The sequence below is a fragment of the Catellatospora sp. NPDC049609 genome, from assembly GCF_040675365.1.
Classification (GTDB): Bacteria; Actinomycetota; Actinomycetes; order Mycobacteriales; family Micromonosporaceae; genus Catellatospora.
This window is the reverse complement of sequence record NZ_JBFAOU010000004.1, coordinates 56,962-114,098: the sequence shown is the minus strand read 5'-3', so window position 1 is coordinate 114,098 and position 57,137 is coordinate 56,962. Positions and strand designations below refer to the sequence as shown.

Annotated in this window: 46 protein-coding genes (2 of these 46 only partly in view); 18 read left to right on the top strand and 28 right to left on the bottom strand. The window is 72.6% G+C overall.

From position 1 onward, the window contains the following. Positions 1 to 870: the final stretch of an elongation factor G-like protein EF-G2 gene (locus AB0J67_RS02265; RefSeq protein ID WP_363475340.1), read on the top strand. It extends 1,293 nt beyond the left edge of the window; 870 of the gene's 2,163 nt are visible here — the last part of the coding sequence; the start codon falls outside the window, past its left edge; its stop codon occupies positions 868 to 870. A gap of 106 nt (positions 871 to 976) precedes the next feature. Here the strand turns inward: AB0J67_RS02265 and AB0J67_RS02260 are convergent, their stop codons facing one another. From AB0J67_RS02260 to thrS, 3 genes are all read right to left on the bottom strand, one after another. Further along, positions 977 to 1,684, bottom strand: coding sequence for a VOC family protein (locus AB0J67_RS02260; protein ID WP_363475338.1), 708 nt, complete (start codon positions 1,682 to 1,684; stop codon positions 977 to 979). A gap of 56 nt (positions 1,685 to 1,740) precedes the next feature. Beyond that, positions 1,741 to 2,190, bottom strand: coding sequence for an HIT domain-containing protein (locus tag AB0J67_RS02255; RefSeq protein WP_363475348.1), 450 nt, complete (start codon positions 2,188 to 2,190; stop codon positions 1,741 to 1,743). Between the two features lie 141 nt (positions 2,191 to 2,331). Continuing rightward, positions 2,332 to 4,377 carry a threonine--tRNA ligase gene (gene thrS, locus AB0J67_RS02250; protein WP_363475337.1) on the bottom strand — a complete coding sequence of 682 codons (2,046 nt, stop codon included), beginning with the start codon at positions 4,375 to 4,377 and terminating at the stop codon, positions 2,332 to 2,334. A 160-nt stretch (positions 4,378 to 4,537) separates the two neighbouring features. Between thrS and AB0J67_RS02245 the strand changes: the two genes are divergently transcribed. Continuing rightward, on the top strand, positions 4,538 to 7,504 hold the full coding sequence (locus AB0J67_RS02245) for an EAL domain-containing protein (protein WP_363475336.1): 2,967 nt from the start codon (positions 4,538 to 4,540) through the stop codon (positions 7,502 to 7,504). 10 nt (positions 7,505 to 7,514) lie between these two features. Then, complete coding sequence (locus tag AB0J67_RS02240) at positions 7,515 to 7,991, top strand: type II toxin-antitoxin system PemK/MazF family toxin (RefSeq protein WP_363475334.1); 477 nt, start codon at positions 7,515 to 7,517, stop codon at positions 7,989 to 7,991. Between the two features lie 148 nt (positions 7,992 to 8,139). Here the strand turns inward: AB0J67_RS02240 and AB0J67_RS02235 are convergent, their stop codons facing one another. From AB0J67_RS02235 to AB0J67_RS02225, 3 genes are all read right to left on the bottom strand, one after another. Continuing rightward, the gene (locus AB0J67_RS02235) at positions 8,140 to 9,165 is read right to left on the bottom strand and encodes an adenosine deaminase (protein WP_363475333.1); all 1,026 of its coding nucleotides are present in this window, start codon (positions 9,163 to 9,165) and stop codon (positions 8,140 to 8,142) included. Between the two features lie 190 nt (positions 9,166 to 9,355). Continuing rightward, positions 9,356 to 10,150 carry a trans-aconitate 2-methyltransferase gene (locus AB0J67_RS02230; protein WP_363475331.1) on the bottom strand — a complete coding sequence of 265 codons (795 nt, stop codon included), beginning with the start codon at positions 10,148 to 10,150 and terminating at the stop codon, positions 9,356 to 9,358. 194 nt (positions 10,151 to 10,344) lie between these two features. Continuing rightward, positions 10,345 to 10,548: a cold-shock protein gene (locus tag AB0J67_RS02225; protein ID WP_120320032.1), complete on the bottom strand. Its 204-nt coding sequence runs from the start codon at positions 10,546 to 10,548 to the stop codon at positions 10,345 to 10,347. 330 nt (positions 10,549 to 10,878) lie between these two features. Here AB0J67_RS02225 and AB0J67_RS02220 point away from each other — a divergent pair, with 330 nt between their 5' ends. The 3 genes from AB0J67_RS02220 to AB0J67_RS02210 all read left to right on the top strand — a co-directional run bounded on the left by AB0J67_RS02220 (position 10,879) and on the right by AB0J67_RS02210 (position 14,358). Beyond that, positions 10,879 to 12,225, top strand: a complete 1,347-nt coding sequence (locus AB0J67_RS02220) for an ABC transporter substrate-binding protein (RefSeq protein WP_363475329.1) — start codon at positions 10,879 to 10,881, stop codon at positions 12,223 to 12,225. 92 nt (positions 12,226 to 12,317) lie between these two features. After that, positions 12,318 to 13,334: a sugar ABC transporter permease gene (locus AB0J67_RS02215; RefSeq protein WP_363475328.1), complete on the top strand. Its 1,017-nt coding sequence runs from the start codon at positions 12,318 to 12,320 to the stop codon at positions 13,332 to 13,334. 64 nt (positions 13,335 to 13,398) lie between these two features. Then, a complete protein-coding gene (locus AB0J67_RS02210) occupies positions 13,399 to 14,358 on the top strand; it encodes a carbohydrate ABC transporter permease (RefSeq protein WP_363475326.1) in 960 nt (319 codons plus the stop codon). A gap of 163 nt (positions 14,359 to 14,521) precedes the next feature. Here AB0J67_RS02210 and AB0J67_RS02205 read toward each other — a convergent pair whose 3' ends face one another. Then, positions 14,522 to 15,277 carry an SDR family oxidoreductase gene (locus tag AB0J67_RS02205; RefSeq protein WP_363475324.1) on the bottom strand — a complete coding sequence of 252 codons (756 nt, stop codon included), beginning with the start codon at positions 15,275 to 15,277 and terminating at the stop codon, positions 14,522 to 14,524. A gap of 173 nt (positions 15,278 to 15,450) precedes the next feature. Between AB0J67_RS02205 and AB0J67_RS02200 the strand changes: the two genes are divergently transcribed. Both AB0J67_RS02200 and AB0J67_RS02195 read left to right on the top strand, forming a co-directional pair. Then, on the top strand, positions 15,451 to 16,029 hold the full coding sequence (locus AB0J67_RS02200; protein WP_363475322.1) for a GNAT family N-acetyltransferase: 579 nt from the start codon (positions 15,451 to 15,453) through the stop codon (positions 16,027 to 16,029). Positions 16,030 to 16,681: 652 nt separating this feature from the next. Continuing rightward, positions 16,682 to 18,040 carry a GH1 family beta-glucosidase gene (locus AB0J67_RS02195; protein WP_363475321.1) on the top strand — a complete coding sequence of 453 codons (1,359 nt, stop codon included), beginning with the start codon at positions 16,682 to 16,684 and terminating at the stop codon, positions 18,038 to 18,040. A 91-nt stretch (positions 18,041 to 18,131) separates the two neighbouring features. On the opposite strand, the gene AB0J67_RS02190 is transcribed toward AB0J67_RS02195, so the two are convergent. From AB0J67_RS02190 to AB0J67_RS02180, 3 genes are all read right to left on the bottom strand, one after another. Then, on the bottom strand, positions 18,132 to 19,484 hold the full coding sequence (locus tag AB0J67_RS02190) for a serine/threonine-protein kinase (protein ID WP_363475319.1): 1,353 nt from the start codon (positions 19,482 to 19,484) through the stop codon (positions 18,132 to 18,134). A 97-nt stretch (positions 19,485 to 19,581) separates the two neighbouring features. Next, positions 19,582 to 20,481 (bottom strand): Gfo/Idh/MocA family oxidoreductase, encoded by a 900-nt coding sequence (locus tag AB0J67_RS02185; RefSeq protein WP_363475317.1) that lies wholly within the window; start codon positions 20,479 to 20,481, stop codon positions 19,582 to 19,584. Between the two features lie 31 nt (positions 20,482 to 20,512). Next, entirely contained in the window at positions 20,513 to 21,040 is a 528-nt protein-coding gene (locus tag AB0J67_RS02180; protein WP_363475315.1) for a hypothetical protein, read from the bottom strand. 273 nt (positions 21,041 to 21,313) lie between these two features. Here AB0J67_RS02180 and AB0J67_RS02175 point away from each other — a divergent pair, with 273 nt between their 5' ends. After that, on the top strand, positions 21,314 to 22,450 hold the full coding sequence (locus AB0J67_RS02175; protein WP_363475313.1) for a lytic polysaccharide monooxygenase: 1,137 nt from the start codon (positions 21,314 to 21,316) through the stop codon (positions 22,448 to 22,450). A 52-nt stretch (positions 22,451 to 22,502) separates the two neighbouring features. Here AB0J67_RS02175 and AB0J67_RS02170 read toward each other — a convergent pair whose 3' ends face one another. Next, positions 22,503 to 24,029, bottom strand: coding sequence for a sodium:proton antiporter (locus AB0J67_RS02170; protein WP_363475311.1), 1,527 nt, complete (start codon positions 24,027 to 24,029; stop codon positions 22,503 to 22,505). Between the two features lie 603 nt (positions 24,030 to 24,632). Here AB0J67_RS02170 and AB0J67_RS02165 point away from each other — a divergent pair. Continuing rightward, entirely contained in the window at positions 24,633 to 26,915 is a 2,283-nt protein-coding gene (locus tag AB0J67_RS02165) for an ATP-binding cassette domain-containing protein (RefSeq protein WP_363475309.1), read from the top strand. 57 nt (positions 26,916 to 26,972) lie between these two features. On the opposite strand, the gene AB0J67_RS02160 is transcribed toward AB0J67_RS02165, so the two are convergent. From AB0J67_RS02160 to AB0J67_RS02130, 7 genes are all read right to left on the bottom strand, one after another. Beyond that, positions 26,973 to 27,422, bottom strand: coding sequence for a VOC family protein (locus tag AB0J67_RS02160; RefSeq protein WP_363475307.1), 450 nt, complete (start codon positions 27,420 to 27,422; stop codon positions 26,973 to 26,975). Between the two features lie 78 nt (positions 27,423 to 27,500). Continuing rightward, complete coding sequence (locus tag AB0J67_RS02155; protein ID WP_363475305.1) at positions 27,501 to 27,932, bottom strand: DUF4395 domain-containing protein; 432 nt, start codon at positions 27,930 to 27,932, stop codon at positions 27,501 to 27,503. Continuing rightward, on the bottom strand, positions 27,929 to 28,366 hold the full coding sequence (locus tag AB0J67_RS02150; RefSeq protein WP_363475303.1) for a thioredoxin family protein: 438 nt from the start codon (positions 28,364 to 28,366) through the stop codon (positions 27,929 to 27,931). The genes AB0J67_RS02155 and AB0J67_RS02150 overlap by 4 nt, the downstream gene beginning before the upstream one ends. Positions 28,367 to 28,451: 85 nt before the next feature. Next, a complete protein-coding gene (locus AB0J67_RS02145; protein WP_363475301.1) occupies positions 28,452 to 30,461 on the bottom strand; it encodes an MDR family MFS transporter in 2,010 nt (669 codons plus the stop codon). Positions 30,462 to 30,632: 171 nt separating this feature from the next. Beyond that, the gene (locus AB0J67_RS02140) at positions 30,633 to 32,210 is read right to left on the bottom strand and encodes a cellulose binding domain-containing protein (RefSeq protein WP_363475299.1); all 1,578 of its coding nucleotides are present in this window, start codon (positions 32,208 to 32,210) and stop codon (positions 30,633 to 30,635) included. Positions 32,211 to 32,478: 268 nt separating this feature from the next. Next, positions 32,479 to 33,303, bottom strand: a complete 825-nt coding sequence (locus tag AB0J67_RS02135; protein ID WP_363475297.1) for a GDSL-type esterase/lipase family protein — start codon at positions 33,301 to 33,303, stop codon at positions 32,479 to 32,481. Between the two features lie 106 nt (positions 33,304 to 33,409). Next, on the bottom strand, positions 33,410 to 34,246 hold the full coding sequence (locus AB0J67_RS02130) for an SDR family NAD(P)-dependent oxidoreductase (RefSeq protein WP_363475295.1): 837 nt from the start codon (positions 34,244 to 34,246) through the stop codon (positions 33,410 to 33,412). Positions 34,247 to 34,482: 236 nt separating this feature from the next. Between AB0J67_RS02130 and AB0J67_RS02125 the strand changes: the two genes are divergently transcribed. Continuing rightward, positions 34,483 to 36,087, top strand: a complete 1,605-nt coding sequence (locus AB0J67_RS02125) for a tetratricopeptide repeat protein (protein WP_363475293.1) — start codon at positions 34,483 to 34,485, stop codon at positions 36,085 to 36,087. An 18-nt stretch (positions 36,088 to 36,105) separates the two neighbouring features. Here the strand turns inward: AB0J67_RS02125 and AB0J67_RS02120 are convergent, their stop codons facing one another. The 4 genes from AB0J67_RS02120 to trmB form a co-directional block, all read right to left on the bottom strand. Further along, positions 36,106 to 36,579, bottom strand: a complete 474-nt coding sequence (locus AB0J67_RS02120) for a hypothetical protein (RefSeq protein WP_363475291.1) — start codon at positions 36,577 to 36,579, stop codon at positions 36,106 to 36,108. 193 nt (positions 36,580 to 36,772) lie between these two features. Then, on the bottom strand, positions 36,773 to 36,976 hold the full coding sequence (locus AB0J67_RS02115) for a hypothetical protein (RefSeq protein ID WP_363475289.1): 204 nt from the start codon (positions 36,974 to 36,976) through the stop codon (positions 36,773 to 36,775). A 283-nt stretch (positions 36,977 to 37,259) separates the two neighbouring features. Next, positions 37,260 to 38,258 (bottom strand): N-acetylmuramoyl-L-alanine amidase, encoded by a 999-nt coding sequence (locus AB0J67_RS02110; protein ID WP_363475287.1) that lies wholly within the window; start codon positions 38,256 to 38,258, stop codon positions 37,260 to 37,262. Between the two features lie 180 nt (positions 38,259 to 38,438). After that, positions 38,439 to 39,110 (bottom strand): tRNA (guanosine(46)-N7)-methyltransferase TrmB, encoded by a 672-nt coding sequence (trmB, locus tag AB0J67_RS02105; RefSeq protein ID WP_363475346.1) that lies wholly within the window; start codon positions 39,108 to 39,110, stop codon positions 38,439 to 38,441. Between the two features lie 348 nt (positions 39,111 to 39,458). On the opposite strand from trmB, the gene valS reads away from it, so the two are divergent. Further along, complete coding sequence (gene valS / locus AB0J67_RS02100; RefSeq protein WP_363475285.1) at positions 39,459 to 41,960, top strand: valine--tRNA ligase; 2,502 nt, start codon at positions 39,459 to 39,461, stop codon at positions 41,958 to 41,960. Between the two features lie 129 nt (positions 41,961 to 42,089). Here valS and AB0J67_RS02095 read toward each other — a convergent pair whose 3' ends face one another. The 3 genes from AB0J67_RS02095 to AB0J67_RS02085 all read right to left on the bottom strand — a co-directional run bounded on the left by AB0J67_RS02095 (position 42,090) and on the right by AB0J67_RS02085 (position 44,369). Then, entirely contained in the window at positions 42,090 to 43,184 is a 1,095-nt protein-coding gene (locus AB0J67_RS02095) for an ABC transporter ATP-binding protein (protein WP_363475284.1), read from the bottom strand. Further along, positions 43,177 to 43,566, bottom strand: a complete 390-nt coding sequence (locus tag AB0J67_RS02090) for a TOBE domain-containing protein (RefSeq protein WP_363475282.1) — start codon at positions 43,564 to 43,566, stop codon at positions 43,177 to 43,179. The genes AB0J67_RS02095 and AB0J67_RS02090 overlap by 8 nt, the downstream gene beginning before the upstream one ends. Before the next feature lie 233 nt (positions 43,567 to 43,799). Then, a complete protein-coding gene (locus AB0J67_RS02085) occupies positions 43,800 to 44,369 on the bottom strand; it encodes a YceI family protein (RefSeq protein WP_363475280.1) in 570 nt (189 codons plus the stop codon). A 168-nt stretch (positions 44,370 to 44,537) separates the two neighbouring features. On the opposite strand from AB0J67_RS02085, the gene AB0J67_RS02080 reads away from it, so the two are divergent. From AB0J67_RS02080 to AB0J67_RS02070, 3 genes are all read left to right on the top strand, one after another. After that, a complete protein-coding gene (locus AB0J67_RS02080; RefSeq protein WP_363475278.1) occupies positions 44,538 to 45,362 on the top strand; it encodes a hypothetical protein in 825 nt (274 codons plus the stop codon). Continuing rightward, positions 45,359 to 47,110, top strand: coding sequence for a class I SAM-dependent methyltransferase (locus AB0J67_RS02075; RefSeq protein ID WP_363475276.1), 1,752 nt, complete (start codon positions 45,359 to 45,361; stop codon positions 47,108 to 47,110). Before AB0J67_RS02080 ends, AB0J67_RS02075 begins: the two co-directional genes overlap by 4 nt. 105 nt (positions 47,111 to 47,215) lie before the next feature. After that, on the top strand, positions 47,216 to 49,585 hold the full coding sequence (locus tag AB0J67_RS02070) for a transglycosylase domain-containing protein (protein ID WP_363475274.1): 2,370 nt from the start codon (positions 47,216 to 47,218) through the stop codon (positions 49,583 to 49,585). A gap of 139 nt (positions 49,586 to 49,724) precedes the next feature. Here the strand turns inward: AB0J67_RS02070 and AB0J67_RS02065 are convergent, their stop codons facing one another. Together AB0J67_RS02065 and AB0J67_RS02060 are read right to left on the bottom strand one after the other, a co-directional pair. Beyond that, positions 49,725 to 51,836 carry a glycoside hydrolase family 6 protein gene (locus AB0J67_RS02065; protein WP_363475272.1) on the bottom strand — a complete coding sequence of 704 codons (2,112 nt, stop codon included), beginning with the start codon at positions 51,834 to 51,836 and terminating at the stop codon, positions 49,725 to 49,727. A gap of 312 nt (positions 51,837 to 52,148) precedes the next feature. Then, positions 52,149 to 52,760: a TetR/AcrR family transcriptional regulator gene (locus AB0J67_RS02060; protein ID WP_363475270.1), complete on the bottom strand. Its 612-nt coding sequence runs from the start codon at positions 52,758 to 52,760 to the stop codon at positions 52,149 to 52,151. Positions 52,761 to 52,909: 149 nt separating this feature from the next. Here AB0J67_RS02060 and AB0J67_RS02055 point away from each other — a divergent pair, with 149 nt between their 5' ends. From AB0J67_RS02055 to AB0J67_RS02045, 3 genes are read left to right on the top strand one after another with little or no spacing between them, the layout of a single operon-like run. Then, positions 52,910 to 54,409: an NAD(P)/FAD-dependent oxidoreductase gene (locus AB0J67_RS02055; protein ID WP_363475269.1), complete on the top strand. Its 1,500-nt coding sequence runs from the start codon at positions 52,910 to 52,912 to the stop codon at positions 54,407 to 54,409. Continuing rightward, positions 54,406 to 55,305, top strand: a complete 900-nt coding sequence (locus AB0J67_RS02050; protein ID WP_363475267.1) for a short-chain dehydrogenase/reductase — start codon at positions 54,406 to 54,408, stop codon at positions 55,303 to 55,305. Before AB0J67_RS02055 ends, AB0J67_RS02050 begins: the two co-directional genes overlap by 4 nt. Then, complete coding sequence (locus tag AB0J67_RS02045) at positions 55,302 to 56,087, top strand: alpha/beta fold hydrolase (protein ID WP_363475266.1); 786 nt, start codon at positions 55,302 to 55,304, stop codon at positions 56,085 to 56,087. The genes AB0J67_RS02050 and AB0J67_RS02045 overlap by 4 nt, the downstream gene beginning before the upstream one ends. Positions 56,088 to 56,210: 123 nt before the next feature. Here AB0J67_RS02045 and AB0J67_RS02040 read toward each other — a convergent pair whose 3' ends face one another. After that, positions 56,211 to 57,137, bottom strand: partial view of a glucose 1-dehydrogenase gene (locus tag AB0J67_RS02040; RefSeq protein WP_363475264.1) — the 3' portion only. The gene runs 120 nt beyond the window's last position; the window shows 927 of its 1,047 coding nt (coding positions 121-1,047); its start codon lies off the right edge, out of view; it ends in the stop codon at positions 56,211 to 56,213.

The following is a 57,137-nucleotide window of genomic DNA, read 5'->3' as shown; positions in this document are numbered from 1 at the left end:
CTGCCGGTGGCGGTGGTGCCCAAGACCCGCTCCGACGAGGACGCGCTCGCCAAGAACCTGGCCAAGCTGGTCGCGGGCGACCCGACGCTGCGCCTGGAACGCAACCCCGAGACGCACCAGCTGGTGCTGTGGTGCATGGGCGAGGCGCACGCCGACGTGGTGCTCGACCGGCTGCGCGCGGGCGGCGTCGAGCTGAGCACCGAGCCCGCCAAGGTGGCGCTGCGCGAGGCGTTCGCGGCCCCGGCCGCGGGGCAGGGCCGCCACGTCAAGCAGTCCGGCGGGCACGGCCAGTACGCCGTCTGCGCGATCCAGCTCGAACCGCTGCCCCGCGGGGCGGGCATCGAGTTCGTCGACAAGATCGTCGGCGGCGCCATCCCGCACAACTACATCCCCAGCGTCGAGAAGGGGGTACGCGCCCAGGCCGAGCGGGGCATCGTGGCCGGCTACCCCGTGGTCGACTTCCGGGTCACCCTGGTCGACGGCAAGGCGCACAGCGTCGACTCCTCCGACGCCGCCTTCCAGACCGCCGGCAGCATGGCGCTCAAGGACGCCGCCGAGAAGGCCCAGATCACCCTGCTCGAACCGGTCGACGAGGTGGTCATCACGGTGCCCGACAGCGCGGTCGGCGCGGTGATGAGCGACCTGTCCGGCCGCCGCGGCCGGGTACTCGGCTCGGAGTCCGATCCCGCCGGCGGCGACCGCACCCAGGTGCGCGCCGAGGTCCCCGCGATCGAGCTGCTGCGCTACCTGGTCGACCTGCGCTCGATGACCGCCGGCGCGGGCACCTTCACCCGCGAGTTCGCCCGCTACGAGCCCATGCCCGGCCACCTCGCCGACCAGGCCCGCAAGGAGCACACCACCTCCCGCTGACCCCCGTCTTGAAATCGACGCTGGCCTATCTGGATAACTTTTTCGAGATCCACTTCATCCAGATAGGCCAACGTCTATGCAAAAGCAGGGCGTCGAGCGCCCGATCTCACCAGACCAGGCAGAACGGGTGGCCGGCCGGGTCGGCGTACACCCGCCAGTTCTCCCCGCCGCCGTCCAGCTTGACCGCGCCGATGGCGAGCACCTTCGGCTCGGCCTCCCCGACGTCGGCGACCTCGACATCCAGGTGCAGCTGCTGCGGGTACGCCGGGTCCGGCCAGCGCGGCGCGCGGTGCTCCGCGATCTCCTGGAAGATCACCGGCAGCCGCCCCTCGGCGGAGATCATGGCGCCGCCCTCGCCCTCCCAGGTCACCGGGAGCCCGAGCAGTTCGCTGTAGAACCGGGCCAGCGGCCCGGCCTGCTCGCAGTCGATCGCGACGTCGGCGATCTCGGCGGCGTCGACCTCGCCCTGGCACAGGCAGAACGGGTGGCCCGCCGGGTCGGCCAGCACGGTGAACGTCTCCGCGCCGCCGGGCAGCCGGGTCGCGCCGAGCCCGACCGCGCGCTCGACCGCCGCGGCCATGTCCGGCACGCGCAGGTCGAGGTGCATCTGCTGCGGGTACGCCGGGTCGGGCCAGCGCGGCGGCACATGGTCGTCGGCCCGCTGGAACCCGAGCCGGGTGCCGTCCGCGGCCTTGAGCGTGATCCACTCGTCGTCGGCGTAGTGCTCGTCCAGCCCGGCCAGCTCGGCGTAGAAACCGGCCAGGCCCTTGATGTCGGGTGCGTCGAGCGCGACGGTGCGCAGTTTGCCAATCATGGCGGCCATCCTTCCGCAGGGGTACGACGTAGTCCCGTACCCGCACGGCGTGCCGGCTACGCCGGCCAGGCCTCGCGCAGCAGGTCCCGGGTGTCGGTGAGCAGCTGCGGCAGGGCCTTGGTGCGGGCGACCACGGGCAGGAAGTTGTTGTCGCCGCCCCACCGCGGCACCACGTGCTGGTGCAGGTGGGCGGCGATGCCCGCGCCCGCGGCGTGGCCCTGGTTGAGCCCGATGTTGAAGCCGTGCGCATTGGACACCTTGCGCACCACCCGCATCGCGGTCTTGGTGAACTCGGCCAGCTCGGCCGTCTCCGCCGCGTCCAGCTCCGGGTAGTCGTCGATGTGCCGGTACGGGCAGATCAGCAGGTGGCCCGGGTTGTACGGGAAACGGTTGAGCACCGCGTACACGGCCTCACCGCGCGCCACGATGAGCCCGTCCGGGTCCTCGACCGGCGCGACGCAGAACGGGCACTCGGTGGACCGGGCGCCGCCGCTGACGTACGCCATGCGCCACGGCGTCCACAGCCGCTCCAGGCCGTCGGGGTCGGGGGCGGTCACGCCGCACCCGCCCGGTGTGCCGGGTCCGTGTCCAGCACGAACCCGGCCTCGTGCACCCGCGTGCTCACGCCGCCTCCCCGCCGCGCCCGCTCACGCCTGCTCCGCCGCGACCGCCTCGGCGACGGCGGCCGACGGGCCGGTGTTGACGCGCGCGCGCACGACGTCGACGACGTGCGCGACGGCCTCGTCGAGGCTGACGCCGTTGCGCTGCGAGCCGTCGCGGTAGCGGAAGGAGACCGTGCCGTCGGCGAGGTCCTGGTCGCCCACGATCGCCATGAACGGGATCTTCTGCTGCTGCGCGGTGCGGATCTTCTTCTGCATGCGCTCGTCGGAGGCGTCGACCTCGGCCCGGATGCCCTGCTTGCGCAGCCGCGCCACGAAGTCGTGCAGGAACGCGGTGTGCCCGGCCTCGTCGTCGGAGCGGATCGGGATGCCCACCACCTGCACCGGTGCCAGCCAGGCCGGGAACGCGCCCGCGTAGTGCTCGGTGAGCACGCCGATGAAGCGCTCGATCGAGCCGAACTTGGCGCAGTGGATCATCACCGGCTGCTGCCGGGTGCCGTCGGCGGCCTGGTACTCCAGCTCGAAGCCGCGGGGCTGGTTGAAGTCGTACTGGATGGTCGACATCTGCCAGGTGCGGCCGATGGCGTCCTTGGCCTGCACGGAGATCTTCGGGCCGTAGAAGGCCGCGCCGCCCGGGTCCGGGACCAGGGTCAGGCCGGTCTCCCGGGCGCACTGCTCCAGCACCGCGGTCGCGGTCGCCCAGTCCTGCTCCGAGCCGACGAACTTCTCCGGCTTGGACTCGTCACGGGTCGACAGCTCCAGGTAGAAGTCGGTGATGCCGAAGTCCTTGAGCAGGCCGAGCACGAAGTCCAGCAGGTGCTTGATCTCGGCGGGCGCCTGCTCCTTCGTGCAGTAGGAGTGCGAGTCGTCCTGGGTGAAGCCGCGCACCCGGGTCAGGCCGTGGATCACGCCCGACTTCTCGAACCGGTACACCGCGCCGAACTCGAACAGCCGGATCGGCAGCTCGCGGTAGGAGCGCCCGCGCGAGCGGTAGATCAGGTTGTGCATCGGGCAGTTCATGGCCTTGAGGTAGTAGTCGCTGCCCTCCATGTCCATGGGCGGGAACATGGTCTCCTTGTAGTACGGCAGGTGCCCCGAGGTGTGGAAGAGACCTTCCTTGGTGATGTGCGGGGTGCCGACGTACTGGAAGCCCTCCTCGATGTGGCGGGCGCGGACGTAGTCCTCCATCTCGCGCTTGATCACGCCACCCTTGGGGTGGAAGACGGCCAGGCCCGAGCCGATCTCGTCGGGGAAGCTGAACAGGTCGAGGTCGGTGCCGAGCTTGCGGTGGTCGCGGCGGGCCGCCTCCTCCAGCAGCTTCAGGTAGTCCTTGAGCTGGTCGCGGGTCGGCCACGCGGTGCCGTAGACCCGCTGCAGCTGCGGGTTCTTCTCCGAGCCGCGCCAGTACGCCGCAGCCGAGCGCATCAGCTTGAACGCGCCGATCAGGCGGGTGCTGGGCAGGTGCGGGCCGCGGCACAGGTCGCCCCAGCAGCGCTCGCCGGTCTTGGCGTCGAAGTTGTCGTAGATGGTCAGCTCGCCGCCGCCGACCTCCATCACGTCGTCGCCGGCGTCGCCCTTGATGTCGACCAGCTCGAGCTTGAACGGCTCGTCCTTCAGCTCGGCCTTGGCCTCGTCGAGCGTCTCGAAGCGGCGGCGCTTGAAGGTCTGCCCCGACTTGACGATCTCCTGCATGCGCTTCTCGATCTTGTCGAGATCGTCCGGGTGGAACGGCGTGGCCACCCCGAAGTCGTAGTAGAAGCCGTTGTCGATCGGCGGGCCGATGCCGAGCTTCGCCTCCGGGAAGATGTCCTGCACCGCCTGGGCCAGCACGTGCGCGGTGGAGTGGCGCAGCACGTTGAGCCCGTCCGGGGAGTCGATGGCGACCGGCTCGACCTCGGTGTCCACCTCGGGAGCCCAGTCCAGGTCGCGCAGGCGGCCCTCGGGGTCGCGCACCACCACGACGGCCTTGGCGCCGTGCACCGGCAGGCCGGCCTCGGCGATCGCGGCGGCGCCCGTCGTCCCGGCCCGGACGACGACGGGGTCGGCCTTGGGCGGGCTGGTCGGTGCGCTCACGATGGTCTCCTCAAGCTCTCTGCAGCGGTTTGTCCGGCTCCGGCCATGCTATCGGTCCGGCTGATCATGCCGGTTACCGGTTCCGGCCGCGCCGGACGCCACCGCCCCCACAACGCCCGTTCCGCCCGGATGCGCCGCGTCTGCGCGATACCGTCGAAAAGTGTCAGCAGACCTCACGCTCGGGGTGCTGTCGCCGTTCCTGGGCGGCTGGTACTACGGGGGCGTGCTGGCGGGGATCGCGCGCGCCGCGGCGGAGGCGGGCGCCGGTGTCATCGCGATCCAGACGCTGGACGCCGGCACCGAGCACATCGAGGTCACCGAGCCCTCCGACCTGACCTACCCGGTGGCGTGGCAGCACGTCGCCGGGTTCGTGGTGGTGCTCAAGGCGGCGACGCACCGCTACCTGTCCGCGATCCAGCAGACCGGGCGGCCGCTGGTGTTCGTCAGCCACCCCATGCCCGAGCTCGGCTGCCCCGTGGTGATGCCGGACAACCGCACCGGCATCACCGAGGCGGTGGACCACCTGGTCGCGCACGGGCACCGCCGCATCGGCTTCGCCGGCCACCTGGGCACCGCCGACGTGCGCGAGCGGCTGGAGGCGTACCGGCGGGCGCTGGCCGTGCACGGCATCGAGGCCGACCCGCACCTGCTCTTCCCGGCGCACACCAACCAGGTCGACGGCGGCGAGCGGGCCGCGCGCCGCATGCTGGACGCCGGCCTGCCCTCCACCGCGGTCATCGCCGCCACCGACGAGAACGCGACGGGCATCATGGACGCGCTGACCGCCGCCGGCCTGCGGCTGCCGCAGGACCAGGCCCTCGTCGGCTTCGACGACCTGCGGTCCAGCTCCTACCTCATCCCCCGGCTCACCACCGTGCGCCAGCCGATGGAGATGATCGGCCGGGCCGCCGCCGAGGCGCTGCTGGGCGCGCTGCGCGGCGAGCCCGCGCCGGAGTCCCCCATCGTCGTGCCGACCTCGCTCATCGTCCGCGAGTCCTGCGGCTGCAGCGGCGACCTGGCCTTCCATGCCGACGTACGCCCGCAGCACCGGCGCCTGGCCGACCTGATCGCCACCGCGGTGTCCCCGGTGCACGGTTCGCTGTCGGCGGACGAGTCGGCCGGCATCGTCCAGGCGGCGGCCGTCGTGGCGCGGGCGGTGGAGGACACTCCGGAGGCGGTCGCGGACCGGCCCTCCTGCGAGCAGGTGCGCCAGGCCCTGGAGCTGCTGCTGCGCCTGTCCGGCGGGCGGCCCGAGGCCCTGTACGAGGTCGCGCAGCTGATCCGCGACTACGGCCGGCCCGCCAACGGGGTCCTGCTCATGCTCATGGAGATGCGGGGCCGGACCCTGTTCCAGGACAGCGTCCGGCTGCGCGAGACGCTGACCGCGCAGTACGAGGTCGGCATGGAGCTGCTGCGGGGGCATCAGGAGCCGGCCCGGCTGGGCTGGATGCGCCGCACCTGGGTGAAGGCGGGCTGCTTCGGCCTGTGGAGCGGGGGCAGGCCGCCGTCGCTGTCGGACGCCACCCTGGAGACGGCCGGGCTGTTCCTGCCCGGTGACGACGCCCCGGGCCTGCTGCCGTCCCTGCCGGTGAGCGAGTTCCCGCCGGCGGTGCTGCGGGAGCAGGCCGACCCGGCCGCGAACCGCATCGTGTTCGTGGTGCCGGTCAAGAGCGGCGCCAGCGACTGGGGCTACCTGGCGGTGGCGGACACGGTGTCGTCGGTCGGGGCGACCGGCCGGGAGCCGTTCAACCAGTGGGCCGCGCTGCTGGCGGTGGCGCTGGACCGGCAGGCCCTGCTGAAGGAGTCGCTGCGGCAGAAGGAGCAGCTGCGCATCGCGGCCCTCTACGACGAGCTGACCGGGCTGCCCAACCGGGCGCTGTTCCTGGACCGGCTGCGCCAGGCGATCCGCCAGTCGCGGCGGCGCACCGGCCGCCCCTTCGGCGTGCTGTTCCTGGACCTCGACGGGTTCAAGGTGGTCAACGACAGCCTGGGCCACTCGGCGGGCGACCGGCTGCTCAAGCAGGTGGCCAAGCGGATCCGGTCCACCCTGCGCGAGGCCGACACGGTCGCCCGGTACGGCGGCGACGAGTTCCTGGTGCTGCTGGACGACATCACCGCGCCGCACACCCCGGCGCAGGTCGCCGAGCGGCTGCACGGCGTGCTCGGGCAGCCCTTCCACCTGCACGGGCAGGACGTGGTGGTGACCGCGAGCATCGGCATCACGCTGTCCAGCCGGCGCTACAGCAACGCCGAGGACCTGCTGCGCGACGCCGACATCGCGATGTACTCGGCGAAGTCGCTGCACAAGGGGCGGCACGCGGTGTTCGACGTGGCCATGCACGCCAAGGCGGTGACCCGGCTGCAGGTCGAGACCGAGCTGCGCCAGGCCCTCGACAACGGCGAGTTCGAGGTGCACTACCAGCCGATCGTGGTGCTGCGCTCGGGTCAGACGAAGGGCTTCGAGGCGCTGGTGCGCTGGCGGCACCCGCTGCGCGGGCTGCTGCCGCCCGCCGAGTTCCTGCCGATCGCCGAGGAGACGGGGCTGATCGTCCCGATCGGCCGGTGGATCGTGAACGAGTGCTGCCGCCGCCTGCGGACCTGGTACGCCGCGGGCGCGCCGTCCGGGCTGAGCATCGCGGTCAACATCTCCAACCGGCAGTTCTGGGGCGGCAACATCATCGACGACATCGCCGACGCGCTGGACCGGCACCGCCCGCCCGCCGGCAGCCTCGCCATCGAGATCACCGAGGGCGTGGTGATGGAGAACATCGGCCCCGCCCGCGACATCCTGAAGACGCTGCACGAGCTGGGCTGCCAGCTGCACATCGACGACTTCGGCACCGGGTACTCGTCGCTGGAGGCGCTGCACCGGCTGCCCATCGACGCGCTGAAGATCGACCGGTCCTTCGTCTGGCAGATGGACACCGACCGGCGCAGCGGCGAGCTGGTCCGCACCATCGTGCTGATGGGACGCAACCTCGGCCTGGACCTCATCGCCGAGGGCATCGAGACCGAGCAGCAGCGCGCGTACCTGCTCCGCCTCGGCTGCGGCTACGGCCAGGGGTTCCTGTTCTCCCGGCCGGTGGCCGCCGACGCGGCGTACGCCATGCTCGGCGAGCCCGCTTAGACTGCCGATCATGTGGCTGCTCCTGACGACCCTGGCCGTGCTCGCCGCGCTCGCCGCCGCGTGGTGGCTGCTGCGCGCCCGCGGCACCCGCCCCACGGCCGGCGGACCCGCCGGCAAGCGCCCGCCGGCCCGGCCCGGCCCGCGCGCGCCCAAGGCGACCAAGGCGCCGAAGTCCGGGCCGCAGCCCGGGGAGATCTGGTGGGCGGACGTGCCCTACGAGGACGGCACCGGCTCGAAGGTGCGCCCGTGCGTGGTGCTGCGCTTCCGGCGCGGGGCGTACGAGGTGCTGAAGATCACCAGCCAGGACCAGCGCCACCGCCACGACCACATCGAGATCCCCACCACCGCCTGGGACGCCGACGCCGACCACAACAGCTTCCTCGACCTGAGCGACCCGATCACGATCTCGACCCCGGCCTTCGCCAACCGCGCCGGCACCCTCGACACCGTCGTCTGGAGCAAGGTCCGCAGCCTGCATCAGGTGTGACGCGGGGCGCCGCGATGAGGTGATCGCCGTTTCGGGTCCGCACCCGCAGCCTGACCACAGGTTCGCAGCCGACAACTTCTGGGTTGTCGAGGCAACCCAGAAGTTGTCGACTCCCGCAGATCTCCTACCGCGCGGACGGCACGGCGGGTCAGGCGGTCGCGGCGTGCGCGTCGATCTCGGCGAGCAGCGCGGACTTCACCTGCTCGCTCGCGAACGAGTGGCGTACGCCCTGGCGGGCCAGCTCGGCCACCCCGGCCGCGTCCAGGTCCAGCAGCCGCGCGGCCACCTCGTACTCGTTGTTGAGCGTGGTGCCGAACATGGGCGGGTCGTCGGAGTTGACGCTCACCGGCACGCCCGCCGCCACCAGCCGGGCCAGCGGGTGCTCGGACAGGTCCGCGACGGCCCGGGTGCGCAGGTTCGACGTCGGGCACACCTCCAGCGGGATGGCGTGCTCGGCCAGGTGGTCCAGCAGCGCGGGGTCCTGCGCCGCGAAGATGCCGTGGCCGATGCGCTCGGCGCCGAGCTCGTGGATCGCGTCCCAGACCGTCTGCGCGCCGGTGGTCTCGCCCGCGTGCGGCACGCTGCGCAGCCCCGCCGCGCGGGCGGCGTCGAAGTACGGCTTGAACTGCGGCCGCGGCACGCCGATCTCGGGCCCGCCGAGGCCGAAGCTGATCAGGCCGTCCGGGCGCTGGTCCAGTGCGATGCGCAGGGTCTGCTCCGCCGAGGCCAGCCCGGCCTCGCCCGGGATGTCGAAGCACCAGCGCAGCACCAGGCCGAACTCCTTCTCCGCCTCGCGCCGCGCGTCCTCGATCGCCTCGCAGAACGCCTCCGCCGGGATGCCCCGGGCCACGCTGGAGTACGGCGTGACGGTCAGCTCCGCGTAGCGCACCTGCTGCGCGGCAAGGTCGTGGGCCACGCCGTAGGTCAGCGTGCGCACGTCCTCGGCGTCGCGGATCAGGTCGACGACGCTCAGGTACACCTCGACGAAGTGCGCGAAGTCGGTGAAGGTGAAGTACTCGGCCAGCAGGTCGGGGTCGGCGGGCACCGGGCTGCGGCCCTCGTGCCGGGCGGCGAGCTCGGCCACGGTCCGGGGGGAGGCGGAGCCGACGTGGTGCACGTGCAGCTCGGCCTTGGGCAGCCCTGCGATGAAGGCCGCAAGATCGTCACTAGCCATGACGGCACCCTACCTCCGCGTACATGATCATGCGCCTCCGGTCACCACCCTCCGCCCGCCCTTGATCGTCCGACTTGCCTGGCAGATGGGCGTATCTTGGCCGCGCTTTCGCCCAGTTGCCTGGCAAGTCGGGCGATCAAGGGCGACGCGCGGGCCGCAGGGCCGACGTCCGGCGTCGGGATGGGTCGGGTCAGCGGTCGGAGGGGAGACGGTGGCCGACGGCGAAGACGCGGCGGAACGGGAAGTCGACCACGCCGCGGTGGGCCGGGTAGTCCTCGGCCAGCCGCGGCTCCAGCTCATCGCGGAACGCGTCCCAGTCGGTCTCGGCCAGCAGCGCCCGGACCGGCCGCAGCGCGGTGCCGGACAGCCACGTCAGCACCGGGTGCCGGCCCTCGGTCACCGGAAGCTGGTGCAGGTAGGTCGTCTCCCACACGTCGGCGGCGCAGCCCGCGTCACGCAGCAGCCGGGCGTACTCCGCCGGCTCCGGCACGCCGCGCACCTGCTCGCCGACCGCGCCGAGGCGCTGCGCCCAGCGTGGCGAGAGACACAGCTCGCGCAGCGCCCGGTGGGCGGGCGCGTCGTGGTTGCCGGGCACCTGCAGGCCGAGCCAGCCGTCCGCGGGCAGCTCCCGGGCCCACGTCGCGACCAGCTCCTCCTGCCCGGGCACCCACTGCAGCACCGCGTTGGTGACGATGACGTCGGTCTGCGGTCCGGGCCGCCAGTCGCGTACGTCACCCACCGCGTAGCGCACCGGGCCGGCCGCGCCCTGGTCGGCGACGGCCCGTTCGATCATCTCGGCCGAGGAGTCGATGCCGCGCACCTCGGCCTCCGGCCAGCGGCCGGCCAGCGAGGCGGTGAGGTTGCCGGGTCCGCAGCCCAGGTCCACCACCTGCCGCGGCCGCTGCGCGTGCACCCGGTCCAGCAGGTCGTGGAAGGGGCGGCCGCGCTCGTCGGCGAAGCGCAGGTAGGTGTCGGGGTTCCACATGGCGGCCTCCACTGCAAACCGTACGTACGTCTTGGTTTGACGATAGCGCGGTCCCGTCGGACGCCACAAGCTCTGGACAGCACAGAGCCCCGCATACAGGGCAGGATGCGGGGCTCGATGCGCTCCGGCGCGCCGTGCGGCAGCGCGGAACGACAAACGGGCCGGTCGAAACCGGCCCGTCGGTGTCTAGGAGATCAGAGCGGGCGAACCGCGTCGGCCTGCGGCCCCTTGGCACCCTGGACGATCTCGAACTCCACGCGCTGGTTCTCCTCGAGGCTGCGGAAGCCGCTGGCCTGGATCGCGGAGAAGTGCACGAAGACGTCAGCGCCACCACCGTCGACGGAGATGAAGCCGAAGCCCTTGTCGGCGTTGAACCACTTGACGGTTCCCTGAGCCATTTTCACCATTCCTTGCGCAAAACGAACCGCGCCGCACACCTCGTGCGGGGGTTTGGCCACTGAGTAGCGGCACCAGCGGTCCTCTCAGGGAGGGCAACGCGAGCAAACCACTTACACAAAAACCAGCGACCAGTGTAGCCCACAAAGATCGCGCCGTGGGGGGCGGGATGATCGTCACATCGGATTCCGAGGTGGTTTCCGAATCGTTACGAACCTTACTGTTGTCAGCGCTGGACAGGTCGAGATCGAAAGCGCTTGCATAACTTGCGTCACCTTGCGGTAGTCCGTACCTGAGGCTGCGCTCCGACACAGTTACGAGGAGGAAACTCCATGGCATCCAACAGACAGCGGCGTCTGCTCGCGCTCTCCGGCGCGGTGGTGCTCGCGCTGACCGTCGCCGCGTGCGGCGGCGATTCCGGCAACAAGTCCGAGGGCAAGCTGGACACTCCGGAGTGCTCCGCGTTCGCGGACTACACGGACATCGCCGGCGAGACGGTCACCATCTACTCCCCCATCCGCGACGCCGAGGCCGGCCTGCTCGAGCAGGCGTGGGCGAAGTTCGCCGACTGCACCGGCGTGAAGATCGAGTACGAGGGCAGCGGCGAGTTCGAAGCGCAGCTGAAGGTCCGCGTCGAGGGCGGCGACGCCCCTGACCTCGCCTTCATCCCGCAGCCGGGTCTGCTGGAGTTCTTCGCCAAGGGCGGCAAGCTCAAGGCGGCCGGCGAGAAGACCAAGGCCATGGCCACGCAGAACTACTCGCCCGACTGGCTCAAGTACGGCACCGTCAACGGCACGCTGTACGGCGCCCCGCTCGGCGCGAACGTGAAGTCGTTCGTGTGGTACTCGCCCTCCCTGTTCAAGGAGAAGGGCTGGACCGTCCCGACCAGCTGGGACGAGATGATCAAGCTGAGCGACACCATGGTGGCCGCGGGCATCAAGCCGTGGTGCGCGGGCATCGGCTCGCAGGACGCGACCGGCTGGCCGGCCACGGACTGGATCGAGGACGTCCTGCTCCGCGAGCAGGGCCCCGACGTGTACGACGCGTGGGTCTCGCACAGCCTCCCGTTCAACGACCCGAAGATCATTTCGGCGACCGACCGGGTGGGCTCGATCCTCAAGAACGAGAAGTACGTCAACGGCGGCATCGGCGGCGTGAAGTCCATCGCGACCACCACCTTCCAGGAGGGCGGCCTGCCGGTCGTCCAGAAGAAGTGCGGCATGCACCGCCAGGCGTCCTTCTACGCCAACCAGTGGCCCAAGGGCACCAAGGTGGCCGAGGACGGCGACGCGTTCGCCTTCTACCTGCCGGCGATCGACCCGGCCAAGGGCAAGCCGGTGCTGGGCGGCGGCGAGTTCGTCGGCGCGTTCACCGACACCCCGGCCACCCAGGCGGTGCAGACCTACCTGGCCAGCGCCGACTTCGCCAACAGCCGCGCCAAGCTGAACAACTGGATCTCCGCCAACAAGGGCCTGGACGTGGCGAACGTGTCCAACCCGATCGACAAGGTGGCGGTCGGCATCCTGCAGGACACCGGCGCGGTGTTCCGCTTCGACGGCTCGGACCTCATGCCGGCCGCCGTGGGCGCGAACTCCTTCTGGAAGGGCATGACGGACTGGATCAACGGCAAGGACACCAAGGCGACCCTCGACTTCATCGAGGGCACCTGGCCGAAGTGACCCGGTAGTCGATCCACCTGCGCCGTGCGGGTCCCGATCCGGGGCCCGCACGGCGTAGTCTTCGTCCCGACCGGCCCCCCGAGGGAGACTGCGTGAACTTCGACTTCACCGCCGAAGCCCCGAAGTTGATGATGCTGCTGTACGGCGTCGTCGCCTTCGCGGCCGTGGTGGGCTTGTTGCTGCTGGTGCTCGACGTGCTGCCGAGCCGCAAGGACCGCTGGGTGGCGCTCGGGCTGCTGGCGCCGGCCGGCCTGCTGCTGCTGGTCGGCCTGGTCGTCCCCGCGATCCGCACCCTGATCCTGGCGTTCATGAACGCCGACTCCTCCGAGTTCGTCGGCCTGGACAACTTCGTCTGGATGTTCACCGACAAGAACTCCGGCATGCTCCCCGACTTCGGCGCGGATCCCGTCTCGTACGGCGTGCTGCTCAGCACCTTCCTCTGGGTGCTGCTGGTGCCCACGGTCTCCACCGCGGTCGGCCTGGTCTACGCGGTGCTGGTGGACCGGGCGAGGTTCGAGTCGTTCGCCAAGTCCTTGATCTTCATGCCGATGGCGATCTCGTTCGTCGGCGCCGGCATCATCTGGAAGTTCGTCTACGACTACCGGCAGGAGGGCACCGAGCAGATCGGCCTGCTGAACCAGCTGGTGGTCGCGCTCGGCGGGACGCCGCAGCAGTGGCTGCTGGACGGCCCGTGGAACACCCTGTTCCTGATCGCGGTGATGGTGTGGATCCAGGCCGGTTTCGCCATGGTGGTGCTGTCCGCCGCGATCAAGGCCATCCCGGCCGACATCGTCGAGGCGGCCCGGATCGACGGCGTGACGCCCTGGCAGATGTTCTGGCGGGTCACCATCCCCAGCATCCGGCCCGCGCTGGTCGTCGTGCTGGTGACGATCTCGATCGGCACCCTGAAGATCTTCGACATCGTGCGGACCATGACCGGCGGCCAGTTCGGCACCAGCGTCATCGCCAACGAGATGTACACCTACTCGTTCCGCGCGGACGAGAAGGGCAAGGGCGCCGCGCTCGCGGTGCTGCTGTTCGCGCTGGTCGTACCCATCGTGATCTACCAGGTCCGGGTAGTGCGCCGCCGCCGGCTGGAGGCCCGATGAGCGCGCTTCGCGAGCGAATCCGACAGGCAGCTCATCGCACCGACGAGCGCAGCGAGGAGAAACGATGAGTACCGGCACCGAAACCGTGGTCGCGGCGCCCGACGCCGAGGTCCCGGTCACCGCGGCGGGCCGGGTGCGCCGCAAGCTCACCAGCCGCACGGCCAGCGTGGTCTCGCTGGTGATCGCGCTGCTGTGGACCGTGCCCACGTTCGGCGTGCTGATCTCCTCGATCCGCCCGGAGGACGAGATCAAGTCCAACGGCTGGTGGAACTTCTTCGCCAACCCGCAGTTCACGCTCGAGAACTACGAGCAGGTGCTGTTCGGGGCCCGTTCCGCGTCGGGCGGCCTGGCCGGATACTTCATCAACTCGCTGGTGATCACGATCCCGTCGGTGCTGTTCCCGCTGGCGTTCTGCTCGCTGGCCGCGTACGCGCTGGCGTGGACCCGCTTCCGCGGCCGTGACTGGGTGTACGTCGGCATCTTCGCGCTGCAGATCGTGCCGCTGCAGATGGCGCTGATCCCGCTGCTGTCGTTCTTCAACGAGGGCGTCTCGCTGGGCGGCGTGCAGCTGCTGCCCGCCTGGGACCTCGACGGCCCGGACAAGTTCATCACGGTCTGGTTCGCGCACACCTGCTTCGCCCTGCCGCTGGGGGTGTTCCTGCTGCACAACTTCATGGCGGAGCTGCCCGGCGACCTGGTCGAGGCGGCCAAGGTCGACGGCGCCGGCCACGCGAAGATCTTCCGGAAGATCGTGCTGCCGCTGATCGTCCCGGCGCTGGCGTCCTTCGGCATCTTCCAGTTCCTCTGGGTCTGGAACGACCTGCTGGTGGCCCTGATCTTCGCGCCCGGCCCGAAGAACGCCCCGCTGACGGTGCGCCTGGCCGAACTGGCGGGCAACCGCGGCAACGAGTGGCAGCGCCTCACCGCCGCCGCCTTCGTCTCGATCATCGTCCCGCTGACCGTCTTCCTCTCCCTGCAGCGCTACTTCGTCCGCGGCCTGCTCGCGGGCAGCGTCAAGGGCTGACCGAACGAAAGGAAGGGCACCTTCTTAACGGTTTCCGTTGTAGAAGGTGCCCTTGTTAACGCCTGTCGCCCGCACCGGCCCCGCCCGCCACGCCGGCCGAGTCGGGCTCTCCGGCCGCGACCGTGGGCTCGGGCGAGCCGTGGCAGCCGCCGACCGGGGCCGGTCAGCGGCCGAGGACCGAGCCACCGTTGACGTTGATGATCTGGCCGGTGACGTACCCGCCGGACTCCCCCGCCAGCCAGCACACCGCGTCCGCGATGTCCTGCGGCCGGCCGGCCCGCCCGACCAGCGTCTGCGCGATGCGGGACGCGTGGCCCTGCTCGGTCATCCGGGCGCCGAAGAACTCCGTCTCGGCCACGTAGCCGGGCGAGACCACGTTGGCCGTCGCGCCGTCCGGGCCGAGCCGCGCCGCCAGGTCCAGCACCCAGCCGTGCAGCGCCGCCTTGGCCGCCGAGTAGGGCCCGCCACCGCCGCGCTGCGCGGCGATCGAGCTCAGCAGCACCACCCGCCCGCCCGGCCGGCGCAGCAGGGGCAGCAGCGCCTCGGTCAGCAGCACCGCGGTGAGCACGTTGGCGTCGAAGGTGGCCCGCCACTGCCGGGCCACCGCCGCGAGCCCGTCGCCGTCCTGGGCCACGAACCCGCCCGCGTTGTTGACCAGCACGTCCACGGTGCGGCCCGCGAGTTCCGCGGCGACCCGGTCCACCGCCTCCGGCTGGGCCAGATCGGCGGCGACGGTGGTGACCCGCGCCCCGGTGGCCGTCTCGATCCGCCGCGCGCTGTCTGCGAGCACCTGCTCGCGGCGTCCGATCGCGATGATGTCGTGACCCCGCTCGGCCAGTGCCAGCGCCGTGGCCGCACCGATCCCGGTGCCCGCCCCGCTCACCACCGCCAGCCGCCGCGCCTCCCCATGATCAATCATGCCCTCACCCTACCCACCCTCCTTCCTCCACGGGGCCCGCCGCCCGCCCGGTGATCAGGAAGGTATGGCCACGACACGCCGCCGAACCGTGCCACAAGTTCATGATCAACGGGGTCTGGCGGGTGGGCGGGGGATGGGGCAGGATGCGGGATGTGAATGATGTTCGGGTTGCCGTGGCGGAGGATGTGGGGGCGCTGGCGGGCACGCTGGCGGAGGCGTTCGGGGATGACCCGGTGTGGAGGTGGCTGACGCCGCCACGGGGCCGCCACGGGCGGCTGGAGCTCATCTTCGGGGCGCTGCTGCGGTACGCCGTGCCGCGCGGGCACGTGTACACCACGCCGGACCGGCAGGCGGTCGCCATGTGGGCGCCGCCGCACGGGTGGCGACTGCCCACATCGGCCGTGGCGCGGGCGGCCCTGCCCCTGTTGCGGGCCACCGGCACGCGGCTGCCCCGGCTGCTGGGCCGGATGGGCGAGATCGACCGCCTGCACGAGCGCCAGCCGCCCGAGCACTGGTACCTGGAGTTCATCGGCACCACGGCGGCCGCCCGCGGCCGCGGCCTCGGCTCGCTGCTGCTGTCCGACGCGCTCGTCCGGTACGACGCCGCCGGGCTGCCCGTGTACCTGGAGTCCTCCAACGAGCGCAACCTGAGCTTCTACCGCCGGCACGGCTTCACGGTCACCGGACGGCCCTCGATGCGCTCCGGCCCCCCACAGTGGACGCTGTGGCGCGACCCCGCAGCGACCCGCTGAGGGGCCGGTGCGGGCCCTTTTTATACCCGGGGCGTGTCAATGTGGAAACACGCCGGACACATCGACAGGCGGCCGTGGGAGCGCTTCCGCAGGTAGCGGCCGATTCGGTTGGCGGTCAAGGATTTCCTGGTGATTGCCCGGAGATTCTCGGGCGATGAAGGGTCTTCCCTCCGGGCTCAGTTGTCGCTATCGTTCCAACAAACGTCCATGGGAACGCTTCCACGGATGTTCATCAATGTAAGAATTCGTCCCGTCGATGGCCCGCCCGGACGCCATCGCCGGCCGCTCCCGAGGCGGTCGGTCGCCGATCTCCCTACGACCGGCGACCGACCTCCCTCCGGGTGCCGGAGAGGAGGTGAAGCTCGCGACTACGTCGCGTGCCAACGGCTCCCGCGCGTCACGCCGCCTAGTGACCCAGCCGCCCGGCTAGGTCAAGGCGTGAGCACCCGATGGGGGCGGGGACTGCCCTTCCCCGTCCCCATACCAAACGGCATTCTCCGCCTTCGCGCGCATCAGCACCAGACTTTGCGCCGGATGTGCGAAAGTCAGACACCACATCTCCACCCGTCACCGGGACAGGGACGACTGTACCCGATCATGGGAGCGTTCCCACCCATGATCAGTCCTTATCCCAGTATTTGAGGAGCACCACATGCCAGGCAACACGCCGCAGCCGGCGCCCACGTCGCTCGGTCTGCAGTTCCCCGACGGTTTCATCTGGGGAGCCGCCACCTCCGCGTACCAGATCGAGGGCGCGGCCGCGGTCGACGGGCGCGGTCCGTCGACGTGGGACACCTTCTCCAAGACGTCCGGCAGGGTGCGCAACGGGGACCACGGTGACGTCGCCGCCGACCACTACCACCGCTGGGCCGAGGACCTCGACCTGATCCGGGACCTGGGGCTGCGCTCGTACCGCTTCTCCATCTCCTGGCCGCGGGTCGTCCCCGGCGGCCGCGGCCCGGTCAACGCCAAGGGCCTGGACTTCTACCGCCGGTTGGTGGACGGCCTGCACGAGCGCGGCGTCACCCCGATGGTCACCCTCTACCACTGGGACACCCCGCAGGAGCTGCACGAAGCCGGCGGCTGGGAGAACCGCGACACCGCCTACCGCTTCGCCGACTACGCGGCCGTGCTGGCCGAGGCGCTCGGCGACGCCGTGCCCAACTGGCTCACCCTCAACGAGCCCAAGACCGTCGTGCAGAACGGCTACCTGTCCGGCACCCACGCCCCCGGGCACCAGGACCCCGCCGCGGCGTACGTGGTGGCGCACCACCAGCTGCTGGGCCACGGCCTCGCGGTGCAGGCGATGCGCCCGCACCTGAGCGCGCAGACCCGGATCGGCCCGGCGCTGAACCTGCACCCCTGCTACCCGGCTGACGACAGCGCCGAGGCGCAGCGCCGCACCGTGCTCCACGACGGGTACGAGAACCGCCTCTACCTGGACCCGATCCTGAAGGGCGCCTACCCGCAGGACGTGCTGGACGACGTGGCGACGTTCTCCCCGATGCAGGACTACATCAAGGACGGCGACCTGGACGTCATCGGCTCCCCGGTGGAGCTGCTGGCCGTGCAGTACTACTGCCCGCTGTACGTCACCGGCGAGGGCGAGACGGTGCAGAAGCACCCCGTCAGCGAGGCGTTCTGGCAGCAGATCTACCCCGAGGGCATGTACGACATCCTCACCCGCATCAAGAAGGACTACGGCGACATCGCGCTGACCATCACCGAGAACGGGCTGCCCACGCCGGACACGCTCGGCGCCGACGGCACGGTGCAGGACGCCGGCCGGATCGCGTTCCTGCGCGACCACTTCTCGGCCGCGCACCGGGCGATCACCGACGGGGTGAACCTGGAGAGCTACCACGTGTGGTCGCTGATGGACAACTTCGAGTGGGACCAGGGCTACGACCAGCGGTGGGGCCTGGTCTACGTCGACTACGCCGACCAGCGCCGCGTCCCCAAGGCCAGCGCCCAGTGGTACAGCCAGGTGATCCGGGCCAACGGCCTCTGACAGACCTCCCCGGCGGTGGGCGACCCGCGAGTCCACGCCGCCGGGTGACCGGGCCGGGCGACCGAGAGGTCGCCCGGCCCGTACGTCGTTCTCAGGCCGACATCGCGCGCGCGATGGCGGCCACGTCGGTGCGCAGCCGGTCCGCCGCGTCGTGGGCGAGCGTGCCCTCCCCCACCCGGGAGTCGATCTTCGAGTACACCGACTTCACCTCGGTGGTCAGCCGCGCGCCGGTGGCCCGGGAGTTGACCAGGTTGTTCACCAGGTTGCGCAGGTCGACCGCCACATCGGAGCGCAGGCCGCGCAGCGCCGCCTCGTCGATGGTGCGCAGCGCGGCGTCCAGTGCCTGCTTGACCGTCAGCGCCGGGGCGGGCGACGACCCGACGGTCGGCCGGGGCGATGGGGAGGCCGCCGGCGGCGGGCTCGCCGACGCGTTCACCGCGGGCGAGCCCGGCGGCTGGGCGCCGAACCCGGGCGTGCTCGCCGGCGGGCTGGTCCGGGCCTGTCCCGGATCGTCCGGGGAGTCGCGCAGCGGCAGCGTCCACACCAGCACGCCCAGCACGGCCACGGCGGCGCCCGCGGCCGCGGTCGGCAGCAGCCAGCGGCGCTGCCGCCGGGCCAGCGCCGCGCGCAGCACCCGGGCCGCCTCCGCGGCCACCGGCCGGGCCGAGGGCTGGCGCTGCAGGCACGCGGTCACCAGCGCGGCCACCGTCCGGGGCAGCTCGGGGACCTCGGGCACCGGCGCCGGTCCGTGGTCGGCGGCGACGTCGTCCCAGCCGCGTACCCGAAACGGCAGCCGGCCGGTCAGCATCTCGTACAGCACCACGCCGAGCGCGTACACGTCGGTGGCCGCCTCGGCGGGCATCCCGTCGAGGCGCTCGGGGGCCACGTAGGCGGGCGTGCCGAAGCTGGCGCCGGTGCTGTCGTCGTCGGGCTCGCCGATGCGCGCCGCGATGCCGAAGTCGAGCACGGTTACCTGCTCGCCGTGCACCATCACGTTGTCCGGGGTGATGTCGCGGTGCACCACGCCGCGGCGGTGGGCCACCTCGAGCACGGTCGCGATCCGCAGGCCGACGCGTACTGCCTCGCGCCAGGGCAGCGCGCCCAGCGCGATCCGGTCCGCCAGCGGCTCGCCCGCCACCAGTTGCAGCACGATGACGGCGATCTCCCGGCCGTCGGGCGTGCTGGTGCGCACGAAGTCGTGCACCCCGGCCACGTCGGGATGGTTCAGCCGGGCCACTGCCCAGGCCTCCCGCCGGGCCAGCTCGCGCAGCCGCTCGTCGCCGGACAGCCGCGGATCCAGCACCTTCAGCGCGACCAGCCGGTCCAGCGTCTCGTCCCGGGCCCGCCAGATGACCGCCATGCCGCCGACGCCGATCCTGTCGATCAGGCGATACCGTTCGACCAGAAGGTCTCCGGCGTGCAGCGGATAGCGGTACTCGGTCATGAACGGCACGTTGCGGCATGATCAGCCGCGGTGTCAACGGTTTGCCCGGACACGATTGCAGATCACTTGACCGGTTCGGCCACGACCAGCGGCAGCGCTACCGGATCGCGACGGTGCGTCCCTCCTCTTGGGACTGCTGCGCCGCGGCCAGCACCGCGACCACCTCGCGGGCGAACCGCACGTCGCAGGGGTGGCCCGACCGGCCCGACCGCGCCTGCGCGAGCAGCTCGTCGATCGCCCGGCCGAACGCGGCCACCGGGTCGCCCGAGCCGCCCGGCAGGTCGAACACGCCGGCCTCGCCGTGCAGCTGGTACTCGAACAGCAGCGCGGTCGGCGGGGCGTCCAGCGTCAGCATCAGCACGCTCACCGCGCCGCTTTCGTGCCGGGCCAGCACGTGGCTGGTGGCGTGCGCGCCCGCGAGCGAGGTCACCTCGACCACCGGGCCGAGCACCGGCAGCAGCCGGGACAGCGCGTGCGGGCCGATGTCCCACAGCCCGCCGTGCACCTTGCGCCAGGCCGAGCCGGCGTACGGGCCGCCCTGCGCGAAGATCGAGGCGTACAGGGTCACCCGGGCCGAGCTCCAGCCGCCCGCGGCCGACGCCTCGTCCAGCGCCGCGTCCACCACCGGGTCGAACCGGCCGGTGAAGAAGACCACGCTGGCCACACCGGCGGCGTCGACGGCCTCGACCACGCGGTCGGCGTCGGCGACGCTCAGCGCGAGCGGCTTGTCCAGCAGCAGGTGGCGCCCGGCGCGGGCGGCCCGCTCGGCGATCGGGGCCTGCACGTCGGGCGGCAGCGCCACGGCCACGGCGTCCACGTCGGCGATCAGCGCGTCGGGGTCGTCGTACGGCCGGGCGCCCAGGCGCTGGGCCAGCGCGGCGGCCTTGCCCGCGTCGCGCCCCCACACCCCCACGAGCTCCACCTCGGGGTGGGCCGCCAGTGCCGCACCCTGCGTCTGCTCCGCCCAGTGACCGGTGCCGAACAATCCGAATCGCATGGCGAGCAGCGTAGTGCGGCGGCCGCGCGGCTCAGGCCCCGGCCACCTCGTCCAGGTAGCGCCGCTGCAGCGCGGTCGGCAGCTCCTTGTCGCGGAAGCCGCTGAACGCCCAGTCCTCGTAGCGGTCGGGCAGCATCGCCCTGACCCGGTCCTGATAGCCCAGCCCCGCCTCGGCGATGCGCACGGCGGGCGGCTCGGTCAGCTCGACCACGACCGGGCCGGAGATGCGGGCCGCGAAGTCCCACGGCTGGCCGGGCTCGCCGGCGGCGCAGAAGAAGTACGCGTACACCACGCGCACGTCGGCGACGCGGGTGGCGCCGGCGGGCTCGGTGCCCATCGTCTCCGCCGTGCACAGCACGGTGTCCTCGGCAGCGACGTCGTGGCCGTGCGCGTGGTGCTCGGCCGGCGACGACGCGGTGAGGATCGCCGACACCCGCTCGGCCAGCACCTGGTCCAGCTCGGCCGGCCGCGCCACCAGGGACAGCACGGCCACCAGCGCCAGGGCGAGCAGCTCCGGCACCAGCCACCAGGCGTTGCGGCGCACCGCGGTCATCGACACCGGCACATGCTCGCACCCGCTATGGCACGGCGCAACCATTGCCCGCCGGGTGATACGCATGGTGCAATGTCGATGCCGTGGTGCCGCGAGGGCACACGTGGAGCGCGCCGCGGCCATCACGAGAGCCGTGCGTACGCGACGGACCGTCCCTACCCCTGTCCCCGACCGCCGAGGTCGCGGCAGGGGTGATCCCGCATGCGCAGCACGGCGCATCCGCCAACGCCCGTGGTGGAGACCGACGGTGGACGCGTCCGTGCCGGAAAGGACAGCACCATGAACAAGCTGAAGGCCGCAGCCCTCGCGGCGGCCGCCACGCTCGCCGCCGGCGTAGCGATCACCATGCTGAACCCGGGCTCCGCGTCGGCCCACGGCGCGATGCTCACCCCGGGCAGCCGCACCTACCTGTGCTACGTGGACGGCAAGTCCAGCACCGGTGAGATCAGGCCGACCAACGGCGCCTGCCAGAACGCGATGAGCGTGGGCGGCGCGCAGCCGTTCTACGACTGGTTCGGCGTGCTGCGCTCGGACGGGGCGGGCCGCACCCGCGGCTTCATCCCGGACGGCGCGCTGTGCAGCGGCGGCAACACCAAGTTCGCGGGCTTCGACGCGCCCCGCACCGACTGGCCGCTGACGCACCTCACCTCGGGCGCCAACCACAGCTGGCGCTACAGCAACTGGGCCGCCCACCCGGGCTGGTTCTACCTCTACGTCACCAAGAACGGCTACAACCCCAGCCAGGCGCTGACCTGGGCGGACATGGAGGAGCAGCCGTTCCTGTCGGTCGACCACCCGGCGATGAACGCCCCGGCGCCGGACGGCTACTACTACTGGAACGGCAACCTGCCCTCCGGTAAGTCCGGCCGCCACGTCATCTACTCGGTCTGGAAGCGCTCGGACAGCCAGGAGACCTTCTACGGCTGCTCCGACGTCATCTTCGACGGCGGCAACGGCCAGGTGACGGGCATCAACAACCCGCCCACCAGCCCGTCGCCGATCCCGTCGAACCCGGCCTCGCCGTCGCCGTCGCGCAGCACGTCGCCGTCGCCGTCGGCGAGCACCGCGTCCCCGCGGCCGAGCAGCCCGGCGCCGTCCACGCCGGCCCCGCCCACGCCGTCGATCTGCGCGGCGACGTACACCCAGACCAACAACTGGAACAACGGGTTCCAGGGTGAGATCAAGGTGACCTCGGGCGGCAACATCAACGGCTGGACCGTGCGGGCCGCCTGGCCCAACGGGCAGACCGTGAGCCAGAGCTGGAGCAGCACGTACACCAACGGCTCCGGCGCGACCACGTTCAAGAACGTGTCCTGGAACGGCACGCTCTCGGCCGGTGGCAGCACCACCTTCGGATTCCTGGGCAACCACAGCGGGACCAACAACCCGCCGACGCTGACCTGCACGAGTCCGTGACGCGGTGACCGGGTGGCGTCCCCGTGCCCCGGGGGCGCCACCCGGCACCCGTTCAGTAGACCGAGCTGTGCAGGTCCAGCCGCCGCAGCACGTCGTCGACGGCCTCCGGCTCCCGCTCGCGCCGGGCCAGCACCGCGGCCCGCGCCGCCGACAGCAGCTCGGCGCGGACGTCACCGAGGCGCTTGCGCTGGCGTACCCACTCGTCGTCCTCGGCCTCCTCGTCGAGCAGGATGGCCCGCTGCCACTCCCCCAGCCGCCGAGCGGTCTCGGCCCCGACCGTGCCGTCGGCCCGCAGCTCCTCCAGCCGGCGCAGGCCCGCCTCCTGGGCCACCGCGACGAGCTCGCGTTCGGCCTCCTGCCGCCGCTTGGCACCGGTGGTGAGCCCGGTGCGCCGCACCAGCCACGGCAGCGTCACCCCGGGCACCAGCAGGGTCACCACCGCCACCACGGCGGCCACGAAGACGATCTGGGTCCGGCCGGGGAAGTCGCGCGGCAGCGCCAGCGCGGTGGCGATGGTGACCACCCCGCGCATGCCCGCCCACGCCACGACCAGCGTCTCGCCCCAGCCCACCGGCACGTCCGCCGGATCGCGGGCGCGCAGCCGCCGGGTCAGCCCGCCGACGCCGAACATCCATGCGAAGCGCACCGCCACCAGGGTGAGGCAGATCAAGAGGGCGAAGCGGGTGTACGCCCACACGCCCGGTCCCAGGTCGTCCAGCGCCTGGATGAACTCCAGGCCGATCAGGCCGAAGGTGAACCCGGTGACGAGCTGCTCGATCACGTCCCAGAAGTTGCGCCCGGACAGCCGCCCCGCGACGTCGTCCGGGTCGGCCCGGGTCGCGCCCAGCCAGAACCCCGCGGCGAGCACCGCCAGCACCCCGCTGGCGTGCACGGAGTCCGCGGTCAGGTAGGCCGTGTACGGGATGAGCAGGCTCAGCGCGGCGCGCAGCTCGGCGGTGGGCAGCCGGTCGAACAGCCACCCGAACAGCAGTCCGGCGAGCAGGCCGATGCCGGCGCCGGCCAGCGCGGCGTACCCGAAGGCGCCCACCGCGCTCCAGGCCGACAGCGACCCGGCCGCCACCCCCGCGACCGCCACCTGGTAGATGGTGAGCGCGGTGACGTCGTTGAACAGGCCCTCGCCCGACAGCAGGGTGGCCGTGCGGCGCGGCAGCCCGAGCCGGCCCGCCACCGCGGTGACCGCGGCCGGGTCGGGCGGCGCGGTGACCGCGCCGAGCACCACCGCCGCGCCCAGCGGCAGCACCGGGTGGATCCGGGTGGCGACGGCGGCCACCGCGGCGGTGGTGACGAAGACCAGGGCCACGGCCAGCAGCAGGATCGGCCGCCAGCCGCGGGCGAAGCGGCGCCAGGACGTCTGCTGCACGGCGGCGTAGAGCAGCGGCGGCAGCAGGACCGGCAGGATCAGCTCCGGCGGCGGGTCGAGCGTCGCGCCGGGCACCAGCCCGAGGCCCGCGCCGAAGAGCGTGGCGACGACCGGTGCGGGGATCCGCCAGCGCGCCCCGACCGGCACGCACAGCAGGCCCAGCACCAGCAGCGCGAGGATCACCGTGCGTTCGTCCATCCCGCCATCGCACACCACTGCCTGCGGATATCGGCGCTGCGACACGAACGGACCGGGAGCCCATGGATTCTCGCCGATTTTGTTGGTAGTCTCGCCGAAGTAACGACGGCGGATTGGCTCCACGACCGCGGGCAGAAAGCACCGCCCGCTCCGGTGATGATCGGGCACCGGAGCGGGCGGGCACAAGGAAGTCATGGTCGGTGCGTGCGGTCGCCTCGCGGCGAGTGGCGCGACACGGCTCCAGCCGAACGGTATTCCGTGAAGGCTTTTGTAGTTGAGGCCCGGGGACACTGTCCACGCACCGACCTCGACCACCATAGCGCCGAAATCCGCCCCCGCCGAACACCCACGCCGTGACGATCTTCACGTGCGTACCGGGAACATGCCCTTGCCGGCCCGACCCACCCGCGTCCGGCCGCCGGGCGCACCCGGCCGGAGCGCAAAGTCCGCGCAGCGGGCGAGCGACCGGAGGGTGAGCCCGGCCGCAGCGGCCGGACGCCGCGTCCGCGAAGCGGGCGCCATGTCGCCGTCGGGTTCCGGACGGTGGTGCGATCGAGCCGGATGGCGCTTGATCTGCACTGGTCTTGCCGCAAGGATGTGCGGGTGTCAACTGACCCCTCCACCGACCGCCCGGCCCGCCGCCGGACCACCGCGAAGAAGGCCGCCGCCGCGGTCGACTCCGGACAGACGGCCACCGCCGACGGCGCGGTGCGTATCCGCCTCGGGCGCGAGGCCGACAACGACATCGTGCTCGCCGACCTGCAGGCCTCCCGATACCACGCCGAGCTGCGCCGCACCGGCGACACCTTCACGCTCGTCGACCTGGGCAGCCGCAACGGCACGTTCCTCAACGGACGACAGGTGCAGAAGCCGACGCTCATGCACGCCGGCGACATGGTCTCGATCGGGCGGCACGAGCTGCTCTTCGACGGCGTACGCCTGCACGACCACGTCGACACCGGCCCCGCCTCGATCATCGCCGACGACCTGACCGTGCGCCTGGGCGACAAGGTCCTCATCGACGACGTCAGCTTCGCCCTGCCCGAGGGCAGCCTGCTCGCCCTCATCGGCCCCAGCGGCTGCGGCAAGTCCACGCTGCTCAAGGCGCTGACCGGGCTGCGGCCGGCCACCCAGGGCCGGCTCTGGTACGGCGGGCGCGACCTCTACGCCGACTACGCCCAGCTGCGCTACCGCATCGGCATGGTGCCCCAGGACGACGTGCTGCACAAGCAGCTCAAGGTGCGCACGGCGCTGCGGTTCGCGGCCGCGCTGCGCTTCGCCGACGACGTGCCGCGCAAGGTGCGCTGGGCCAAGGTCGACGAGGTCATGGACACCATGCGGCTCACCCAGCGCGCCAAGGCCCGCATCGACGTGCTCTCCGGCGGCCAGCGCAAGCGCGCCTCGGTGGCGATGGAGCTGCTCACCGAGCCGTCGCTGCTGTGCCTGGACGAGCCGACCTCCGGCCTCGATCCCGCCCTCGACAAGGAGGTCATGGGCGAGCTGCGGGAGCTGGCCGACAAGGGCAAGACGGTCGTCGTGGTCACCCACAGCGTGCTGCACCTGGACATCTGCGACCGGGTGCTGGTGATGTGCCTGGGCGGCACCATGGGCTACTTCGGCCCGCCGGACCAGCTGCTGAGCTTCTTCGGGGCCGAGGACTACGCCGACGTCTTCACGAAGATCACCGAGGAGCCGGAGCGCTGGACCCGCGCCTTCCGCAACTCCCCGCTGTACGCCCGCTACGTCAGCGCGGTCACGCCGTCCACGACGCGCCAGGAGCCCGCCGCGCGGGCTGCGGCGGCCGCGCCCGCCGCCGCCGCAGCGGTCGCGGCCGAGCAGGCGCCGGAGGCGACCGCGACGGTGCCGCTGGTGCCGGCGCAGCGCACCGACGAGCCGGACCTCAGCGAGGCGACCTCCGAGGTCGTGCTGCCGCCCGCGCTGGTCGACGACGCCGAGCCCGCCTCGGTCAGCGTGGACGACGCGCTGGCCCGGTCCCGGGCCAACGCGCCCGCCGCGAAACCCGGTCGGGTCAACATCGACCGCAAGACGTGGGGCCTGTTCGCCCGCAACCCCAGCGCGCCGATCCGGCAGTACTTCACGCTCTGCATGCGCATGCTGAACGTGATCTTCTCCGACCGCGGCTTCAGCATGTTCCTGCTGGCCATGCCGCTGATCCTGGCGCTGCTGTCGTACACGGTGCCGGGCGAGCTGGGCCTGGCCCATGTCAGCAAGATCAGCCTGGAGGCGCAGCAGCTGCTGGTCGTGCTGGTCACCGGCGCGGCGTTCATGGGCACGGCGGCGGCGGTCCGGGAGATCGTCGCCGAAGCGCCCATCTACGCCCGGGAACGGGCGGTGGGCCTGTCCGCGGCGGCGTACCTCAGCTCTAAGCTGACCGTGTTCTTCCTGATCAACACGGCGCAGGTGGCGCTGTTCGTGTGGCTGGCGCTGTTCCAGGGCCCGCCGTCGACGTTCCTGGTGGTGCCCAGCCAGACCGCCGAGATCATCGTCGCGATGGTCGGCATCGCCCTGGTGTCCACCGTGCTCGGCCTGCTGATCAGCTCGCTGGCCCGCACCACCGAGCAGACCACGCCCGCGATGGTGGTCGTGGTCATGGCGCAGCTCGTGTTCTCCGGCGGCCTGTTCCTGCTCGCCGGGCAGCAGGCGATGGAGATCATCTCCTGGATCTTCCCGACCCGGTGGGGCTTCGGCGCCGCGGCGGCCACCGTCGACGTCGGCTCCATGCTGCCCAAGAGCTACCAGGACCCGATGTTCGCACACACCGCCGAGAACTGGATCAAGTGCATGGTGATCCTCGGGGTGCAGCTGGTGGTCCTGATCGGGCTGACCCGGCTGGCGCTGCGCCGCCACGAGCCCGGCCGCTCCTGACGCTCACCTGCCGAAAAGGCCCCTTCTCGACGCCTGGCGTCGAGAAGGGGCCTTTTTTCAGTGGAGGCAGAACTCGTTGCCCTCGGGGTCCTGCATGACCTCGCCGTAGTGGTCGGCGCCCTCGGTGTGCAGCACGCGCAGCCGGGTGGCGCCCAGCGCGATGAGGCGCTCGGCCTCGGCGTGCACGCGCTCGCGGCGGACCTCGATGGGCACCGTCCGGCCGCCGCTCACCGCCAGGTCCAGGTGCAGCCGGTTCTTGCCCGCCTTCGCCTCGGGCACCTGCTGGAACCAGAAGCGCGGGCCGACGCCGTCCGGGTCCTCGATCGAGTCGAGGTCGTCAGCGCCCTCCAGCTCCTCCTCCGGGAAACCCTTGCTCAGCCAGTAGGACCGCCAGGTCTCGTGGCCGTCCGGCGGCTGCTGCGGCTGGTAGTGCAGCGCCGCCGCCCAGAACTCCACCAGCCGCCCGGGGTCCGCGCAGTCGATCGTCACCTGTATCCGCGTCGCCATCGTGCCGCTCCTCACCGTCGAAGGTCCGTATCCCGCCGTTTCTAGCAGCACGGTCCGACGTCGCCGGGCCGCGGCGGGTCAGGAGGCGGGGACGCGGGCCGGCAGCGGGCGGCCGGTCAGGCGGCGGTACGCCAGGAACAGCTCGCAGCCCAGGCACAGCCCGAACGCGGCGTTGAGGAACGCCGCCGCCAGCGCGAAGCCGGCCGCGACCGCGCCGGTCACCGGCGAGCCGAGCAGGTAGCCCAGCGTGGCCACGGCGGCGAAGACGAACCCGACGGTCTGCGCGAAGCGGAACGGCGCGAGCGGCTCCAGCTCCGCCGGCGGGGCCAGCCGCGGGGCCAGCAGCGTGCGGTAGACCAGCCCGTACGGGCCGAGGCGCGGCCGGGCCGCGGTGAGCGCGAACACGGCCGCCTGCGCCAGCGCCAGCCAGCCGGAGCCGGTGAGCAGCACGGCGGTCAGCACGACGGTGGTGACCGCTGCCGCGAACCGGGGACCACGGGGGTCGATCATGCGGGAGTCCTCTCGCTGGGCAGCAGCGGGTCGACGGCGGCCAGCACCTGGGCTCGGGTGGGCGTGCCCTGGGCCCGGCCGGCGATCCGGCCGGCCGCGTCGACGATCAGCACGGTGGGGGTCTTCCAGATGTCGAGGGCGCGGACCGCGTCGAGCCGGCTCTCCGCGTCGACCTCGACGTGGGCCACGCCCGGCGTCGCGCGGGCGACGTCGGCGAGGATCACGCGGGTGGCGCGGCACGGGGCGCAGAACGCCGAGGAGAACTGGAGCAGGGTCACCGCGCCGGGGCGCACCCCGAGCTCGGCCAGCAGCGGCGCGGTGGAGTCGTCGGCGGGCACGGCACGGACAGTACCCGCCCGCCGGCGGTGGACCAGCCCGTACGCGGTCGCCGCGAGCAGCGCCACGCCGCCGACGGCCAGCCCGGTGAGATCCATGCCGGCAAGCGTGACATGCGGTAAGGGGCGCTGGCGATGATCATCCCGAGGTTCGGACGCGGTTCACATCCGCGACGCGGAAACTTCACTCCCGCCGCGCCGGGACCGCCTCCGGCTGCGCCGCGGGCTCGTCCTCGAAGACCAGCTTCCGCGAGGCCTGCCGCACCGCCAGCTCGAACTCCTCGTCGGTGGCGTCGGTCCAGTCCGACAGCTCGCCGGACAGCCACTGCCGCCAGGCCGCGGCGATGCGGTCGTACTCGGCCGTGCCGCGTGGGGTGAGCGCGACGGCGCCGGCCGCCTCGACCAGGTAGCCGTCGGCCACGCAGCGCTGGAACGCGGGCCACAGCACCTGCGCCGGCAGGTGGTGGTGCGCGGCGATGTCGGACACCCGGGCCTGCCCGTAGTGCTCGGCGAACAGCACCGTGCGGGCCAGGCACCAGGCCAGCCCGACGCCGCCGCCGACCCCGGCGCCGGCCAGCACCGCGGGTGCGGCCAGCAGGCCCTTCTGCCGCCATACCGTGGCGATGGCCCGTTCGAGCTGCTCGGTGCGGTCGGCGGACTCGGGCATGCCGAAGCCCTCGCCCATGTCCCGGGCCGCCGCCCGCGCGGTGTCGCGCAGCGGCACCTCCTTGAGGAACAGCGCGATCACCGCGGCCAGCAGGCCCACCGGCACGGCGGCCAGGAAGACGGTGTGCAGCGCCTGGGTGTACCCGCCGACCACCAGGATGCGGATCGCGTCGGGCAGGCTGTGCACCCCGGCGGGGCTCTCCAGCCGCCGCGGGTCCAGCGCGCCCAGCACCGGGCCGAACCGGTCGAGCTGGTTCTGCAGCGAGTGGGTGTACACCGTGCCGAACAGCGCCACCCCGAACGCACTGCCCAGGGTGCGCAGGAAGGTGACGCCGGAGGTGGCCACGCCCAGGTCGTGGTAGTTGACCGTGTTCTGCACGACGATGGTGAGCGTCTGCATGCTCATGCCGAGCCCGAGGCCCAGCACGAACAGGAAGATCCCCTCGGTCAGCAGCGGGGTGAACGCGTCCATCAGCGACATCAGCCACATGCCCAGCGCGGTGACCAGGCCGCCGATGATCGGGAACAGCTTGTAGCGCCCGGTGCGCCCGACGATCGTGCCGCTGGCGATCGAGGTGATCAGCAGGCCCAGCACCATCGGCAGCATGCGCAGCCCGGACGCGGTCGCCGAGGCGCCCTGCACGTACTGCATGAAGGTGGGCAGGAAGGTCAGCGCGCCGAACATGGAGAAGCCCACGATGAAGCTGAGCAGCCCGCAGATGCTGAACACCGGGTTGCCGAACAGCCGCATCGGCAGCATCGGCTCCCGCGCCCGCAGCTCGATCAGCACGAACGCGGCCAGGGCCAGCACGCCCGCGACGCCCAGCCCGATGATCTCCGGCGAGAGCCAGGGGTACTCCGTGCCGCCCCAGCTGGTCATCAGGATCAGGCAGGTGGACGCCACCGCGATCATGCCGATGCCGAGGTAGTCGATGACCGGCCGGCGCGAGGCGGGCAGCTTCGGCATGCTGGTGGCACAGATGATCATGACCAGCGCGCCGACCGGGACGTTGACGTAGAACGCCCACCGCCAGGACAGGTGGTCGGTGAACAGCCCGCCCAGCAGCGGCCCGAGCACGGTCACCACGCCGAACACGGCGCCCAGCGCGCCCTGGTACTTGCCGCGCTCGCGCAGCGGGATGTAGTCGGCGATCAGCGCCATCGAGGTGACCAGGATGCCGCCGGCGCCCGCGCCCTGCACCCCCCGCCAGGCCACCAGCCAGGCCATGTTGTGGGCCAGGCCGCAGAACACCGACGCCACGATGAAGACGGCCACGCAGACCTGGAACACCAGCTTGCGGCCGAACAGGTCGCCCAGCTTGCCGGCCAGCGCGGTGGCGATCGTCTCGGCCAGCAGGTACGCCGTGACCACCCAGGACAGGTGGGAGGCGCCGCCGAGGTCGCCGACGATGGTCGGCAGCGCGGTGCCGACGATGGTCTGGTCCAGGGCGGCGAGCAGCAGACCGAGCGCCACCGTGACGAACACGGCGTTGCGCCGCACCGAGCTCAGCTCGCCACTGCGGTCCATGTGATCACGATAATGGGGCTTTCACCCGATGTTCCGGGTTCGCGATGATCGTTCGCGTTGCCCGGCGGCCGTGCCGCCCGCCTACGCCCGCCTGCGTGGTCGGTGGATCGAGGAGGGACCCGGCCCGCGTATCGGGGGGATGTCGCGGGCCGGGGGTCGGGGTGGGCAGGGTCAGCGGGTGAAGCCCGCGGTGATGCGGGTGAACTCCCAGTCGGGCTGGGCGATGCCGCTGCAGTTGCTGGTCACGCCGCCGCCGGCGCAGCCGCGGTCGCGGTTGACCGACCAGAACGACAGCCGGGCGATGGCGTTGGCGTTCGCCCAGTCGCGGATCTGGGTCCAGGTCGCGGTACTGGTCAGCTCCTGCTGGTCGGACAGGCCGTTCATGCCGGAGATGCCCACGTGGGCGTACGCCGTCGCGTCGCTCCAGCCGAACGCCGTCTTCAGCGCGTTCTTCAGGCCGACCGTGGCGTTGACCGTGTTCTGGTACATGTTCGCGCCGCCGCCGAAGTCGAACGGCATGATCGTGAAGATGTCGATGTTGGCGCCCAGCGCCGCCGCCTGGTTGATCAGTCGGGTGCCCCACCAGCTCGGGCCGGTGGTCGTGGTGCCGAACGTGATGATCGTCTTGATGCCCGGGTTGTTCTGCTTGACGATCTTCAGCGCGTTCAGGATGCGGTCCTGCACGACCTCGTTCTCGAACTCGTCGGTGTTCTCGATGTCGACGTCGATCGCCTTGAGGTTGTACGCGTTGATGACCTGCTGGTACGCGTTCGCCAGCGCCTGCGGCGTCGAGCAGTTCGGGCCGAGCTTGTTGCCGCTCCAGCCGCCGATCGAGGGCACGATCTCGCCGCCCGCCGCGCGGATCGCGTTGATGGTGCTCTGGTCGGCGCCGCCGGTCAGCGGCCGGCTGCCGTCCCAGGCGGGCGTGCAGCCGCCGCCGGACAGGATGAACGCCATGGTGAACCACTTGATGCCGGTGGCGTTCATGACCGTGGCGGGCGCGGGCGGGTTGCCCCAGCCGACGTAGTAGTACGGCGCGGCGCCCTTGAAGGTGCCGCTCGGGCAGCCGGTCGTGGTGCCGGTGACGGCGTTGCTGGCCACGGACTCCCCGCTGTTGTTGTAGGCCTTCACCGTGTACGTGTGCGACGTGCAGGCGCCCAGGCCGCTGTGCGTGGCGGAGGTGCCGGTGACGGTGGCGCGCACGGTGCTGCCCTCGTACACCCGGTAACCGGTGACGGTGCCGGTGGAGGCGCCCCAGCTCAGCGAGATGGCGCTGTTGGTGGCCGAGGTGACCGACGGGTTGCCGGGCTTGCCGGGCACGCCCGCGGGCGGCGGCGAGGACGACGGCGGCGTGCCGCCCGCGCAGCTGGTGCCGTTGACGGTGCAGTTGGTCGGATTGCCGGAGCCGTTGGCGTTGAAGCCGAAGCTGGTCGAGGCGCCGGGGCCGAGCGTGCCGTTCCAGCCGACGTTGGTCGCCGTGACGTGCTGGCCGGACGTGGTCACCGCGGCGTCCCAGAAGACGCCCATGGTGGTGCCGGACGGCAGGTCGAACTGCACGTTCCAGCTGGTGATGGTCGAGGAGGAGTTGTTGGTGACGGTGAACTTGCCCTCGTACCCGCTGCCCCAGCTGGAGACCTTGGTGAACGTCGCGGTCGCGGCGTGGGCCGGCGACGACGCGACGAGGGAGATGGCGCCGGCCAGCAGTGCCACGCCGAGCGTGGCGAGACCGGCCCGCAGGGACCTTCTCATGGCGCGGTTGTCCTTTCGCAGGTAGCGCGCGGCGGGCGACGGCTTCGGGGAGCTCGTCGCCCGACGGCGAGCTGGTGGACGAACGTGGTGCGTCGCCTGGCGCGCCGCTTGGGCGGCGGCGCACCGGGACGAGCCGTGTTCGGGACGTTCAGGCGCTCATGAGCTTGGATGCAACCCTAAATTAAAGACGGTTAACTGTAAAGAGTGTTGTCGATTCTGGCACGCGAAGAAGGGCGCCCCGGTGCCGTGGGGCGCCCTTCCGCCGGGCTCACCAGTTGTGGCCGGCCGCGTAGGAGAGCTGGGCCAGCACGGTCTGGCCGGCGGTGTTCGGGTGGAAGTAGTCCCAGGTGGACACCTGCGACAGGGCGAACGGGTAGTTGAACACCGCGTTGCCGTCGAAGACGCAGTTGGCCCCGTACGCCGCGCACGCCTGCGCGAGCTGGGCGTTGAAGTCGGCGACCCGCTGGCGTACGCGGTCGCGGCGGTCGGCGTCGGCCTGGGCGGTGGAGGTCGGGTTGGCCAGCAGCGACTGGCAGATGCCGAACAGCGACCAGGCGTTGCGGGCCGAGGACGAGCCCTTGCCGACCTCCCACAGCCGCTTGACGTCCGGGATCGAGATCAGCGCGACCCGGGCGTTGGGCAGGCCGTTCTTGATGGTGGCCAGCGCGGCGTCGACCGACGCCCGGAACGAGGCCACCGAGGTCATGCTCGACTCGGAGCCGGTGCAGGCGTCGTTGGCGCCGATCAGGATGGTCACGTAGTCGACGTTGCGGCCGACCACGGTCGCCGCCTGGCCGGGCATGTCGGCCGCCTTGGCGCCGCTGCGGGCGTCGTTGAAGTTGCGGCCGCTGATGGCGGCGTTCTTGGCGAGGATCCGCCGGTAGTGGCTGTTGACCGAGGCGTAGCTGCCGGTGCTGAACGACCGGGCGGTGCAGTCGACGTACCAGCCGCAGGCGTTGAAGCCACGGGTGATCGAGTCACCCATGCTGGCCATCGAGTTGGGGGCGGGGCCGACGGCCGCTGCCGGAGTCGCCGACAGCAGCACCATGGCCAGACCGACCACGAGCGCGAGGGACGGGCGCGCGAGACGCATGGGGAGCCTGCCTTCCGGGGGTGTGAAGGGAGGAACCGGATACCGCGCGGGCACGCGGTTACCGAAGGGTAATGTCCGGGTGACCTAGGTCACAAGACTTATGTCCCTATTGGCCGTCCGCTTCGGACAAGCCCGCTCCCTGCTGGTACGCCGCCCGCGCCGCGCCGTCGCCGAGCACCACCTGGTCCGGCACCAGCAGCCGGTACGCCAGATCCCGGCCGGCCTGCGGCAGCAGCGCCAGCAGGCGGGTCAACGGGCCCAGCCGGCCCGGCACGAACACCTCGAAGCGGGGACGGCGGATCACCCGCTCCACCGCCGCGGCCACGTCGTCGGGGCGCAGCCGCCGCACCGAGCCGTGGCTCGTGCCCAGCGCCAGCTCCGTCTCCACTACCGACGGCATGACCAGGCTGACGGCCACCCCGGTGCCGCGCAGCTCGTGGCGGACCGCGGCGGCGTAGCCGTACACGGCGTGCTTGGTCGCGGCGTAGCTCGCCTCGCCCGGCGGGCTGATCCGGCTGGCCACCGACGCGACGGTCACGATGTGCCCGCGACCGCGGGCCCGCATGCGCGGCACGGCCGCGTGGAAACCGTGCCGCACCCCGTGCACGTTGACGTCGAACTGCCGCCGCGCGGCCCGCTCGGGCTCGGCCTCGAACGGGCCGACCCACATCACACCCGCGTTGTTGACCAGCACGTCGACGGGTCCGTACGCCCGCTCGGCCAGCTCCAGGAACGCCTCGACGGAGTCCCGCTCGGTGACGTCCAGCCCGGCCGCGAGCACCTCCCCCGGCAGCCGCGCCGCCGTCGCCGCCACCGCGTCCGCGTCGAGGTCCCCCAGCACCACGCGCGCCCCGGCCGCCGCGAGCCGCCCGGCCACCGCCGCGCCGATGCCCCGGGCCGCCCCGGTCACCGCGACCGTCAGCCCCGCCACCTCTCGCGCCATACCCCGCCCTCCCCACACCGCGTGGACCGGCACACTACCGCCCCACCCCACCCCGCGCGAGCGGCGGCCGGCCCCGCATGATCGTCCGACTTGCCTGGCAGATGGGCGTATCTTGACCGCTCTTTCGCCCAGGTGCCTGGCAAGTCGGGCGATCTTGCACGAGGGCGGGACCGTCCGGACAGGAGTGTTGATCTGGGGACTTCACAGATCGTGGGTAAACGGGCACGATGGGTGCCATGCCTGAGGGGGGACGGCTGGCCCGCGCTCGCGAGCTGGTGCGCCGGCTCGACTTCCCGGCTGCGCAACAGCTGCTCCGGGACCAGCTGGCACTGGCGCACCAGGACCCGCGCCACGCCGACGCGGCCGAAGCCGACACCGCCGCGCTCTACGCCGGGGTGCTGCTGCACCTGGGCGAGCCGCACGCGGCCCGCAGCTGGGCGGCGTACGCCCACGCCGCCGCGCAGGCCCTGCACGGCGACCTGGACCGGCGCACCCTGCACGCGCTCGGCGTGCTGGCGGTCACCATGCACCGCACCGGCGCCCTGGACCGGGCGGCCGAGCTCTACCAGGATCTGATCCGCGACCTGTCCCTGGTCGACGGGCCCGACAGCGACCGCGCCCTGTCCGCCCGCGCGGACGCCGCCGTGGTCGAGCACGCGCGGGGCAGCTGCGTGGACGGCCGCCGCCACCTGGCCGAGGCGCTGGCCGCGTACACGTCACGGCACGGTCCGAGCCATCCGGTCACCGTCCGGATGACGATCCGGCTGGCCGGCATGTGGCGCGACTGCGGCGACTTCGACCAGGCGCACGAACTGCTGGCCCGCGCCCGCGCGCAGGTCGCCGCGGTGCCGGCCGGCGACGAGGTGCACCGGCTGCTGCAGGCCGCGGCCCGGGCGCAGGCGCAGGTCGAGCACCGCTGCGGCGCCTCCCCGCCCGAGGAGCAGGCGGCCGGAGCGCGGGACCCGGGACCCGGCGTGCTGCCGGTGCTGGTCCCCCACCCTGACGATCTCATCCCCGGCCCGCACCGCACCGCTGCCGCCTCCGCCGCTGCCGACCCGGCGGAGGAGTGGCCCGACGACGAGATCTTCGAGCGGTACGACGACCCGGCCCGCATCCGCCGCACCCGGCACGCCCCGTCCCCGGACGACCCGTCCGCCGGCGCCACGGGGCGGCCGGACGACACGGGACCGGACGACACGTGGCCCGACCGATCCGGCGACCCGGCCTGGCCCGGACGCTCGGGGGAACAGCCCCCGGCCTGGCCCGGCCGGTCCGGCGAGCAGGCCCCGGCGTGGACCGGCGCGCAGGTCCCGGCGCGGCGGGAGGAGCTGCCGTTCCCCGTGCCGACCACACCGCCGCCGGGGCTGCGCACGTCGTACGCCCCACCGGTGCGGCGACGGCGTGGAGCCGGTGCCGCGGCGCTGGCGGTGTGCGCGGCGCTGGTCGCCATCATCGCGCTGGTCGGCACGTTCCTGCTGGCCGCCGGGCCCGACCCCGGTGAGGGGACGGCACCGCCCGCCGCCACTTCCGCCGCACCCGCGGCGTCCGCTCCCCCGGCCGCGACCGGGCTCGCCGTCGCCGACGAGGACGACCGGCTGCTGGTCACCTGGTCCTACCCGGACGGCGTGGCGGCGGCGGTGGTGCTGTCGGCCGCGCCCGCGGGCGAGCCCATGCGCGCCATGCAGTCGCTGCCCGCGGGCACGGAGAGCTTCACCCTGCTCGGCCTCGACCCGCGGCGCGACTACTGCGTCACCGTCACCCTGGCGTACAGCGCCGAGCAGACGGTCATGTCCCCTCCGGTGTGCACCGACCGGCGGCGGTCCCCCGCGGCCCGCCCCTGACCGGTGCCACCGGGCCCGCTACCGCATCGCCCGCGCGGCCGCGGTGGCGGCCAGCTCGCGCAGCCACAGGCTCTCCCGCTTGCGCCGCTCCATGACGGCCAGGACCGCGGGCGGCAGCGCACCCTGCCGCAGCTGCTGCGCCACCAGCCGGGCCAGGGTCAGCACCGGGATGTCGTACGAGCTGTCCACGGCGAACGTGAGCAGCTCGGCCACCAGGTCGGCGGGCAGGTCCTGCGGCAGCAGCGGGCACAGCGCGCCGAGCACGCTGTCGGTGTGCCAGCCGCCGTCGTCACGGCGCAACCGCAGCAGGGCCCGCACCAGCGCCAGCAGCTGCGGCTCGGGCAGCGTCGCGATCGGCTCCAGCAGCGGGCGCAGGCCCGCCCCGCCGCCCGCGCGCCGCGCCGCCACGAGCCCGGCCGCCGCCGCGTCGAGCTCGCCGCGGGCGATCCGCTCCGCGACGCGGTCGAGCTGCTCCATCACCGGGCCGGACATCTGCCACCCACCCCGCTCGGCACACGGCTGGTCACCACACGGACCGCACACGGCGGCGCCCCGCGCTCGGTCATACAGTCCACAATGGTCGGCATCGTCATGCCGGCGGAGTCTAGGCAGGGGCACCGACAAACACGGATCCGCCGACCCCGGCGGACCGGGATCGGCGGATCGAGGTGCTGGTGGCGACGGGTCAGCCGGCGCGGCGGTTGGCCCACAGGCGCGGGCCGTGGCCCTGGCTCTTCTTCGGCGTGAACGCCTGCTTGCCGTGCGCCTGCTGCTGGCCGGACTGCTTGCCCTTGGCCCGGCGCTCGGCGCGGTTCATGGGCTGCTGCTCGGCCTCGCCGGCGGTCTCGTCCGCCGCGGCGGGCTGCTCCGAGCTGTGATCTTCACGCATGAGTGTCTCCTACGGATGCGGGCACGCCGACGGCCGCCGATATGGCAGGGGCGTGGGAAAAGACGGATCAGACGGCGCGGCCCCAGCGGGGCGGCGCGGCACGCTCGCCGCGCGCAGTCGGCGCGGGCGCGGGATCACGCTCAGATGTACATGCGCAGGAGCCTAGCAGGCCACACGATGATCCGCATCCGGGAGACCGGCCGCGTCCCCCGTCCCGCCCATGACGCAAGCTCCGTCCCTGCCGACGAGCAGGGACGGAGCTTCGGTCACGCGGCGGCGGGGATCAGACCCGGGTGAGCCGGACGGCGTCGGCGATCACGTAGCCGGAGCTGCTGGTCCAGCGGCTGACCCCGACGGCGTTGTAGTCGCCCGCGGCGAGGCTGAACGTGCCGAGGTTGACCCATCTGCCGCCGTTGGCCTGCTGGTTGACCTGGACGGTGGCGTTGCCGCCTGTCGTCGCGATGACGTACGGCGTGGTCGTGTTGTAGCCGGCGACGGCCGGATACCAGACCTCGATCCGGTAGCTCGCGGTCGCCGGGATGTTGAACTTGTACCAGGCCGCGTCGGAGACCGCCTGCGGGTTGGCGTACCGGTAGTCGGCGCCGTAGCGCTGCGTCGAGTAGGTCGAGGTGCCCCAGTTCGCCGAGGCGGTGAAGCGGCCCGCGGTGGTGTTGTCCACCGTCGACGTCCACGACGGCGGCGGGGTCGTCCCGTTGACCAGCTGCATGAAGTACGTCCAGTTCCACCGGGAACCGGGGTCGGTGTGGGTGGCGCCGGGGACCTCGTTGTGCCCGATGATGTGGGCGCGGTCGCGCGGGATGTTGTACTTGCTGGTCACGCTGCGCACGATGGCGGCCGAGGCCTGGTACATCGCCTCGGTGTACCAGCCGTCCTGCTCCACGTAGCCCTCGTGCTCGATGCCGATGGACTGCGTGTTGTAGGTCCAGTTGCCGGCGTGCCAGGCGACGTCGGCCTCGCGCACCATCTGCGTCACCGCGCCGCCCTTGGACACCACGTAGTGCGCGCTGACCTGCGCGGCCGGGTTCTGGAACCAGTTGATGGCGCTGGTGTACGAGCCCTGCACGGTGTGGATCACCACGTAGTTGATGTTGTAGTCGGTCTCGCGGCTGGCGTTGGTGTAGTTGCTGGTGCTGGCCGGCACCCAGGCTGCGGGGCCGTAGTCGGTGCTCGCCTGGGCGGCGGTGGGGACGGTCAGCAGCGCGCCGAGGGTCAGCGCTACGCCGCCGCCGAACGCCGCCACGCGGCGCAGCAGGGGTGACATGGTGGCCACCATGGAGGTCCTCCCGGGGTAAGAGGGTCTGGTGGCCTGACATTAATGAGAATACGTCGATCTCGTCGAGAAGCTACAAGTAACAACTAGACGACGAAACTTACCTACGGCGACAGTGCGCTGAGAAGGGCACCTTCCACCACGCGCAGCGTCGCGAAGGTGCCCTTGTTCTCAAGCGGTGCGGTGGTAGAGAAGGTCGAAGATCTGGCGACCGGCGGCCAGGCCACGCTGCTCGAACTTGGTGACCGGGCGGTGCGCGGGGCGGGGGGCGAAGCCGTCGTGCAGGTTGGCCAGGCCGTCGGCCCCGTCCAGCACCTCGGCCATCTGCTCGGCGTAGTCGGCCCAGTCGGTGGCGCAGTGCAGCACGCCGCCCACGGCCAGCCGCGAGCGCAGCAGCGCCACGTTGTCCGGCTGGATCAGCCGGCGCTTGTGGTGGCGCGCCTTGGGCCACGGGTCCGGGAAGTAGACGTGCACCGCGGCCAGCGAGTCCGGCGCGAGCATGTGCCGCAGCAGGTGCAGCGCGTCGCCCTGGGCGACCCGCACGTTGGTCAGCCCGCGCTCCTCGACCACCGCCAGCAGGTTGCCCAGGCCGGGCGGGAACACCTCGACGGCCAGGTAGTCGCGGCCGGGATCGGCCTCGGCCATGGCCACGGTGGCGTCGCCCATGCCGGAGCCGATCTCCAGCACCAGCGGCGCGGTCCGGCCGAACAGGGCGGCGGGGTCCAGCGGCGGGTACGGGTCGGCGATGCGCACACCGTAGGTGGGCCACAGCCTGGTCAGCGCGTCCTCGTGCCGCCCGCTCACCCGCCCGCGGCGGGGGTAGAAGGTGGTGATGCGCGTCATGTGGCGGCCGCCGTCGAGCGCGCCGGCCAGGTCAGAGGTGGTCACAAGAGAATCAGGATACAGCGGCGGCCGCCGCGCCTGCGTGGCGTGAGGCCCGCCGGTCGCCCGGCGCCGACGGCTGACACGACCCGGTTACCGGGTGCGCGGCGCCGACCCGGCGGGCTAGGATCGTGGCAACCGACCGATGCCGAAGGAGGAGCCATGACCCACGCGCTCTCCGCATCGTTCGTCGTACGCGTAGCCGACTCGGGCCGCGCGTAGCATCCTTCGATCACCGCGCCCCGGCGCGCGGTGGTCGTATCCGGCCTCTCTCTCGCGTACGGGCGCCTGTTCCCCCGAGGTGAGGTCATGAGCCTTCCGGACAAGCCGACCATCGACGGTCTGCCGAGCAAGTGGGCGCAGCGCTGGGAAGACGAGCGCGTGTACCGCTTCGACCGCGACGCGCCGCGCGAGCGCGTGTTCAGCATCGACACCCCGCCCCCGACCGCCAGCGGTGAGCTGCACGTGGGGCACGTGTTCTCCTACACCCAGACCGACGTCATCGCCCGCTTCCAGCGCATGCGCGGCAGGGCCGTGTTCTACCCGATGGGGTGGGACGACAACGGGCTGCCCACCGAGCGCCGGGTGCAGCAGTTCTACGGCGTGCGCTGCGACCCGGCGCTGCCGTACGACCCCGGCTTCACCCCGCCGGAGAAGCCCGGCAAGACCCAGCTGCCGGTGTCGCGGCGCAACTTCATCGAGCTGTGCGAGCGGCTGACCGCCCACGACGAGGAGGCGTTCGAGCAGGTGTGGCGCCTGGTGGGGCTGTCGGTGGACTGGTCGCTGCTCTACACCACCATCGGCGCGCGGGCCCGCGCGGTGTCGCAGCGGGCGTTCCTGCGCGCGCTGGCCCGCGGCGACGCCTACCCGGCGCAGGCCCCGACGCTGTGGGACACCACGTTCCGCACCGCCGTGGCGCAGGCCGAGCTGGAGGACCGGGACCGCCCGGGGGCGTACCACCGGCTGGCCTTCCACCCCGACGCGGCCGCACCCGTGGTCGTGGCGACCACCCGCCCGGAGCTGCTGCCCGCCTGCGTGGCCCTGGTGGCGCACCCGGACGACGAGCGGTACCGGCCGCTGTTCGGCACCACCGTGCGCACCCCGCTGTTCGGCACGCGGGTGCCGGTGCTGGCGCACCGGCTCGCCGACCCGGCCAAGGGCACCGGCATCGCCATGGTGTGCACCTTCGGCGACACCACCGACGTGATCTGGTGGCGCGAGCTGGACCTGCCCACCCGGCCCGTGCTCGGCTTCGACGGCCGCTTCCTGCCCGACGCCCCCGACGGCATGTCCGACACCGGGCGGGAGTACTACGCGCAACTCGCCGGGGCCACCGTGCACAGCGGGCGGGAGCGGGTGACGACGCTGCTGCGCGAGCACGGCGACCTGCTCGGCGAGCCCGAGCCGATCACCCACCCGGTGAAGTTCTACGAACGCGGCGACAGGCCGCTGGAGATCGTGTCGACCCGGCAGTGGTACCTCCGCAACGGCGGGCGCGACGCCGACCTGCGCGAGCGCATGCTGGCCCGCGGCCGCGAGCTGGCCTGGCACCCGGCGCACATGCGCACCCGGTACGAGCACTGGGTGCACGGCCTGGCCGGGGACTGGCTGATCAGCCGCCAGCGCTTCTTCGGCGTGCCGATCCCGGTGTGGTACCCGCTGGACGCCCACGGGCAGCCCGACCACGCGAACCCCATCATCCCGGCCGAGCACACGCTGCCGGTCGACCCCAGCTCCGACGCCCCGCCCGGGTACGCCGAGGACCAGCGCGGCCGCCCCGGCGGCTTCACCGCCGACCCCGACGTGATGGACACCTGGGCCACCTCGTCGCTGACCCCGCAGATCGCGGGCGGCTGGGGCTCCGACGACGGCCTGTTCGCCAAGGTGTTCCCGATGGACCTGCGCCCGCAGTCGCACGAGATCATCCGGACCTGGCTGTTCGCCACGGCGCTGCGCGGGCACACCGAGCACGACGCGCTGCCCTGGCGCAACGCCGCCATCGCGGGCTGGATCCTCGACCCGGACCGCAAGAAGATGTCGAAGTCGGTGGGCAACGTGGTGACCCCGCTCGGGCTGCTGCAGGAGCACGGCTCCGACGCGGTGCGCTACTGGGCCGCGTCCGCCCGGCCGGGCGCCGACACCGCCTTCGACACCGGCCAGATGCGGGTGGGGCGCCGGCTCGCCACGAAGATCCTCAACGCGGCCCGGTTCGTGCTCGGCCTCGGCGCGCCCGGAACCGACGCCGCGGTGACCGAGCCGCTGGACCGCGCCCTGCTGGCCGCGCTGCGCCCGGTGATCGCCGAGACCACCGCCGCGCTGGAGCAGTACGACCAGGGCCGTGCCCTGGCCGCCGCCGAGCGCTTCTGCTGGCTGTTCTGCGACGACTACCTGGAGCTGGTGAAGCTGCGCGCGTACGGCCAGCACGGCGACGCCGCCGCGGACTCGGCCCGGCTGGCGCTGCGTACCGCGCTGTCGGTGCTGCTGCGCCTGCTCGCCCCGGTGCTGCCGTTCGTGACCGAGGAGGCGTGGTCGTGGTGGCAGCCCGGCTCGATCCACCGCGCCGCCTGGCCGTGCCCGTCCGACCTGGACGCCTGGGCCGGCGACCCGGCCCTGCTGGCGGCGGCGACCGAGGCGATCGAGTCCGTGCGGCGGGCCAAGTCCGCCGCGAAGGTCTCCATGCGCACTCCCCTGCCCCTGCTCACCGCCCCCGACGGCCCCGCCTTCACGCTGATCGAACGCGACATCCGCGACGCCGGCGTGATCGAGTCCGTCACCCGCCACCCCCACCCCACCTACCTCGCCCAGTGGTGAGGTAAGGCAGGGGCGGGCCGGGACGATCGCTGGTTCGGGTCAGAAAACGCAGTCTGACCTCACCTTCTGACCCGAACTCGCGATCTTCGCCGCCTCCGCCGAGACCTCGGCGCAGGGGTCAGGTCGGCGTCAGTACGGGTACGCCCTGGTCTCGGTGGCCTTCACGGCGGCCCAGACCTCGGCGCCGGGGAGCAGGCCCAGGGCGGCGGCGGCGGCGGGGGTGATCTCCGCGGCGGCGTGGATCGGGCCGCCGAGCTCGACCCGCAGGTGGTCGCCGTGCGGCAGCACCCCGACCACCGTCGCCTGCCACGTGTTGCGCGGGCTGCCCGCGGGGCGCTGCGGGTGCAGTGCGACGGCCGAGGGCGCGAACGCCAGGAACGCGTCGCCGTGCACCTCGTCGTCGGCGACCATGGTGAACCCGCCGGCCAGCGTGACGTCGTGCCCGTCGGCCCGGCCGCGGTAGAGGTTCAGCCCGACCAGGCGGGCGACGTACTCGGTGCGCGGGCGGGCGGTGATCGTGGCGGCGTCGCCCTCCTGCACGATCCGGCCGTCCTCGACGATGACCAGCCGGTCGGCCAGCACCAGCGCGTCCAGCGGATCGTGGGTGATCAGCAGCGTCGCGCCCTCGTGTGCGCGCAGGTCGTGGTGCAGCCGGGCGCGCGTCTCCATCCGGGTGCGGGCGTCCAGCGCGGCCAGCGGCTCGTCGAGCAGCAGCAGATCCGGGTGTACGGCCAGCGCCCGCGCCAGGGCCACCCGCTGGGCCTGGCCTCCGGACAGCTGCCGCGGCCGCTGCTTGGCGTACCCGGCCAGCCCGAAGCGCTCCAGCCAGCGGTGCGCCTCGGCGCGGGCCGCGCGCCGCCCGGCACCGCGCGACTGCGGGCCGAACGCGACGTTGTCCAGCGCGGACAGGTGCGGGAAGAGCAGGTGGTCCTGGAACACCACGCCGATGCGTCGGCGCTCGGGCGGCACGAACACGTCGGCGACGGGATCGTCGAGCAGCACCTCGCCCAGCCGCAGCCGCCCGCCGTGCAGCGGCAGCAGCCCGGCCAGGGCGCGCAGCGCCGTGGTCTTGCCCGCCCCGTTCGGCCCGAGCAGCGCCACCACCTCGCCCGGCCCCGCCGACAGCGCCACGTCCAGCCGGAACCCGGGCCGCTCGACCACCAACCGCGCGGCCAGCAGCGCCCGCTGCCCAGGCCACCCCCCGCCCAGTGCGGGGTCAGTCACGTTCGACGACCACGTTGGTGGACTTGATGACGGCGACCGCGACGCTGCCGACGTCGAGGCCGAGCTCGTCGACCGCCTCGCGGCTCATCAGGGACACCACCCGGAAGGGGCCCGCCTGGATGTCGACCTGTGCCATCACCGTGTCCTTGACGATGGCGGTGACGATGCCGCGCAGCCGGTTGCGGGCCGAGGACCGGTCGGCGCGCCCGTCGGGGTCGTCGGCCTGGGCGCGGGCGTACGCCGCCAGGTCTGCCCCCGCCACCACGCGATGGTCGTGCTCGTCGCGGTGCGCCCGCAGCCGCCCCGAGTCGACGAGCCGGCGCACCGTGTCCGCGCTGACGCCGAGCAGCTCGGCGGCCTCCCCGATGCGGAATGCGGTCATGGCCCGAATCTACCCCTCGCATCTGCGATGCAACCGTGCTGCCGGTCGCGGGTGCGGGATACGCCGAGCGCCGGCCCCACCGTGTGCACGGCAGGACCGGCGCTTCGGAGTACGCGGCGGCCGCGGCCACCCGGACGCCGCCCGCACCCCCCCGGCGCGCTCCCCCCAATGAAGCGCACCGGATCGGGCGGCGTCGCGGACCGGTGGTCGCGGCCGCGCGGAGCCCGCTCAGGTCAGGCCTGGCGAACCGCCTCGCCCTCGATCTCGATCTTCAGCGTCTTGCCGAGCATCACGCCGCCGGTCTCCAACGTCTGGTTCCAGGTGACGTTGTACTCCTCGCGGTCGATCTCGGTCGTGGCGCTGAAGCCGATGACCTCCTGGCCGTACGGGCTCTTCTGCACGCCACCGAACTCGAGCTCCAGCTCGACCTGCTTGGTGACGTCCTTGATGGTCAGTTCGCCGACGAGGATGAAGTGCTCGCCGGACTTGGCGCGCAGCCCGGTGCTGCGGAAGCTGAGCTCCGGGTACTTCTCGATCTCGAGGAAGTCGCCGGTGCGCAGGTGGTTGTCGCGGTCGGCCACACCGGTGTCGATGCTGGCCGCCTGGATGGTGGCGGTCACCGAGGAGTCCAGCGGCTCCTCCGCGATGACGATCTCACCGGCCACGTCCTTGAACGCGCCGCGCACCTTGCTCACCACGAGGTGCCGGATGACGAACCCGACCCGCGTGTGCGCGGGGTCGAGGGCGAAGGTGCCGGCGGTCGGGATGGTGAGACCGTGCCAGGTACGGGTGTTCGTGGTCATGACGATGTCCTCCAGGGTTGGCGTTACAGGTTTACGTGATGGTTCAACTATACGCATCGCAACGATATTTCCTCCACCTCCAGAACTTTTCCGGCGTGTCGGGCGTCACAGCGACCGTTCTGGGAAGATTGCCAGAAATATCCGTAACTCGCGGAGCACCAGGGCGCCATGCACCACGTGAACCACTTCTACGGCCACGCCGCGATCCTCGGCGCGTGGTGCGGGCTGACCGACCCGCAGCCGCGCGTGGAGGGGTACCTGCAGCACGGGTGGAACATCGGGGACGGCTGGGAGCTGCACGCCCGCATCGAGGGCCGTGACCCGCTGCTGGTCTGGTCCGACCAGACCCGGCGCCGCGCGTGGTCGCTCGGCCGGCGCAACGTCTTCGTGCTCGGCGCACCGTGGGCGTACCTGCTGCGCATGGCGCCGCCGGAGCCCGCCGAACGCCACGGCACCATCTGGTACCCGTTCCACGGCTGGGAGAAGCAGGAGGTGCTCGGCGACCACCACCGGCTGGCCGACACCATCCGCGCCGTCGAGACCGGGCCGGTCACCATCTGCCTGCACTGGAACGAGTACACCGCGCCGCGCGTGCGCCGCGTCTACGAGCGCGCCGGGTACGAGGTGATCTGCCACGGCCGGCGTGGCTGGGGCCGGCGCGACGGCGACCCCGACTTCCTGCACCGCCAGCTCGCGGCGCTGCGGCGGCACCAGCGGGTGGCCGCCAACCGCCTGTCCACCGCGGTCCTCTACGGCATCAGCGCGGGCTGCGAACCCGCCGTGTACGGCGACCCGATGACACTGGCCGACGAGGACCAGACCATGGGCGGCGCCGAGCGGGTCCGCCGCCAGTGGGCCGAGCTGCACGGCGAGCAGGTCCACCTCGCCACCGCCCGTCAGGTGGCCCACGACGAGCTGGGCCTCGACCACCTCGCCTCCCCCGACGAGCTGCGCGCGCTGCTCGGCTGGCCCGGCGCCGGGGAGGCCGGATGAGCACCGTGGAGCGGGGACGCCGCGCGGCGGCGGTGACGCGCACCCCGGTGGAGATGCCGCACTGGTCCGATCTCACCGGCGCTCCCGGGCCGTTCCGCGGCCGCGCGGCCGCCGCGCTGCTCGCCCTGGCCGTGCCGGCCGACGCCCGGGTGCTGGTCGCCGGGCCGCACGACCCGGCGCTGGTGGCCGCGCTGCCCGTGCCGCCGGAGCGGGTCACCTGGCTGCTGCGCTCGCGGCACGACGCCCTCGCCGCCGCTGCCGCGACCGGAGTCGAGGTCGTCTGCGGCGGCCCCGAAGCGCCTGCCGGGCGGGCGTACGACGTGATCGTGGCGCTCGACGGGCTGGACCGAGTCGTGTCGGCGGAGGGCCGCCAGCTCGGTTGGGCGCAGGCTCTTGAAACCGTGGCGGGGCTGCTCGCGCCCGGCGGCACACTGCTGCTCGGGCTCGCCAACCCGCTCGGCGTGCACGAGCTGACCGCGCTGACGCCGACCCCGCACGAGGGCGCCGACCGGCACTGGCACGCCCCCGCGGTCACCGACCCCGACCGTCCCGGCAGCCCCGACCGGCTGGACACGGTGCTGGCCCGCGACGGCCTGTCCGTCCGCCGACGCTGGCTCGGCTACCCCGACCCGGTCGCCCCCGCGCTCCTTCTCGACCCGCAGGCCGGGGCGGTGCAGGCAGCCGACGGCGAGCCGAGCGGGGCGGTGAGTGCGGCGCTGGCGGACGCCTGGGCGGGCGAACCCGGCGCGCCGACGCTCGGCGACCCGCACGCCCTGGCGGCCGACGCGCTCGCCAACGGCCTCGGTGCGGCCTTCGCCCCGCTCTGGCTGGTGCTGGCCGTCCGCGAACCGGCCGATCTGCCCGAGCTGCCTGAGCTGGTGGCGGCCGAGCCCGCCGGGCCGGCCGCGGTGACCTGGACGCTGCGCGGCGGCGCGCGCGAGGTGGTCCCGCCGGCACCCGCGGACGTCGCCGCGTTCGGGGTCGGCCGCGACCTGTCGCTGCTGGCCGGGCCGGTGCCGGCCGGGCCGGGGTTCGCGCGGGTGCTGCGCGACGCGTGCCGTCGGCGGGACACTCCGCGCGTGCGGCGCCTGCTCATCGCGTACGCCGACTGGCTGCGCGGGCACGCCGACGAGCGCGGTCTGGTCGGCGGGGCGTACGCGTGCACGGGCCTGGACGGCCTGGTGCTGACCGGGGACGGCCCGGCCGTGCTCGACCGGTCGTGGTTTGCGGGCGAGCGGCCGTACCCGGTGGTGCTGGCGCGGACGCTGCGGCGGTTCGCGGTGGATCTGCTGACCCGCGGCGCGGTGCATCCGTGGCCCGACACGCTCGACGCCGACGCGCTGACGCTGGTCCTGACGGGCGCGGCCGGGCAGCGGCCGGACCCGGACGCGGTGGCGCAGGCGGTCGCGTTCGAGGCGGACCTCCGCGCCGCCCGCGCGGGCCTGGACCGGACCGGGCGGGACGAGCTGGCGCGGCGGCTGGCGGCGGTCGACGCGGGCACGCCGCCGGACGTCGCGGCGTACCAGGAGCTGCTGCTGGCACACCGGCGGCTGCGCACGGAGCTGGAACACGCGCGCGGGGTGACCGCCCGCACGGACCAGCAGCGGCGCGCGGCGGAGGACGCGCTGCGCGGTGCCCGGCGGACCGCCGCGCAGCTGCGGGGCTCGGCGAGCTTCCGGCTCGGCCGGGCGCTGCTGGCTCCCGCCCGCTGGGCGCGCGCGGCGGTGCGCCGCCTACGTCGGAACTAGTCCGTATATGCCCTGCTCAGGTGCGATGTATCCCACAAAACCTGGCAGTTCGGCGATCTCCGGGCAGGCTTGAGCATCCCCGCCTCCTCCCCCGAAGGTGCCGCGATGCCGCAGCTCAACCGGATGACCCGTCTCACGCTGCTTGCCGTGGTGGCGGGCGCGGTCGTCGCGGCCGGTGCCATGCCCGCCGCGGCGCTGGCCAACTGGGCGGTGGAGAAGACGGCGCCCGCGTACGACTCGCTGCCGCAGGTGCTGCAGCACCCGACCACGGCGCAGGCCAGCTACCTCTACGCCAACGACGGCAAGACGGTCGTCACCACCTTCTACGACGAGAACCGGCGGGACGTGACGCTGGCCGAGGTCGCCCCGGTCGCGGCGCAGGCCGTGGTCGCCGCCGAGGACTCGCGCTTCTACTCCCACCACGGGGTCGACCTCAAGGGCGTGCTGCGGGCGGTCGTCGCCAACGGGACCAGCGGCGGCGTCTCCCAGGGCGCCTCGACGCTGACCATGCAGTACGTGCGCAACGTGCTCAAGAGCGACCCGTCGCTGACGCCGCAGGAGCGCGCGTCCGCCACCGAGCAGACGCCCACCCGCAAGATCCGCGAGGCCCGGTACGCGCTGGCGGTGGAGAAGGAGCTGACCAAGGAGCAGATCCTCGAGCGCTACCTGAACATCGCCTACTTCGGCGCCGGGGCGTACGGCATCTACGCCGCCGCGCACACGTACTTCTCCAAGGATCCGGCGAAGCTGACCCTGGATGAGGCGTCGCTGCTGGCCGGGCTGCTGCAGTCGCCGGAGGCGGACAACCCGCTGACCGGCGACGAGAAGCAGGCGCTGGGCCGGCGCGAGTACGTGCTCAACGCGATGACCGGCACCGGCGCGATCACCGCGGCGCAGGCCGACGCGGCGCGCGCGGTCACTCCGAAGTTCAAGCGCGGCGCGAGCCCCAACGACTGCACCGCGTCCCGCAAGGGCTGGGGCTTCTTCTGCGATTACTTCCGCGGCTGGTGGCGCGACCAGACGGCGTTCGGCGACACCCCGGAGCAGCGGGAGCAGGCGCTGCGCCAGGGCGGCTACCGCATCGTCACCACACTGGACCCCAGGATCCAGGACGAGGCCCAGGCGCAGGTCACCAAGGTCTACGGGTACGCCGACAAGCGCGCCCTGCCGATGGCCGTGGTGCAGCCGGGCACCGGCAAGGTGCTGGCGCTGGCGATCAACCGGCACTACAGCGCCGCGCCCGGCGCGGGCAACACCATGAACCAGCTCGTCGCCGGGGGTGGCAGCGTCTACGGCTACCAGGCCGGCTCGACGTTCAAGATGTTCACCATGCTGGCCGCGCTGGAGGCGGGCCAGACGCTGGACACCACGTTCGACTCGCCGTCGCGGCTGAAGACGCGCTGGCCCGAGCCGAAGGACAGCCCGGTCAGCTGCGACGGGTACTGGTGCCCGAAGAACGACAACGCCTCCTGGATGGACGGCGAGCGGGACATGTGGACCGGGTTCGGCCGGTCCGTGAACACGTACTTCGTCTGGCTGGAGCAGCAGGTCGGCGCGGACAAGACGATCGAGATGGCGCAGCGGCTGGGCGTGAAGTTCCGGCACCCGGCCGATGCTGAGCACGCCGCGACCGACGCGTCCGGCTGGGGCTCGTTCGTGCTGGGCGTGTCGCTGACCACCCCGCTCGACCTGGCGAACGCGTACGCCACGCTGGCCGCCGACGGCGTCTACTGCACCCCGCAGCCGGTCGACTCGGTGATCGACTCCTCCGGCCGGGCGCTGGACGTGGTCCACCCGGCCTGCGCCCCGGCGATCGACCCGGAGGTCGCCCGCGCGGCCACCGACGCGGCCCGCTGCCCCGTCGGCCAGGACGGCGCCTTCGGCCGCTGCGACGGCGGCACCGCGACCGCCGTGTCCGGGCTGCTCGGCGACCGCCCGGTCGCGGGCAAGACGGGCAGCTCGCAGGACAACATGACCGAGACGTTCGCGGCGTTCACCCCGCAGCTGGCCGCCGCCGCGATCGCGGCGAACCCGGACAGCCACGCCGACGCGGTGGGGGCGGCGGTGCTGCCGAAGGTGTCCCGCGCGGTGGCGCAGACCCTGGCCACCGGCTCGGCGGGCCTGGAGGTCAAGGACTTCCCGGCGCCGTCACGGGAGCGCGCGTTCGCCCCGCGCCCGCAGGTGACCGAGGAGCCGGAGCGCGACGAGGACCGCGACAACGGTGACGACCGCGGCAACGGCGACAACGGCGACCGGCCCGGCCGCGACGGCGACCAGTCCGGCAACGACGCCGACAACGGCAACGGCTCGAACGGCGACAGCGGCAACGGCGACTCCGGCAGCGACAACGGCAACGGTGACTCCGGCAGCGGCACCCCCGGCAACGACAACGGCAACGGCAACGGCGTCGACGGCGGCTCCGGCGGGCGGGACGAGCGCGGCGGACTCCGCCTGCCGTTCGGCCTAGGCGGCTGACCAGCAGCGGTCGCGCTCGGATCGGCCGGCCCAGGGTGGCGCGCCGGGTCCGGCGGCGGCCCGCTCATCCGAGCAGTGCGGAAGGGCACCTTCCACCACGCCCAGCGTGGAGAAGGTGCCCTTCCTCAGTGGTGCCGGGTCAGGAGAGCGGCGGGTACGCGTTGGCCATGAGCTGCTGGAACTGGGCGGAGAACCACTGACCGGAGATCGGGGCGTTGGGCAGCGACCCGGTCATGTTGTTGCCGTTGAGCTGGTTGCCCGTGTAGGTCGGGTCGCACATCCGGTCGAAGCCCTTGCCCTCGTCGTTCGGGATCAGCGAGCTCGAACCGTCCGACTCGCCCGGGGGCTTGATCCAGACGTAGGCGTCGATGCCGGGCTGCGGCGCGGCGGTCGGCCGCTCGCCGAGGCCCGCACCGGCCTGGTTGCACCAGTTGCCCGCGTGGATGCGCCGGTCGATCCGGGACTGGTTCACGTACGTGTCCACGTTGGTCGACGTGCTGGCCGCGGTCGGGCGGGTGGTCTGGATCGGCTGGCACGGGGCCTGCACGCAGTTGCCCCAGCCGTTGCGCGAGGTGTCGATCAGCATGCCGATGTTGGAGTTGAAGCCCTCCTGCACCAGGCGGCTGCGGAACGCCTGCGCGAACGAGAGCTCGTCAGCGTAGTAGTTCCAGTCGATCCACTTGGACTGGCGGATCGGCGAGCCGCCCACCGTGCCGCTGATGTTGATGAACGGCTCGGTCAGCGCCGAGTAGTTGGAGGTGTTGGTGATGAAGCCGTGCACGTTGTTGACCGTGCTGCCCTCGGCGACCGCCGCCTCCTTCAGCTTGACCGCGGTCGGGCCGAAGTTGGTGTCCCAGCCGAGCCAGGCGTGGTGGGCCGAGTCGATGTAGTTGTAGACGTTCGGGATCGCGCCGAGCTTGGTCAGCGCGTACCCGACGCCCTTGACGTAGCCGCCGTTGGAGTTCATCGTCGCGCACTTGGCGATGTTGAGGTTCGTCACCAGGTTCGGCAGCGAGTCGATCTCGATGATCGCGACGATCCGCAGGTTGGCGTACTTCGAGTCGGACATGATGGCCGCGATCGGGTCGATGTACTCCGACTTGTAGCGCGGCAGCTCGTCCACGCCCAGCTCGCCGTTGGAGGCAAGCGCCGAGCAGTCGCGGCCCGGCAGGTTGTAGATCACGAACTGGATCGTCAGCCGCGCCGAGCCGTTGGCGGCGTCCTGCACGACCGCCTCGTCCAGGTGCGCCCGCAGGCCCATGGTGCTGCTGTTGCCCGCGATGGCGGCGATGCGGTCGAGCCAGATACCGGTGGAGGTGTTGGCGATCCGGCTGCCGCCGGTCTCGGCCAGGGCCCTGGAGCGCCAGTTCGGGTTCACGTAGCCGGTGGCGCCGACGTACGGGTTGTCCGCCCGGCCGCTCTGCGTGATGTCGTTGTCGATCTCGGTGACCGCCAGCGAGGCGCCGGTGTAGCCCGAGGCCGACGCCGCGACGGTCGCGGTGCCGTTGGTCTGGTCGGTGTCCTCGGCGGCGGCGATGGCGACGCTCACGCCGGCGACGGCGTTGGACGGCGTCAGCGTGACCGACGCGGGGGCGGTGATGCTGGTGTCGCCGGAGCGCGCCAGCGCCACGGTCACGTTGGACGTCGGCGCCGCGCTGAGCTTCACCGTCACCGAGGAGCTGCTGCCCTCGGCCACGCTCACCGAGGCCGGGCTGATGATGATCGAGCGGGGCTGCGGGCTCGCGCTGGTGCTCGGGCTCGGCTGGGTGCTCGGGCTCGGGCTGGTGCTCGGGCTCGGGGTCACGCCGCCGGTGGTGCAGGTGGTGTTGTTGAGCGTGAACGACGTCGGCTTGGTGTTGCTGCCCGTCCAGCGGCCGTTGATGCCGATGCTGGTCGACGCGCCGGTGCCCAGCGAGCCGTTGTAGGACAGGCTGGCGGCGGTGACGTTGGCGCCGGACTGGGACCAGTTGGCCGACCAGCCGGGCAGGGTGAGCGTCTGGCCGTTGGCGTACGAGTAGCGCAGCGTCCAGCTGGTCAGCGCGTCACCGGTGTTCTTGACGGTGATGTTCGCCGTGAAGCCGCCGGTGCCGGCGCCCTCGGTCCACTCGTTGGCGGTGTAGGTGATGTCGCAGCCGGGCGCGGCGTGGGCCATCGCGGCCGGGAGCGTCACGAGCCCCGCTACCACGAGGGCGCTCGCGCCGGCGAGCGCAACTGCCTTGCGCCTTCCGGACAGGGTGATCGGGAGTTTCATTGCCTTCTCCTTGGGCCATGGCCGGATCCCGGGGCCGGGGTCCGGTATGGACGCCCCGAAAGCAGCCGGGAGGAGGGCTGCGCCGAAGGCGTCACACGGTGCTGCGGATTGCCCGGCCCGGCGGGCGGAACATGCAAGGTGAATGCACGCGACCGGAACCGGTCCGTGCCGTCGCCGTCCCGGTGGTGCAAACCGGGTGCCCTCGGCGAGGATGTCGCGCGTGCTCCCAACGCGAACTGCGGTCATGGTCGCACACGAAACATGCGCGACACAACACTGGATGTCTATGCGTTGATCACCCGCTGTGCAGCTTCAGCCCTTGAGCACCGCGCTGATGAGCCGGACCACGTCACCGTGCAGCGCGGCGAAGCGGCCCTGCACGTCCGGGCCGGCCGAGTCCGCGTACGGGTCGATGGCGTGCAGCAGCAGCTCGTTGATGCCGCCGACGATCGCCAGCGCCTGCGGCTGCGACAGCGGCTGCAGGTCGGGATCGGTCAGCCGGCCGCCCTCGACGAGGTCGACCAGCGTCCCGGCGAAGCGCTGCAGGGTGCGCTGGCGCAGCTGGAACGCGCGGTGCCCGGCCGCCTGCACCTCGACGAGCATGGTCCGGGTGAACGCGGGCATGGTCTCCAGCGCGCCGAGGTACGCCGCCGCGCCGTCGCTGATGCGCTGCGGCCACGGCTGGTCCCCGGAGGCGGCCGCCCTGATGATCAGCATGAGCCGGTCGCAGACGTGCTCGTAGAGGGCCATCAGGCACTCCTCCTTGGCACCGAAGTGCTCGTAGAAGGTGCGCTTGGACACCCGGGCCAGCGCCACGATGTCGGCGATGGTGGTCGACGAGTAGCCCTTCTCGGCCACGCATTCGGCGAGCGCCGTGGTCAGGTCACGCCGGACCGACTCGAACGTTCTCGTGGGGGCGGCCACGGCTCCTCCGCTGCTCGGACGCGTACGGTCGAATGGGTGCCGACTGTACCGGCGGTTCGTGGCGATTCCCGCCCTTCCCCGGCGTGTTACCGAGTGGTAATTTCTCGGGCAGACGGATGGTACTGGCCGGTACCACAAGGAGGTAGCCCGTGAACAGCGACGACGGGCCCCGCCACACCCGGATCGCGATCATCGGCGCGGGCTTCGGCGGCATCGGCGCGGCGATCCGGCTGCGCGGCGCGGGTTTCCACGACCTGCTGGTGTTCGACCGCGGCGACGAGGTCGGCGGGACCTGGCGCGACAACTCGTACCCCGGCTGCGCCTGCGACGTGCCGTCGCACCTGTACTCGTTCTCGTTCGCCCGCAACCCCGGCTGGAGCCGCAGCTTCTCCCCGCAGCCGGAGATCTGGGACTACCTGCGCCGCTGCGCCGACGAGCACGGCGTGCGCCCGCACCTGCGGCTGGGCCACGAGGTGCACGGCGCGGCGTGGGACCCCGACGCCCAGGTGTGGCGGCTGGACACCTCGCACGGGCCGTACTCGGCAGAGGTGCTCATCGCGGCGGGCGGGCCGCTCACCGAGCCGTCCCTCCCCGACCTGCCCGGCCTGGCGGACTTCCGCGGCGAGACGTTCCACTCCGCGCGCTGGCGCCACGACCTCGACCTCACCGGGCGGCGCGTCGCGGTGATCGGCACCGGCGCGTCGGCCGTCCAGTTCGTGCCGCGGATCGCGCCGCAGGCCGGGCACCTGACGCTGTTCCAGCGCACCCCGGCCTGGGTGCTGCCGCGCCGCGATCGGCGCATCACCGCCCTCGAACGGCGGCTGTTCCGCTCCGCCCCGCTCACCCACCGGCTGGTCCGGGCCGGGGTGTACTGGGGACGCGAGCTGCAGGCCGTCGCGTTCCTGCGCCCGGCGCTGATGCGGCTCGGCCAGGCCATGGCCCGCCGCCACCTGCGCCGCTCGGTGGCCGACCCGGCGCTGCGCGAGCGGCTCACCCCGCGCTACACCATGGGCTGCAAGCGGGTGCTGCTGTCGAACGACTTCTACCCCACGCTGGCACGCGACGACGTGGACCTGGTCACCGAGCCGATCACCCGGGTCACCGCCGGCGCCGTGGTCACCGCGGACGGGCGCGCCCACCCGGTCGACACCATCGTGTTCGGCACCGGCTTCCACGTCACCGACCTGCCGATGGCGCGGACGATCCGGGGCGCCGACGGGCGCACCCTGGCCGAGCACTGGGACGGCAGCATGTACGCCTACCGCGGCACCGCGGTCGCCGGGTTCCCGAACCTGTTCCTGCTGCTCGGCCCGAACACCGGGCTCGGCCACAACTCGGTCGTCTTCATGATCGAGTGCCAGCTCGACTACCTGCTCGGCGCGCTGCGGCACCTGGCCGCGAGCGGCGCCGCCGCCATCGAGCCCGACCCGGACGCGCAGCGGGCGTACAACGTAGAGCTGGACCGGAACATGGCCGGCACGGTGTGGACCACCGGCGGCTGCCGCAGCTGGTACCTCGACGCCCACGGGCGCAACTCCACCCTGTGGCCCGGCTTCACCTGGTCGTACTGGCTGCGCACCCGCCGCTTCGACCCGGGCGCCTACCGCACCGTGCCGGCCCGCGCCGCGACCGCCGGAGTGCCGCGATGAACGCCCCGCTGGCCGGGCAGGTCGTGCTGGTCACCGGGGCGGCGCGCGGCATCGGCGAGCACACCGCCCGGCTGGCCGCGGCCCGAGGCGCCCGGCTCGCCCTGGTCGGGCTGGAGCCGGCCCGGCTGCGGCTGCTGGCCGACGAGCTCGACGCCGTGCACGGCGAGCAGGCCGCGTGCTGGTTCGAGGCCGACGTCACCGACTCCGGCGCGCTGGAGCGGGCCGTCGCCGGGACGCTGCGGGCGTTCGGGCGGATCGACGCGGTCGTCGCCAACGCGGGCGTGGCGAGCCTCGGCACGGTCGCCACCGGCGACATCGAGGCGCTGGCCCGCACGGTCGAGGTGAACCTGATCGGCGTGATGCGCACCGTCGCCGCGACCACCGCCCCGGTCATCGCGGCGCGCGGCTACTACCTGCTGGTCTCCTCCACCGCCGCGTTCACCGCGCTGCCGGGCATGTCGGCGTACTGCGCCGCCAAGGCCGGAGTCGAGCACTTCGGCACCGCGCTGCGGCTGGAGCTGGCCCACCACGGGGTCGCCGTCGGCACCGCGCATCCCGGCTGGATCGACACGGACCTGGTCCGCGACGCCCGGGGCGACCTGCCGTCCTTCGACGGCGCGTTCGGCAGCCTGCCGTGGCCCGTCGGCTCGGTCACCTCCGTCGAGCGGTGCGCCGAGGCGTTCGTACGCGGCGTGCAGCGGCGCCGCCGCCGCGTCTACGTGCCCCGCGCCATCGCCGCGGTGCAGGCCCTGCGCACAGTGGTCAACTCGCGGGCCGCCGGCGCGCTGGTCGGCCGGCGCTCGCGCGTGCTGGTGCCACGCATGGAGCGGGAGGTCGCCGCGCTGGGCCGGTCGTTCGGCCTACACAGTGCCGAGTCCACCGGGGGCGAGCCGTGACGATCGAGGTGGCGTACGAGCGGCGCGGGGCGGGCGAGCCGCTGCTGCTCATCCACGGCATCGGCCACCACTGGCGCGCCTGGGAACCGGTCCTGGACACCCTCGCCGCGGCACACGACGTGATCGCGATCGACCTGCCCGGCTTCGGCCGCTCGCCGGTGCCGCCCGGCGGCATGCCCGACATGGCCGAATCCGTCGCGCAGCTCGCGGGCTGGCTCGCCGCGCAGGGCATCCACCGGCCGCATGTGGCCGGCAACAGCCTCGGCGGCGCCATCGCGCTGGAGCTGGCCGCGGCCGGGCACGTCGCCTCGGCCACGGCGATCTCCCCCGCCGGTTTCTGGACCCGCCGGCACCGGCGCTACGCCGTCGCCGTGCTCACCGCGCTGCGCTGGGGCACGCTGCTGCCGGGTCCGCTGGTGCGCGCCAACATGCGCCCGCCGGCCACCCGGGCGCTGGCGTTCGCCATGCTGATGAACCATCCGGGGCGCCTGGACGCCGCGCGGGCGCTGGACGACGCGCTGGCCCTGCGGAGCGCCCCCGGTTTCCGCCCGGTCGCGCGGTCCGCGGCCAGGGGCTACGAGTACCGCGGCACCCCGACGGTGCCGGTCACCGTGGCCTGGGGCGACCGGGACCGCATCCTGCTGCCGCGCCAGGCGGTGACCGCCCGCGAGCGCCTCCCGCAGGCGCACCACGTCACCCTGCCCGGCTGCGGCCACGTCCCGATGAGCGACGACCCCGACCTCCTCGCCCAGGTCATCCTTGCCACCACGTCCCGCCGCTGACCCCCGCCCGCCCGGCCGCGCCCCGTGCTCGGGGCGCCTTGATCATCAAACTTGCCTGGCACCTGTGCGTATCTTGGACGCGCGAACGCCCATGTGCCTGGCAAGTCGGGTGATCTTGGGTGGTCAGGAGGCGAAGTCGAGGACGACCTTGATGTCGTCGGGGCGGTTCTCCAGGGCCTCGGTGTAGTGGTCGGCGGGGACGCGGCGGGTGATCAGCGCGGCCAGCCAGTCCGGGTCGGCCGAGCGCAGCGCGTGCGCCGCCTCCTGCCAGTGCCGCAGGTTGGCGTTGACCGAGCCGAAGACCACGTTGTTCTCCAGCACCATGTCGCGGTTGAGCCCGCCCAGGTCCAGGGCCAGCTTGCGGCCGCCGCTGGACACGCCGGTGAGGGCCACCGTGCCGTTCGGTCCGACCTGGTCGATGACCTGGGCGATGACCTGCGGCGCGCCGGTGCATTCGAGCACCAGGTCCGGCTGGAAGCCGATGTCGCACACCGATCCGGTGTGGTACGTCGCGCCCAGCCCCGCCACCAGGTCGGGCTTCGGGCCGGTGTCGGCGCGGTCCAGCACGTGCACCTCCAGGTCGCGCTGCCGGCCGAGCAGCGCGGCCAGCAGGCCGATCGGGCCCGCGCCGGTGACCAGCACGGTGCGGGGGTCGTACCGGGCGCGCAGGCCGATGCGCTCGATGTGCTCCCAGGCCTTGGCCACGATGCTGGTCGGTTCCAGCAGCATGCCGACCTCGATCAGGGCCGGGTCGAGGGCGACCGCGAAGTCGGGCTCGACGCGCCAGCGCTCGCGGGCGAAGCCGTGCCGCTCCTTGATGCCGCACTCGACGTACTGCCCGTTGCGGCACATGTCCCACTCGCCGACCAGGCAGTTGACGCACGGCACCGGGTCCGGGCGGCGCACCACCCCGGCGACCAGCTCACCCGGCTGCCAGCGGCCGGAGTCGTCGGAGATCACCCGGCCCAGCGACTCGTGCCCGATCACCAGGCGCCCGTCGGGGCCGGGCGCGGTGCCGTACTCCGCCGCGATGATCTCCCGGTCGGTGCC

Bases quoted from the DNA above. Each gene is read 5' to 3' on its own strand.
- AB0J67_RS02115 (WP_363475289.1), bottom strand. From the start codon at position 36,976: ATGCGTGAAGATCACAGCTCGGAGCAGCCCGCCGCGGCGGACGAGACC.
- AB0J67_RS02240 (WP_363475334.1), top strand. From the start codon at position 7,515: ATGTGGCTGCTCCTGACGACCCTGGCCGTGCTCGCCGCGCTCGCCGCC.
- AB0J67_RS02085 (WP_363475280.1), bottom strand. From the start codon at position 44,369: ATGACCACGAACACCCGTACCTGGCACGGTCTCACCATCCCGACCGCC.
- AB0J67_RS02175 (WP_363475313.1), top strand. From the start codon at position 21,314: ATGAACAAGCTGAAGGCCGCAGCCCTCGCGGCGGCCGCCACGCTCGCC.
- AB0J67_RS02110 (WP_363475287.1), bottom strand. From the start codon at position 38,258: ATGTCACCCCTGCTGCGCCGCGTGGCGGCGTTCGGCGGCGGCGTAGCG.
- AB0J67_RS02080 (WP_363475278.1), top strand. From the start codon at position 44,538: ATGCACCACGTGAACCACTTCTACGGCCACGCCGCGATCCTCGGCGCG.
- AB0J67_RS02140 (WP_363475299.1), bottom strand. From the start codon at position 32,210: ATGAGAAGGTCCCTGCGGGCCGGTCTCGCCACGCTCGGCGTGGCACTG.
- AB0J67_RS02075 (WP_363475276.1), top strand. From the start codon at position 45,359: ATGAGCACCGTGGAGCGGGGACGCCGCGCGGCGGCGGTGACGCGCACC.
- AB0J67_RS02230 (WP_363475331.1), bottom strand. From the start codon at position 10,150: ATGTGGAACCCCGACACCTACCTGCGCTTCGCCGACGAGCGCGGCCGC.
- AB0J67_RS02070 (WP_363475274.1), top strand. From the start codon at position 47,216: ATGCCGCAGCTCAACCGGATGACCCGTCTCACGCTGCTTGCCGTGGTG.
- AB0J67_RS02235 (WP_363475333.1), bottom strand. From the start codon at position 9,165: ATGGCTAGTGACGATCTTGCGGCCTTCATCGCAGGGCTGCCCAAGGCC.
- AB0J67_RS02145 (WP_363475301.1), bottom strand. From the start codon at position 30,461: ATGGACCGCAGTGGCGAGCTGAGCTCGGTGCGGCGCAACGCCGTGTTC.
- AB0J67_RS02185 (WP_363475317.1), bottom strand. From the start codon at position 20,481: ATGCGATTCGGATTGTTCGGCACCGGTCACTGGGCGGAGCAGACGCAG.
- AB0J67_RS02155 (WP_363475305.1), bottom strand. From the start codon at position 27,932: ATGATCGACCCCCGTGGTCCCCGGTTCGCGGCAGCGGTCACCACCGTC.
- AB0J67_RS02195 (WP_363475321.1), top strand. From the start codon at position 16,682: ATGCCAGGCAACACGCCGCAGCCGGCGCCCACGTCGCTCGGTCTGCAG.
- AB0J67_RS02065 (WP_363475272.1), bottom strand. From the start codon at position 51,836: ATGAAACTCCCGATCACCCTGTCCGGAAGGCGCAAGGCAGTTGCGCTC.
- AB0J67_RS02190 (WP_363475319.1), bottom strand. From the start codon at position 19,484: ATGACCGAGTACCGCTATCCGCTGCACGCCGGAGACCTTCTGGTCGAA.
- AB0J67_RS02255 (WP_363475348.1), bottom strand. From the start codon at position 2,190: ATGGCGTACGTCAGCGGCGGCGCCCGGTCCACCGAGTGCCCGTTCTGC.
- AB0J67_RS02120 (WP_363475291.1), bottom strand. From the start codon at position 36,579: ATGTCCGGCCCGGTGATGGAGCAGCTCGACCGCGTCGCGGAGCGGATC.
- AB0J67_RS02210 (WP_363475326.1), top strand. From the start codon at position 13,399: ATGAGTACCGGCACCGAAACCGTGGTCGCGGCGCCCGACGCCGAGGTC.
- AB0J67_RS02125 (WP_363475293.1), top strand. From the start codon at position 34,483: ATGCCTGAGGGGGGACGGCTGGCCCGCGCTCGCGAGCTGGTGCGCCGG.
- AB0J67_RS02220 (WP_363475329.1), top strand. From the start codon at position 10,879: ATGGCATCCAACAGACAGCGGCGTCTGCTCGCGCTCTCCGGCGCGGTG.
- AB0J67_RS02260 (WP_363475338.1), bottom strand. From the start codon at position 1,684: ATGATTGGCAAACTGCGCACCGTCGCGCTCGACGCACCCGACATCAAG.
- AB0J67_RS02150 (WP_363475303.1), bottom strand. From the start codon at position 28,366: ATGGATCTCACCGGGCTGGCCGTCGGCGGCGTGGCGCTGCTCGCGGCG.
- AB0J67_RS02090 (WP_363475282.1), bottom strand. From the start codon at position 43,566: ATGACCGCATTCCGCATCGGGGAGGCCGCCGAGCTGCTCGGCGTCAGC.
- AB0J67_RS02130 (WP_363475295.1), bottom strand. From the start codon at position 34,246: ATGGCGCGAGAGGTGGCGGGGCTGACGGTCGCGGTGACCGGGGCGGCC.
- AB0J67_RS02135 (WP_363475297.1), bottom strand. From the start codon at position 33,303: ATGCGTCTCGCGCGCCCGTCCCTCGCGCTCGTGGTCGGTCTGGCCATG.
- valS (WP_363475285.1), top strand. From the start codon at position 39,459: ATGAGCCTTCCGGACAAGCCGACCATCGACGGTCTGCCGAGCAAGTGG.
- AB0J67_RS02160 (WP_363475307.1), bottom strand. From the start codon at position 27,422: ATGGCGACGCGGATACAGGTGACGATCGACTGCGCGGACCCCGGGCGG.
- trmB (WP_363475346.1), bottom strand. From the start codon at position 39,110: ATGACGCGCATCACCACCTTCTACCCCCGCCGCGGGCGGGTGAGCGGG.
- AB0J67_RS02205 (WP_363475324.1), bottom strand. From the start codon at position 15,277: ATGATTGATCATGGGGAGGCGCGGCGGCTGGCGGTGGTGAGCGGGGCG.
- AB0J67_RS02170 (WP_363475311.1), bottom strand. From the start codon at position 24,029: ATGGACGAACGCACGGTGATCCTCGCGCTGCTGGTGCTGGGCCTGCTG.
- AB0J67_RS02225 (WP_120320032.1), bottom strand. From the start codon at position 10,548: ATGGCTCAGGGAACCGTCAAGTGGTTCAACGCCGACAAGGGCTTCGGC.
- AB0J67_RS02050 (WP_363475267.1), top strand. From the start codon at position 54,406: ATGAACGCCCCGCTGGCCGGGCAGGTCGTGCTGGTCACCGGGGCGGCG.